At 60.5% G+C, this 57671-nt stretch carries 53 protein-coding genes and 1 pseudogene (2 of these 54 only partly in view); 25 read left to right on the top strand and 29 right to left on the bottom strand.

Going from position 1 to position 57671, the window contains the following annotated elements:
• From FHX08_RS18175 to FHX08_RS18150, 6 genes are all read left to right on the top strand, one after another.
• Positions 1-69, top strand: partial view of an ABC transporter ATP-binding protein gene (locus tag FHX08_RS18175; RefSeq protein ID WP_184327467.1) — the final stretch only. 756 nt of this gene lie to the left of the window's left edge; only the last 69 of its 825 coding nucleotides appear in the window; its start codon lies beyond the left edge, outside the window; it ends in the stop codon at positions 67-69.
• Positions 66-887, top strand: coding sequence for an urea amidolyase associated protein UAAP1 (locus FHX08_RS18170; RefSeq protein ID WP_132654743.1), 822 nt, complete (start codon positions 66-68; stop codon positions 885-887). Before FHX08_RS18175 ends, FHX08_RS18170 begins: the two co-directional genes overlap by 4 nt.
• Positions 888-897: 10 nt before the next feature.
• Positions 898-1548, top strand: coding sequence for an urea amidolyase associated protein UAAP2 (locus FHX08_RS18165; RefSeq protein ID WP_184327466.1), 651 nt, complete (start codon positions 898-900; stop codon positions 1546-1548).
• Positions 1549-1550: 2 nt separating this feature from the next.
• A complete protein-coding gene (gene uca, locus FHX08_RS18160) occupies positions 1551-5090 on the top strand; it encodes an urea carboxylase (RefSeq protein ID WP_184327464.1) in 3540 nt (1179 codons plus the stop codon).
• A 3-nt stretch (positions 5091-5093) separates the two neighbouring features.
• Positions 5094-6905: an allophanate hydrolase gene (atzF, locus tag FHX08_RS18155; RefSeq protein ID WP_184327462.1), complete on the top strand. Its 1812-nt coding sequence runs from the start codon at positions 5094-5096 to the stop codon at positions 6903-6905.
• Between the two features lie 335 nt (positions 6906-7240).
• A complete protein-coding gene (locus FHX08_RS18150) occupies positions 7241-8038 on the top strand; it encodes a creatininase family protein (RefSeq protein WP_184327460.1) in 798 nt (265 codons plus the stop codon).
• 19 nt (positions 8039-8057) lie between these two features.
• Here FHX08_RS18150 and FHX08_RS18145 read toward each other — a convergent pair whose 3' ends face one another.
• On the bottom strand, positions 8058-9008 hold the full coding sequence (locus FHX08_RS18145) for a LysR family transcriptional regulator (protein WP_184327459.1): 951 nt from the start codon (positions 9006-9008) through the stop codon (positions 8058-8060).
• 181 nt (positions 9009-9189) lie between these two features.
• Here FHX08_RS18145 and FHX08_RS18140 point away from each other — a divergent pair, with 181 nt between their 5' ends.
• The 6 genes from FHX08_RS18140 to FHX08_RS18115 all read left to right on the top strand — a co-directional run bounded on the left by FHX08_RS18140 (position 9190) and on the right by FHX08_RS18115 (position 15241).
• Positions 9190-10206 (top strand): ABC transporter substrate-binding protein, encoded by a 1017-nt coding sequence (locus tag FHX08_RS18140; RefSeq protein ID WP_184327458.1) that lies wholly within the window; start codon positions 9190-9192, stop codon positions 10204-10206.
• A 66-nt stretch (positions 10207-10272) separates the two neighbouring features.
• On the top strand, positions 10273-11097 hold the full coding sequence (locus FHX08_RS18135) for an ABC transporter ATP-binding protein (protein ID WP_184327457.1): 825 nt from the start codon (positions 10273-10275) through the stop codon (positions 11095-11097).
• The gene (locus FHX08_RS18130; RefSeq protein WP_184327456.1) at positions 11097-11939 is read left to right on the top strand and encodes an ABC transporter permease; all 843 of its coding nucleotides are present in this window, start codon (positions 11097-11099) and stop codon (positions 11937-11939) included. The genes FHX08_RS18135 and FHX08_RS18130 overlap by 1 nt, the downstream gene beginning before the upstream one ends.
• Positions 11939-13252, top strand: a complete 1314-nt coding sequence (locus FHX08_RS18125; protein WP_132654731.1) for a cytosine deaminase — start codon at positions 11939-11941, stop codon at positions 13250-13252. The genes FHX08_RS18130 and FHX08_RS18125 overlap by 1 nt, the downstream gene beginning before the upstream one ends.
• Position 13253: 1 nt before the next feature.
• Complete coding sequence (locus FHX08_RS18120) at positions 13254-14663, top strand: FAD-binding oxidoreductase (protein ID WP_184327455.1); 1410 nt, start codon at positions 13254-13256, stop codon at positions 14661-14663.
• A complete protein-coding gene (locus tag FHX08_RS18115) occupies positions 14660-15241 on the top strand; it encodes an NAD(P)H-dependent oxidoreductase (protein WP_184327454.1) in 582 nt (193 codons plus the stop codon). Before FHX08_RS18120 ends, FHX08_RS18115 begins: the two co-directional genes overlap by 4 nt.
• A 22-nt stretch (positions 15242-15263) precedes the next feature.
• Here the strand turns inward: FHX08_RS18115 and FHX08_RS18110 are convergent, their stop codons facing one another.
• Together FHX08_RS18110 and FHX08_RS18105 are read right to left on the bottom strand one after the other, a co-directional pair.
• Entirely contained in the window at positions 15264-15653 is a 390-nt protein-coding gene (locus FHX08_RS18110) for a RidA family protein (RefSeq protein WP_132654725.1), read from the bottom strand.
• A 90-nt stretch (positions 15654-15743) separates the two neighbouring features.
• Positions 15744-16436, bottom strand: a complete 693-nt coding sequence (locus FHX08_RS18105; RefSeq protein WP_132654723.1) for a GntR family transcriptional regulator — start codon at positions 16434-16436, stop codon at positions 15744-15746.
• A 339-nt stretch (positions 16437-16775) separates the two neighbouring features.
• Between FHX08_RS18105 and FHX08_RS18100 the strand changes: the two genes are divergently transcribed.
• From FHX08_RS18100 to FHX08_RS18070, 7 genes are all read left to right on the top strand, one after another.
• Entirely contained in the window at positions 16776-17900 is a 1125-nt protein-coding gene (locus FHX08_RS18100) for a BMP family ABC transporter substrate-binding protein (RefSeq protein WP_184327453.1), read from the top strand.
• A gap of 21 nt (positions 17901-17921) precedes the next feature.
• A complete protein-coding gene (locus FHX08_RS18095; RefSeq protein ID WP_184327452.1) occupies positions 17922-19052 on the top strand; it encodes an ABC transporter permease in 1131 nt (376 codons plus the stop codon).
• A complete protein-coding gene (locus tag FHX08_RS18090) occupies positions 19052-19978 on the top strand; it encodes an ABC transporter permease (protein ID WP_184327451.1) in 927 nt (308 codons plus the stop codon). The genes FHX08_RS18095 and FHX08_RS18090 overlap by 1 nt, the downstream gene beginning before the upstream one ends.
• Before the next feature lie 89 nt (positions 19979-20067).
• A complete protein-coding gene (locus FHX08_RS18085) occupies positions 20068-20769 on the top strand; it encodes a cysteine hydrolase family protein (RefSeq protein WP_184327450.1) in 702 nt (233 codons plus the stop codon).
• Entirely contained in the window at positions 20766-22316 is a 1551-nt protein-coding gene (locus FHX08_RS18080; protein WP_184327449.1) for an ABC transporter ATP-binding protein, read from the top strand. Before FHX08_RS18085 ends, FHX08_RS18080 begins: the two co-directional genes overlap by 4 nt.
• Positions 22316-22984: a cysteine hydrolase family protein gene (locus FHX08_RS18075; protein ID WP_184327448.1), complete on the top strand. Its 669-nt coding sequence runs from the start codon at positions 22316-22318 to the stop codon at positions 22982-22984. The genes FHX08_RS18080 and FHX08_RS18075 overlap by 1 nt, the downstream gene beginning before the upstream one ends.
• Complete coding sequence (locus tag FHX08_RS18070) at positions 22977-23324, top strand: cupin domain-containing protein (RefSeq protein WP_184327447.1); 348 nt, start codon at positions 22977-22979, stop codon at positions 23322-23324. The genes FHX08_RS18075 and FHX08_RS18070 overlap by 8 nt, the downstream gene beginning before the upstream one ends.
• 59 nt (positions 23325-23383) lie before the next feature.
• Here the strand turns inward: FHX08_RS18070 and FHX08_RS18065 are convergent, their stop codons facing one another.
• The 4 genes from FHX08_RS18065 to FHX08_RS18050 all read right to left on the bottom strand — a co-directional run bounded on the left by FHX08_RS18065 (position 23384) and on the right by FHX08_RS18050 (position 27462).
• Entirely contained in the window at positions 23384-24340 is a 957-nt protein-coding gene (locus tag FHX08_RS18065) for an aliphatic sulfonate ABC transporter substrate-binding protein (protein ID WP_409527412.1), read from the bottom strand.
• A 62-nt stretch (positions 24341-24402) separates the two neighbouring features.
• Positions 24403-25173: an ABC transporter ATP-binding protein gene (locus FHX08_RS18060; protein WP_210288330.1), complete on the bottom strand. Its 771-nt coding sequence runs from the start codon at positions 25171-25173 to the stop codon at positions 24403-24405.
• Entirely contained in the window at positions 25170-25904 is a 735-nt protein-coding gene (locus FHX08_RS18055; RefSeq protein ID WP_184327601.1) for an ABC transporter permease, read from the bottom strand. The genes FHX08_RS18060 and FHX08_RS18055 overlap by 4 nt, the downstream gene beginning before the upstream one ends.
• A 121-nt stretch (positions 25905-26025) precedes the next feature.
• Complete coding sequence (locus FHX08_RS18050; protein ID WP_184327445.1) at positions 26026-27462, bottom strand: sulfatase; 1437 nt, start codon at positions 27460-27462, stop codon at positions 26026-26028.
• 146 nt (positions 27463-27608) lie between these two features.
• On the opposite strand from FHX08_RS18050, the gene FHX08_RS18045 reads away from it, so the two are divergent.
• Positions 27609-28649, top strand: coding sequence for a LacI family DNA-binding transcriptional regulator (locus FHX08_RS18045; protein WP_132654699.1), 1041 nt, complete (start codon positions 27609-27611; stop codon positions 28647-28649).
• A 261-nt stretch (positions 28650-28910) separates the two neighbouring features.
• Positions 28911-29117, top strand: a pseudogene (locus tag FHX08_RS18040) (chloride channel protein); the annotation flags it as partial.
• 103 nt (positions 29118-29220) lie between these two features.
• On the opposite strand, the gene FHX08_RS31490 reads toward FHX08_RS18040, so the two are convergent.
• The 12 genes from FHX08_RS31490 to FHX08_RS17980 form a co-directional block, all read right to left on the bottom strand.
• The gene (locus FHX08_RS31490; protein WP_184327444.1) at positions 29221-30717 is read right to left on the bottom strand and encodes a sulfatase; all 1497 of its coding nucleotides are present in this window, start codon (positions 30715-30717) and stop codon (positions 29221-29223) included.
• Between the two features lie 53 nt (positions 30718-30770).
• Positions 30771-31724 (bottom strand): formylglycine-generating enzyme family protein, encoded by a 954-nt coding sequence (locus FHX08_RS18030; protein WP_184327443.1) that lies wholly within the window; start codon positions 31722-31724, stop codon positions 30771-30773.
• Positions 31725-32110: 386 nt separating this feature from the next.
• Positions 32111-33127 carry a Gfo/Idh/MocA family protein gene (locus FHX08_RS18025; protein WP_184327442.1) on the bottom strand — a complete coding sequence of 339 codons (1017 nt, stop codon included), beginning with the start codon at positions 33125-33127 and terminating at the stop codon, positions 32111-32113.
• A 96-nt stretch (positions 33128-33223) separates the two neighbouring features.
• The gene (locus FHX08_RS18020) at positions 33224-34291 is read right to left on the bottom strand and encodes an ABC transporter ATP-binding protein (protein WP_184327441.1); all 1068 of its coding nucleotides are present in this window, start codon (positions 34289-34291) and stop codon (positions 33224-33226) included.
• A gap of 4 nt (positions 34292-34295) precedes the next feature.
• Positions 34296-35519, bottom strand: a complete 1224-nt coding sequence (locus FHX08_RS18015; RefSeq protein ID WP_184327440.1) for an AGE family epimerase/isomerase — start codon at positions 35517-35519, stop codon at positions 34296-34298.
• A 5-nt stretch (positions 35520-35524) separates the two neighbouring features.
• Positions 35525-36421, bottom strand: coding sequence for a carbohydrate ABC transporter permease (locus FHX08_RS18010; RefSeq protein WP_184327439.1), 897 nt, complete (start codon positions 36419-36421; stop codon positions 35525-35527).
• A complete protein-coding gene (locus FHX08_RS18005) occupies positions 36418-37305 on the bottom strand; it encodes a carbohydrate ABC transporter permease (protein ID WP_184327438.1) in 888 nt (295 codons plus the stop codon). Before FHX08_RS18005 ends, FHX08_RS18010 begins: the two co-directional genes overlap by 4 nt.
• A 117-nt stretch (positions 37306-37422) precedes the next feature.
• Positions 37423-38733, bottom strand: coding sequence for an ABC transporter substrate-binding protein (locus FHX08_RS18000; RefSeq protein ID WP_184327437.1), 1311 nt, complete (start codon positions 38731-38733; stop codon positions 37423-37425).
• Positions 38734-38837: 104 nt separating this feature from the next.
• Entirely contained in the window at positions 38838-40088 is a 1251-nt protein-coding gene (locus tag FHX08_RS17995) for an alkaline ceramidase (protein WP_184327436.1), read from the bottom strand.
• Positions 40085-41227, bottom strand: coding sequence for an N-acetylglucosamine-6-phosphate deacetylase (locus FHX08_RS17990; protein WP_184327435.1), 1143 nt, complete (start codon positions 41225-41227; stop codon positions 40085-40087). Before FHX08_RS17990 ends, FHX08_RS17995 begins: the two co-directional genes overlap by 4 nt.
• Positions 41227-42006, bottom strand: coding sequence for a sugar isomerase domain-containing protein (locus FHX08_RS17985; RefSeq protein ID WP_184327434.1), 780 nt, complete (start codon positions 42004-42006; stop codon positions 41227-41229). Before FHX08_RS17985 ends, FHX08_RS17990 begins: the two co-directional genes overlap by 1 nt.
• Positions 41999-42787 carry a 6-phosphogluconolactonase gene (locus FHX08_RS17980; RefSeq protein ID WP_246698342.1) on the bottom strand — a complete coding sequence of 263 codons (789 nt, stop codon included), beginning with the start codon at positions 42785-42787 and terminating at the stop codon, positions 41999-42001. Before FHX08_RS17980 ends, FHX08_RS17985 begins: the two co-directional genes overlap by 8 nt.
• A 205-nt stretch (positions 42788-42992) precedes the next feature.
• Here FHX08_RS17980 and FHX08_RS17975 point away from each other — a divergent pair, with 205 nt between their 5' ends.
• The gene (locus FHX08_RS17975; protein ID WP_184327600.1) at positions 42993-43985 is read left to right on the top strand and encodes a LacI family DNA-binding transcriptional regulator; all 993 of its coding nucleotides are present in this window, start codon (positions 42993-42995) and stop codon (positions 43983-43985) included.
• 109 nt (positions 43986-44094) lie between these two features.
• Here FHX08_RS17975 and FHX08_RS17970 read toward each other — a convergent pair whose 3' ends face one another.
• From FHX08_RS17970 to FHX08_RS17950, 5 genes are all read right to left on the bottom strand, one after another.
• Positions 44095-45321 (bottom strand): MFS transporter, encoded by a 1227-nt coding sequence (locus tag FHX08_RS17970; RefSeq protein WP_184327432.1) that lies wholly within the window; start codon positions 45319-45321, stop codon positions 44095-44097.
• Between the two features lie 255 nt (positions 45322-45576).
• Complete coding sequence (locus tag FHX08_RS17965; RefSeq protein ID WP_184327431.1) at positions 45577-47493, bottom strand: beta-N-acetylhexosaminidase; 1917 nt, start codon at positions 47491-47493, stop codon at positions 45577-45579.
• Between the two features lie 30 nt (positions 47494-47523).
• Complete coding sequence (locus FHX08_RS17960; protein WP_184327430.1) at positions 47524-48300, bottom strand: SDR family oxidoreductase; 777 nt, start codon at positions 48298-48300, stop codon at positions 47524-47526.
• A 19-nt stretch (positions 48301-48319) separates the two neighbouring features.
• Positions 48320-49186 (bottom strand): MurR/RpiR family transcriptional regulator, encoded by an 867-nt coding sequence (locus FHX08_RS17955; RefSeq protein WP_184327429.1) that lies wholly within the window; start codon positions 49184-49186, stop codon positions 48320-48322.
• Between the two features lie 25 nt (positions 49187-49211).
• A complete protein-coding gene (locus tag FHX08_RS17950; protein WP_132654669.1) occupies positions 49212-49598 on the bottom strand; it encodes a RidA family protein in 387 nt (128 codons plus the stop codon).
• A 111-nt stretch (positions 49599-49709) separates the two neighbouring features.
• Here FHX08_RS17950 and FHX08_RS17945 point away from each other — a divergent pair, with 111 nt between their 5' ends.
• From FHX08_RS17945 to FHX08_RS17935, 3 genes are read left to right on the top strand one after another with little or no spacing between them, the layout of a single operon-like run.
• Positions 49710-50195, top strand: coding sequence for a hypothetical protein (locus tag FHX08_RS17945; protein ID WP_132654667.1), 486 nt, complete (start codon positions 49710-49712; stop codon positions 50193-50195).
• 29 nt (positions 50196-50224) lie between these two features.
• Positions 50225-51700 carry a M81 family metallopeptidase gene (locus tag FHX08_RS17940; protein ID WP_184327428.1) on the top strand — a complete coding sequence of 492 codons (1476 nt, stop codon included), beginning with the start codon at positions 50225-50227 and terminating at the stop codon, positions 51698-51700.
• Between the two features lies 1 nt (position 51701).
• Positions 51702-52802, top strand: a complete 1101-nt coding sequence (locus FHX08_RS17935; protein WP_184327427.1) for a D-TA family PLP-dependent enzyme — start codon at positions 51702-51704, stop codon at positions 52800-52802.
• Positions 52803-52827: 25 nt separating this feature from the next.
• Here the strand turns inward: FHX08_RS17935 and FHX08_RS17930 are convergent, their stop codons facing one another.
• The 5 genes from FHX08_RS17930 to FHX08_RS17910 all read right to left on the bottom strand — a co-directional run.
• On the bottom strand, positions 52828-53961 hold the full coding sequence (locus tag FHX08_RS17930; RefSeq protein ID WP_184327426.1) for an ABC transporter ATP-binding protein: 1134 nt from the start codon (positions 53959-53961) through the stop codon (positions 52828-52830).
• Between the two features lie 86 nt (positions 53962-54047).
• Positions 54048-55253: an extracellular solute-binding protein gene (locus tag FHX08_RS17925; protein WP_184327598.1), complete on the bottom strand. Its 1206-nt coding sequence runs from the start codon at positions 55251-55253 to the stop codon at positions 54048-54050.
• Positions 55254-55328: 75 nt separating this feature from the next.
• A complete protein-coding gene (locus FHX08_RS17920) occupies positions 55329-56186 on the bottom strand; it encodes a carbohydrate ABC transporter permease (RefSeq protein WP_184327425.1) in 858 nt (285 codons plus the stop codon).
• On the bottom strand, positions 56183-57067 hold the full coding sequence (locus tag FHX08_RS17915; RefSeq protein WP_184327424.1) for a carbohydrate ABC transporter permease: 885 nt from the start codon (positions 57065-57067) through the stop codon (positions 56183-56185). The genes FHX08_RS17920 and FHX08_RS17915 overlap by 4 nt, the downstream gene beginning before the upstream one ends.
• 13 nt (positions 57068-57080) lie before the next feature.
• Positions 57081-57671 carry the 3' portion of a Gfo/Idh/MocA family protein gene (locus tag FHX08_RS17910; protein ID WP_184327423.1) on the bottom strand. 567 nt of this gene lie beyond the right edge of the window, so 591 of the gene's 1158 nt are visible here — the last part of the coding sequence; its start codon lies off the right edge, out of view — the gene reads right to left on this strand; its stop codon occupies positions 57081-57083.

Raw genomic sequence — 57671 nt, 5'->3', positions numbered from 1 at the left:
CGGGACGGCCCGGTCGCTTCCCTGGGGCGCAGCCGGGACGACCTGGCACCGTCAGGAGAGATGCGATGATGCATGTGAGACGTTCCCCCGAAGAGATCGCCGCCAATCGCGCGCGCTATGAGGAGCATCAGAAGAAGGGGCTGGAATTCGCCCCCAAGGCCCTGCCTAGCCCAAGCCCTTTGCCGGCTCCGGTAATCGCCGCCGCGGCTATCATCCATCAGGAAACCGTCCCCGGCGGCTGGTATTGGTCGACGAAACTTCAACGCGGCGAGGCGATCCGCGTCGATCAGGCCGAGGGCAATTCCACCGTGGCCCTGGTCGCCTGGAGCGCCGCCGATACCAGCGAACGGATCAATCTTGTCGATACGGCAAAGGTCCAATGGACGACGGCGCTCGGCAAGGGGCGCGTGATCTTTTCCGACATGGGCCGCGTCATGTTCTCGATGACGGAGGATAGTTCCGGCGCCCATGACTGCCTGATGGGCGGCTCGACGGCTGCCTCGAACGCCGCCAAATATCCCGGCGAGAAGACCCGCAACACCCGCGACAACCTGGTCCTCGTGGCCGGCAAGCTCGGTCTCGATCGCCGCGACATCCCCGGTATGCTCAATCTTTTTGCCCCTGTCCGCCTCGCCGAGGCCGGCGGCTTCAGCTGGCAGGGCAAGCGTTCCAATAGCGGCGATTACGTCGAGCTGCGCGCCGAGATGGACATGCTGGTCGGCTTTTCCAATTGCCCGCATCCGCTCGATCCGGATCCCGCCTATCAGCCGAAGCCTGTCGTCATCACCCGCTACAGGGCGGCCGTGCCGGCTGCGGATGATCTTTGCCGCACGGCAACGGCCGAAGCCGTGCGCGGCTTCGAAAACAATGCCCTGATGCTGGCCTGAGGAAACGATCATGTCCGATTTCATCCAGACCTCCCCTACCCGCAGCCTGGAGGATGCCGCTCAGGACCATTTCATCGCGGCCGAAGCCCCATGGTCCGGCATCGTGCGCAAGGGTCAGACGATCCGCATAGAGGACAGTTTCGGCCAACAGGCGATCGACACGCTCTTCTACCGGGCCGATGATTTCTCCGAGCGCTATTCCAATCAGGACACGATGCGCACGCAGGGCGCCGCCTATATCGGCATCGGCACGAAGATCATGTCGAACGAAGGAAACGTCATGCTGACCATGACGGCCGACAGCTGCGGCCGTCATGACACGTCGGCCGGCGCCTGCTCCTGCGAGAGCAATACGGTGCGCTTCGGCCACGGCACGAAATATCTGCATGCGTGCCGCGACAACTTCCTCCTCGAGGTCAGCAAACATGGCATGAGTAAGCGCGACATCGTGCCGAACATCAATTTCTTCATGAACGTGCCGATCAAGCCGAATGGCGAGATGACGATCGTCGATGGCATCTCCGCGCCCGGCGACTATGTCGAGCTCGTCGCCGAGATGGATGTGCTCTGCGTCATCTCCAATTGCCCGCAGATCAACAATCCCTGCAACGGCTTCGACCCGACGCCGATCCGGGTGCTGATCTGGGACGGCGAGGACTGAGCATGTTCAAGAAAGTCCTGATCGCCAACCGGGGCGAAATCGCCATTCGGGTTATCAAGAGCCTGAGACGGATGGGCATCGCCTCCGTCGCCGTCTATTCCGATGCCGACCGCTTCACAAAACCCGCTTTAATCGCCGATGAAGCGGTCCGCCTTGGGCCGGCGCCGGCCAGCGAAAGCTATCTCAATGTCGACGCCGTCATCGCCGCCTGCAGGGCGACGGGCGCGCAAGCGGTACATCCCGGATACGGCTTCCTTTCGGAAAATATCAGCTTTGCCGAGCGCCTTGCCGCCGAAGGCATCACCTTTATCGGCCCCCGACCCGAACATCTTTCGGCCTTCGGCCTCAAGCATACGGCCCGTGAACTTGCTAAGGCGAGCGGCGTGCCGCTTTTGCCCGGCACGGGTCTGCTTTCAAGCGCCGATGAAGCGCTTTCGGCCGCCGAGACGATCGGCTATCCTGTCATGCTGAAAAGCACGGCCGGCGGCGGCGGCATCGGCATGCAGCTCTGCGCCGATCCGGAGAGCCTGAAAGCTTCCTTCGAGAGCGTGCAGCGTACCGCGCGGGCAAGCTTCGGCGACGCGCGTGTCTATATCGAGCGTTTCGTTGCCGAGGCCCGCCATGTCGAGGTGCAGATCTTCGGTGATGGCAAAGGCAAGGTTATCGCGCTTGGCGAGCGCGACTGCTCGCTGCAGCGGCGCAACCAGAAGGTGGTCGAGGAGACCCCTGCCCCCGGTCTTTCGGCAGCGACCCGCGCCCGCCTGCACAAGGCGGCCGTCGATCTTGGTTCGGCCGTTTCCTACGAGTCTGCCGGCACCGTCGAATTCATCTACGATCCCCAGCGCGAGGAGTTCTATTTCCTTGAGGTCAACACGCGCCTGCAGGTCGAGCATCCGGTCACCGAAGCCGTGTTCGGCATCGACCTCGTCGAATGGATGATCCGTCAGGCTGCGGGCGAGGATGTTCTTTCTGGCGCGGAGACCTTGCAGCCGAAAGGGGCCGCGATCGAGGTACGCGTCTATGCCGAGATGCCGCATGCCGATTTCCGCCCGAGTGCCGGCCTGCTGACGGAGGTATCCTTCCCTGAGAATGCACGTGTCGATGGCTGGATCGAGACCGGCACGGACGTGACGCCTTTCTACGATCCGATGCTCGCCAAGGTGATCGTCTCAGCCGACGACCGTCCGGCGGCGATCGAGAAGCTGAAGACCGCCCTTGCCGGCACATTGATCTCCGGCATCGAAACCAATCTCGACTACCTCAGAACCATCGCCGGCTCCGAACTGCTTGCCGGTGGCAAGGTCGCGACGACGGCACTGCGTGATTTCTCCTTCGTGCCCGATGTCGTCGAGGTGATCGCGCCCGGCGCGCAATCGAGCATCCAGGAGCTGCCGGGCCGGCTTGGCCTCTGGCATGTCGGCGTGCCGCCGAGCGGCCCGATGGACGAACGTTCCTTCCGCCACGCCAACCGCCTCGTCGGCAATGGCGATATGGTCGCGGCGCTGGAGCTGACGGTGTCCGGGCCAGTGTTGAAATTCCATACCGATACGGTGGTTGCCCTTGCCGGCGCCAGGATGGCGATGCACGTCGACGGCAGGAAATTGCCGCATGACGAGGCCGTCACCATTCATGCCGGCCAGATTATCGCGATCGGCAGCATCGACGGGCCAGGACAGCGTGCCTACCTTGCCGTGGCAGGCGGCTTTGCCGCTCCCGTCGTGCTCGGTTCGCGCGCCACCTTCGGCCTCGGTCAGTTCGGAGGCAATGCCACCGGCACGCTGAAAACAGGCCATGTGCTGCATCTTGCCCGCCAAGCCGCGGCCGAGGCGCCGAAGCCGGCGAACGAGCCGGCGCAGCTGACGCGCGAATGGGAGGTCGGCGTCGTCTATGGCCCGCATGGCGCGCCCGATTTCTTTCAGGAAGGCGATATCGAGACGCTGTTTTCGACAAGCTACGAGGTGCACTTCAACAGCGACCGCACCGGCGTGCGGCTGATCGGTCCCGCGCCGAAATGGGCGCGCAGCGACGGCGGCGAGGCTGGCCTCCATCCCTCCAACCTGCATGACAATGCCTATGCGATCGGTGCAATCGACTTCACCGGCGACATGCCGATCATCCTCGGGCCGGACGGGCCGAGCCTCGGCGGCTTCGTCTGCCCGGCAGTGATTGCCCGTGATGAACAATGGAAGATGGGCCAGTTCAAGCCGGGTGATCGCATCCGCTTCCACCCCGTCGCGCGGCCCGAAGATCCCATCGCCGGTCCGGTGGTGCATCGGGTAAAGGAGGAGGTCGGCTCGCCTGTTATCGGCAAACGCGAGGATGGACCGGTCTCCGTCGTCTATCGTCGTCAGGGCGATGACAATCTGCTGGTCGAATACGGACCGATGACGCTTGATATCGCCTTGCGGCTCAGGGTGCATCTTTTGATGCAGGCCGTCTCGCAGGCGCGCCTGCCCGGAATCATCGATCTCACACCCGGTATCCGCTCGCTGCAGATCCATTATGATGGGATGGCACTCACCCGCAAACGCCTGCTTGGCCTGCTGGCTGAGATCGAAGCGAGCCTTCCCGCAGCCCAGGACGTCAAAGTGCCGAGCCGCATTGTGCATCTGCCGCTTTCCTGGAACGATCCGGATGCGGAACTCGCCATGCGCAAATATCAGGAACTCGTGCGACCGAACGCGCCCTGGTGCCCGTCCAATATCGAGTTCATCCGCCGCATCAATGGGCTTGCGGACGAACAGGCTGTGCGTGATATCGTTTTTAGCGCTAATTACCTCGTGCTCGGCCTCGGGGACGTCTATCTCGGCGCACCGGTCGCGACCCCGGTCGATCCGCGCCACAGGCTGGTCACGACGAAGTACAATCCGGCCCGCACCTGGACGCCGGAAAATGCCGTCGGCATTGGCGGCGCCTATATGTGCATCTATGGCATGGAAGGCCCCGGCGGCTACCAACTCTTCGGCCGCACCATCCAGGTGTGGAACACCTGGCGGCAGACGCCGGTCTTTGCAAAAGGCAAGCCATGGCTGCTCGATTTCTTCGATCAGATCCGTTTCTTCCCGGTCGACCACCGGGAACTGGCGGACGCCCGTAGCGCCTTCCCGCATGGCGGCTATCCCGTCCGAATCGAGGAGAGGGAATTTTCCTACGCGGCTTATGACAAGGAATTGCTGGCGAATGCGGCTTCGATCGGAACCTTCAAGGCAAGCCAGCAGGCGGCTTTCGATGCCGAGCGCCAGCGCTGGAAGGAGGCAGGCCTCGACAGCTTCGTGGCCGACGAGGGCACCGGCGAAAGCCCAGATGGGGACATTCCCGATGGATGCTTCGGGGTTGCCAGCGCCGTGCCCGGCAATATCTGGAAATTGCTGGTCGAGCCGGGCGCACCGGTTGCTGCCGGAGACACGCTTGCCATCATCGAATCCATGAAAATGGAAATCAACGTCACCGCACATGCGCCGGGCCGTGTCCGCGACCTGCGCGCCGGCCCCGGACGAAACGTCAAAGCGGGCGATATCATCGTCGTTCTAGAGGAGTGCTGACCAATGCTGCAGACCATTCTTGATCTGACAAGCCTTCGCGCAGCCTATGAGGCAGGTACAACACCGCTGGAGGTCGTCGAGACCGTCATTGCCCGACGTGCAGCCTCGGAGGATCCGGCAATCTTCATCACGCCGACACCGGATGAAGCAATGCGGGCCGAAGCCCGGGCGCTGATGGAGCGTGCGCCGCAGCCGAACAGCCTGCCGCTCTGGGGCATTCCCTTTGCCGTCAAGGACAATATCGACGTGTCGGGATTGCCGACCACGGCGGCCTGCCCGGCTTTCGTCTACCTTCCCGAGAAGGATGCCACCGTCGTCGCAAGGCTGCGGGCAGCAGGCGCGATCGTCGTCGGCAAGACCAACCTCGACCAGTTTGCAACGGGCCTCAATGGTACACGCTCGCCTTACGGTGCGCCGCGCTCGGTCTTCGACAGGAACTATGTGTCGGGCGGTTCGAGCTCCGGCTCGGCGGTCGCCGTCGCCTCGGGCTTGGCAAGCTTTTCGCTCGGCACGGATACAGCCGGCTCCGGTCGCGTGCCGGCGGCTTTCAACAATCTCGTCGGCATCAAGCCGACACCGGGACTGGTGCCGAATGTCGGGGTCGTGCCGGCCTGCCGCAGCGTCGATGTCGTCACCGTCTTTGCCCCAACGGTCGGCGACGGCGTCGCGATCCGCCAGGTGATGGAGGGCTACGATGCCGCCGATCCGTTTTCGCGCAAGGCGGCTCCATCCACCCTGCCCGCCTCGGGTTTGCGAATCGGTGTGTTAGACGGTGCCGAGCGGGAATTCTTCGGCAACCGGCAGGTCGAAACTCTCTATGACGCCGCAATCGAAAGAGCGCGCGCGCTCGGCGCCACCATCGTTCCCTTCGATTACGCGCCGTTCCGGCAGGCCGCCGAACTGCTCTACAACGGTCCCTGGGTTGCCGAACGGCTGGCGGCGGTCAAGGAGTTCCTGGCGACAAACAGCGACGACTTTGATCCCACAGTGCGGGCCATCATCGAGAGGGCTGGAGCTTATGATGCCGTCGCGGCCTTTGAAGGCCGGTACAAGCTGGAAGCCTTGCGGCAGAAAACAAGGGTCGAATGGGAGAAGGTGGATCTGCTGATGCTGCCGACGTCCCCCACAACCTATACCGTCGAGGAGATGCAGGCCGACCCGATCGTCAAGAACAGCCATTTCGGCCGCTATACCAACTTTGCAAACCTGCTCGACTGCGCGGCGATCGCCATTCCCGCCGGCTTTGACGCGAGCGGCCATCTGCCTTCAGGCGTGACGCTGGTCGGACCTGCCTTCACCGACGATGCGATCGCGCCCTTCGCCGACGCCATGCACCGGGCAGCGGAAACCGGCATGGGGAAGGACCGCAGCGTCGCGTTACCGGAGGCAAGCCGCGTGATGCCGCCCGCCGATGGCTTCGTCCCGATCGTGGTTGTCGGGGCGCATCTGACGGATATGCCGCTGAACCATGAGCTGACGCGACCGGGCGGATACAGGGTGAAAGCAGGCCGGACGGATGGCAGCTACCGGCTCTTTGCCCTCAATGGCACGATCCCTCCCAAGCCGGGGCTGGTGCGAGATCCGGACTTCAGGGGCGAAGGCGTCGAAGTTGAAGTCTGGGCCCTGCCACCGGCGGCATTCGCCCGCTTCGTGCAGAATATTCCGGCTCCACTTGGCGTGGGCAAGATCACCCTGAACGACGGAACTTGCCTTACGGGATTTCTCTGCGAGGGGCATGCCGTGACCGGCGGACGGGAGATCACCGAGTTCGGCGGCTGGCGCAACTATATCAGGGCAACCAGTCCGTCGGCCTGAAGGGAGACGAGATGCAGAAACTTCTGTCAAAGGCGATGCAGCTCGTTCTCCGGGGTCTCATTGCCAGGACCCGCGCGATCTGAATGGGTAGGCGGGAGCGACGGAGTGCTTTTGCTTAGATTTGGGTCATTGATTTCTGTGCGTCGCTGTCCGGCATCGGCGCATATTTTCATAAGGCATGCCCTCAATTCAAACCTGTCCGTGATAGCAGAGGCTCCCGAAAGCGATAGGGCTTCTCCAGCCTCTAAAAGGCATCGGCATGGGCGCAAATTGATGCTTTTCGTGCGCAATAATTTTCCCTACTCACTGCTTGATAAGCAATGAGAGGTGCGCAGATGGCATTGCCATTCTACTGGAACGAACTGAACAGCTACGATTTTGCCGGACTTTCAGCCGACACCACAATCGCCGTGCTTCCCATCGCCTCGACCGAACAGCATGGCCCCCATCTGCCTATTGCAACCGATGTCGCCATTGCCAACGGCATGCTTACCGAGCTGCAGAAGCAGAAACCCGCCGATCTCGATTGTCTGGTGCTGCCGACACAGGAGATCGGCAAAGCCAACGAGCATGTTTACGGGCCGGGAACGTTGTCGCTCGCCGCTGAACTGCTCATCCCGGTCTGGACCGCGATCGGCGCCAAGGTGGCGGAAGCCGGCATCCGCAAGATGGTGATCGTCAATTCGCATGGCGGCAATGTCGATATCATGAGCATCGTCGCCAGAGAGTTGCGCGTCCGCCACCAAATGGCCGTCGTCTCGACGCAGTGGGGCCGCTTCGGCCATCCCGATGGCATGATCAGCGAGCACGAGTTGAAATACGGCATCCACGGCGGCGAGGTCGAAACCTCGCTTATGCTCCATTTCCGCCCTGATCTGGTACGAATGGACAAGGCGCAGAACTTTGCGTCCAAGGCGGAGTGGATGGGCGAGCAATCGAAATACCTTCAACCGCTCCCCCCCCATTCGCTCGCCTGGATCGCTCACGACCTCAATCCCTACGGCGTCGTCGGCGACGCGTCGCTCGGCACAGCCGAGAAGGGCGACGCTATCTGCCGCCATCAGGTCAAGGGTTTCATCGAACTGCTTTACGACCTCAAGCGCTACCCGCTTTCCGATCTTTTCACGAAGTAAGTCTGTTTCTGCACGCGGTTCAGATCGCGGCGGATTTTTCTGCCACGATGTGTCCCTTCGCCTGCAGTTCCTCCACCAGACCAGCCAGCTCGGCCAGCAGATATTCGACGAAGAGGCTGGTGGCGGAATCGAGCGGGGCCCGCGCGCGGGCAAAGAGCTTCATCGCCTGATGGCGCGCGTGCGGCTCGGCGATCAGCCGAAAAACCAGTTCGCCCTGCCTGCACTCGACAATGACATCGAGCGGGTTCAACATGGTCACCCCTGCTCCGGATTTGACCAGTTTTTTCAGCATCTCCGATGCATTGGTTTCGAGAACGGGCTCGACGTGCACATCGAGGCGCGCCATTGCCAGATTGATCACATCGCGCAGACTTGTTCCTTGCTGTGCCAGCACCAGGCGCTCCTGGACGATATCCGCCAGATTGATCGGGCCGGGGCCGATCAGATGATGGCCGGGCGGCAGGACCACGCCGATCGGAATGTCGAAATTGCCGAGGGTGCGGATGCCGGGCGTTGCAGGAATATTGAAGCCGAGGCCAATGTCGACCTCGCCGGACAACACGGGATTGACAGTTAAAGTGCCGGCGTCGTTGCGCAATTGCATGAAGACGCGTGGATGTTCCGACTGGAACCGCGCGATGATGTCCGGCAGCGGGCCAGCCGCAAGGCCAACCGTCGTTACCAGCCGCACCTTGCCCGCCTGCTGCATCTTCAAGCTGCGGATGCGCCCCTCCAGCCGCTCGTAGTTCTTCAAGACGTCGCGAATATGCTCGATGCAGAGCTCGCCGGCGGCCGTCAGACGCAGCCCGCGCGGCAGGCGCTCGAACAGCGGCGCCCCCATTTCCTCCTCCAATGCGAGGATCTGCCGGTTGATCGCCGAAGACGCCACGTTCAAACGCGCCGCCGCCTTGCGGATCGAGCCCGATCGCGCGATCTCGTTGATATAAAGAAGCTTTCTGGAGTGCAGCATCGGGACCTCGTTGCACAAAAATCAAGCACGCAGCATAAATTAGGCACAGGCTTTGGGTGAGATGCCGAAAAGGCATCATTGCGCACGAAATTTGATGCTTTTCAAAGAGCAAAGCAATCGCTCCTATGAAGAAAATCGGACGTCGGCTCAGACGTTGCGAATTCAGAAGGGGAACGTCGACATGTCCAATATCTTGAAGCACAGCGTCTCTTCCGCACTTATAGGTCTTGGCGGCATGTTGGCCTGGATGGCCGGCGCGCAAGCGGCCGATAAAGTCAGCTATGGCACCAACTGGCTCGCGCAGGCCGAACATGGCGGCTTCTATCAGGCGGTTGCCGATGGCACCTACGCGAAACACGGTCTCGATGTGACGATCGTCCAGGGAGGCCCGAACGCGGCAAACAGCGCACTGCTGATCTCCGGCAAGATCGATTTTTACATGGGTGGGCCGCAGGGCGAGATCTCGGCCGTCGAACAGGGCATTCCGCTCGTCGACGTCGCAGCGATCTTCCAGAAAGATCCACAGGTGCTGATCGCTCATCCTGATGCCGGCATCGAAAAATTCGAAGACCTTGCGAAGCTCAAGACGCTGTTTCTCGGCAAGGACGGCTACCTCACCTATTTCGAATGGATGAAGGCGAACTTCAAAGGCTTCAGAGACGAGCAGTACAAGCCCTACAATTTCAGTCCGGCGCCGTTCCTCGCCGACAAGGAGTCAGCGCAGCAGGGCTACCTTACCTCCGAACCCTATGAGATCCAGAAGCAGGCCGGATTCGAGCCAAAGGTCTTCCTGCTTGCCGACAACGGATACTCTCCCTACTCGACGATGATCACCACGACGCAGGCGATGGTCGACAGCAAGCCCGATGTCGTTCAGCGCTTCGTCGATGCCTCGATCGAAGGCTGGTACCATTATCTCTACGGCGACAACACCAAAGCAAACGAACTGATCAAGAAAGACAATCCGGAAATCACGGACGGTCAGATCGCCTACTCCATCGCCAAGATGAAAGAATACGGCATCATCGAATCGGGCGACAGCCTAGACAAAGGCATCGGCTGCCTGACGGACGCCCATTACAAGGCCTTCTTCGACGAGATGGTGGCGATCAAGGTGTTCAAGCCGGAAACGGATTATACGAAAGCCTTCACGACGAAATTCGTCTGCAAGGGCACCGGAATGGCGATGAAGAAGTAAGCCGAAACGCCGCCCGTGATCCACGGTCAATGCGGATCACATACTATTGCGCAAACGAGACAGGCAATGCCCCCAGCAGAAGTTCAGGCCCTATTCCCGAAAGAGACGCGCAAGCGGCCGCTGGTCGTCATGCAATCGGTTTCGAAGGTCTTCTCCAGTGGAACGGTGGCCCTTTCGAACATGTCGCTCACCGTGGAAAGCGGTGAGTTCATCAGTCTGCTTGGGCCTTCCGGCTGTGGAAAGTCGACGGCGTTGCGCATCATCGCAGGCCTCGGCGATGCCACGTCGGGCGCGATTGACTGGCCGAGTTCGCGCATCAATTCCAAGGGTCTCCCGGAGGGAGATATCAGCTTCGTATTCCAGGAGCCGACGCTGATGCCCTGGAAGAACGTGTTCGACAACGTCCACCTGCCGCTGAAGCTCAAGCGCATTTCGAAGGCGGCGGCGCATGATCAAATCCTGGACGTCTTGAACACCGTCGGCCTGCAGGATTTCGCCAAGGCTTACCCGCGCGAGCTCTCCGGCGGGATGAAGATGCGCGTGTCCATTGCCCGCGCGCTCGTGACGAAGCCGAAACTCCTGCTGATGGACGAGCCTTTCGCCGCACTCGACGAGATCACCCGCCAAAGGCTGAACGATGACGTGCTGCGGCTTTGGAAGGCGACCGGCATCACCGTCATTTTCGTCACGCATTCGGTTTTCGAATCCGCGTATCTCTCCAACCGCATCGTCGTGATGAAGGCAAGGCCGGGGCGCGTGCATGCCGACCTTCCGCTGACGACCCGCCTGGAGAGGGACGCACATTACCGCACTTCGGAAGAATATCGCAAAGCCTGCGAAACGGTCTCACATTCGCTCATCGGGGCGATCAACTCGGCGGAGGATCATTGATGAATGACGAAACCGAGATCTCATCGCTGCTCCTTGCCGGCGCGGCAAGGGCAAGGCGCCGCGATCTGGCTCTGCGTCTCTGCATTCCCTTCCTGTTGATCGCTTCCCTGATCCTGGTCTGGTACGCCTATGTGAAGCTGTCGGGCGTCCCGCCTTACATACTCCCAGGCCCGGCGGCCGTCGCGAGCGCCTTCGTGACCGACTGGGGCACGCTTGCCCCTGCTCTCTGGGTCACCGCAAAGATCACCTTCATGTCGCTGATGCTCGCCCTCATCGGCGGTGTCGGCTTTGCCATTTTCCTGGTGCAGTCGCGCTGGATCGAGCTCGCTTTCTATCCGCTCGCCGTCATTCTCCAGGTCACGCCGATCGTGGCGATCTCGCCGCTCATCCTGATCTATGCGCCGTCAACGCAGGTGGCGCTATTGATCTGCGCCTTCCTCGTGGCCTTCTTCCCGATCCTTTCGAACATGGTCCAGGGGCTGAAGAGCGTCGATCACAATCTGATCAATCTTTTCGAACTCTATGGCGCCTCGCGGTGGCAGACGCTGCTCTTTCTGAAGCTGCCGGCCGCCCAGCCGTATTTCATGACCGGTCTCAGGATCGGCGGTGGCCTCGCGCTGATTGCCGCCGTCGTCGCGGAATTTGCCGCCGGCTCGGCGGGCGCCGGCTCCGGGCTCGCGTTCCGCCTGCTCGAAGCACAGTATCGGCTCAACATTCCGCGCCTCTTCGCAGCGCTGCTGATGCTCTCCCTGCTCGGGGTCGCAATCTTTGCCATAACCTCGTTCATTTCCTGGCTTGCCCTGCACCGTTGGCACGAGAGCAGCCTGAAACGGGAAAACTGATGACCTATTCCTTCCTCTCCCCGCCTAATGCCGGCCGGTTCGTATTGAGCAATGCGACCCTGCCTGCCATCGCCGTCGCCAACTATGACGCGCCTTCTGCCGAAGGGCTGGTCAAAGCCGACATCGTCATCACGGACGGCATCGTTTCCGCCGTGTTGCCGCCGGGTGAAGCTCCGGTCGAATTCGCGAAATCGGACCTGAAGGAGGGCATGGTCTGGCCCTGCTTCGCCGACATGCACACTCATCTCGACAAGGGCCATATCTGGCCGCGCAATGCCAATCCGGACGGAACCTTCATGGGAGCGTTGGAGGCGGTGCGCGCCGACCGCGAAACCTACTGGTCGGCTGCGGATGTGAGAAAGCGGATGGAGTTTTCCCTGCGCTCGGCCTATGCGCACGGCACCAGCCTGATCCGCACCCATCTCGACTCGCTTGCTCCCCAGCACCGCATTTCCTTTGAGGTTTTTGCGGAAATGCGCGAAATCTGGAAGGACAAGCTTGCGCTGCAGGCGGTGGCGCTTTTTCCCTTGGATGACATCGCGCACACAAGCTATTTCGCCGACCTCGTCGCCGTGATCCGGGACACGGGCGGACTGATCGGCGGCGTCACCCGCATGAACCCCGATCTGAACAGCCAGCTCGATGTGCTTTTCAAAGCCGCCGCCGACAATGGGCTCGATATCGACCTCCACGTGGATGAAACCGACGATCCGAGCGCGGAGACATTGAAGGCGATCGCCGAGGCGGTGCTGCGAAACCGCTTCGAAGGCAAGGTGACTGCCGGCCATTGCTGTTCACTTGCCCGCCAGGACGAGGAAACGGCCAAGGGGACCGTGGAACTCGTCGCCAAGGCTGGCCTCTGCATCGTTTCGCTGCCGATGTGCAACACCTATCTGCAGGATCGCTATGCCGGCCGCACGCCGCGGTGGCGTGGCGTCACCTTGTTCAAGGAACTGGCGGCGGCCGGCGTCGCTACCGCGGTCGCCTCCGACAATACCCGCGATCCGTTCTACGCCTACGGTGATCTCGATCCGGTGGAGGTGTTCCGAGAGGCGGTTCGCATCCTGCATCTCGATCATCCGCTGGACACGGCCGCGCGCGTCGTGACCACCTCGCCTGCCGATATTCTCGGCCGGCCGGATATGGGTCGCATCGCCGTTGGCGCAGCGGCCGACCTCGTGCTCTTCAGCGCCAGGCGCTGGAGCGAATTTCTTTCCCGTCCGCAGTCCGACCGCGTCGTTCTTCGCCGCGGCAAGGTGATCGACCGCAGCCTGCCGGACTATCGTGAACTCGACAGTGTCGTTGGAGCCTAACATGCCGGATTATCAGACGATCAAGAAGGACCTCGAAGGCATCGCCATCGAAGATAATCCGGCGCTCGTGCGCCAGAAGAGCCGTGATTTCTACTGGTATTCACCGATCCTGAAGGCCCAGCTCGACAATGTGACGGCCGATCTCGTCGTCACGCCGAAAAACGAAGACGAGGTCATCCGGACGCTGAAGGTCGCCTTCGCGCATGGCGTGCCGGTCACGCCGCGCGGCGGCGGCACCGGCAATTACGGCCAGGCGATGCCACTCTCAGGCGGCATCGTGCTCAACCTTGCCGCTATGGACAAGATCAAGGAAATCCATCCCGGCCGGGTGATCTGCGAGCCAGGCATCATCATTGCCCAGCTCGACAAACAAACCAAGGCTCATTCCGGCCAGGAGCTGCGGTTCCACCCATCGACGGCGCAGATGGCGACCGTCGGCGGTTTCATCGCCGGCGGCTCCGGCGGCGTCGGCTCGATCACCTGGGGTGGCTTGCGCGATCTCGGCAATATTCTGCGCCTGCGCGTCGTCACCATGGAAGCCGAGCCGCGCGTTCTCGATCTCACCGGCTGGGACTTGCAGAAGGTCAGCCATGCCTACGGCACCAACGGTGTCATTACCGAGATCGAAATGCCGCTGGCGCCCGCCTATGACTGGGTCGATGTACTCGTCGGCTATGATGACTTCATGGCCTGCGTGCGCTTTTCGGACGCGCTTGCCAAATGCAACGGCGTTCTCGTCAAAGAAATAGCGCCAATCGCTTCTCCGATCCCCCATGACTACTTCACCCGCCACAAACCCTATATTCGCAAGGGGCAGTCGGTGGTGGTGCTAATGATCGCGCCGCATGCGATGGACGCCTTTCTCGCCTTCACCTCGGCCCACAAGGGCGAGGTCATCTTCCGCTCCGATAAGGCCGAGAGCATGAAGGGCATTCCGCATGCCTATGAACTTGCCTGGAACCACACGACGCTGCGTGCGCTGAAAGTCGATCCGGGTCTCACCTATCTGCAGGTCCAGTATCCTGGACCGGATCACGTGGCCAAGGTCGCCAAGATGGTAGAGATCTTCGGTGACGAGGTGCCGGGCCATCTCGAGTTCATCCGCTTCGACGGGCAGATCCAATGTTCCGGACTGCCCCTGGTGCGCTATACCACCGAGGAGCGGCTCGAGGAGATCATCAAGATCCACCAGGATCACGGTTGCCCGATCTTTAACCCGCACCGCTACACGCTGGAGGAAGGCGGCATGAAGCGCACCGACAAGGTGCAACTCGCCTTCAAACACGAAACCGATCCGAAGGGGCTTCTGAACCCCGGCAAGATGATCGCCTGGGAGAACCCAGACTTCGATTTTAATGCCGGCAAGAACTATCTCTTCCCAGGCCTTGCGAGCGTCATGGAGGCCTCATGAGGGTTCTCGTGCTGCACTCGCATCCGGTGGAGGAAAGCTACGGCAAGGCGCTCTATAGGCAGGCGCTGGAAAGCCTGCGCCATGCCGGCCACGAGGTGGATGGATGCGATCTCTACGCCGAGGACTTCGATCCCGTTCTTTCCCGGCATGACCGGCTCGCCTACCACGACTATCCCGGCAATACCGAGTTGGTGAAATCCCACGTCGAGCGGCTGAAGCGCGCCGAAGCGCTGGTTCTGGTCACGCCGGTCTGGAACTTTGGCTTTCCGGCAATCCTGAAGGGATACTTCGACCGCGTCTGGCTTCCGGGCGTCTCCTTCGAACTCATCGACGGCAAGGTGGAATCGCGGTTACGCCATATCAGGAAACTTGCCGCCGTGCTGACCTATGGCGCAACGCCATTCCGCGCCTTCGCGGCCGGCAATCCGCCAAAGAAAATCGTCAAGCGGGTTTTGCGGGCGCAGACCAATCCTCTGCGCCCGGTCACCTTCCTTGCTCATTACGACATGAACAACTGTACCGCGGAGACGCGAGCGCGTTTTCTGGCGAAGGTGAAGACGTCGATGGAGAATTTCTGAAAGCGCATGGCGCCACTGGGCATCATACTATCTTGGCGGCTGTGACTTCGACTTCGACGAGAAATTCCGGCCGGGTGAACCCGCTGATGATGACCAACGTCGAGACGGGCTTCGGTTCCAGCGTATATCTGTCGCGCACCGCCATATAGGCTGGGAAGTCCTCCCGTTTGGTCACGAATCCGGCAATGCGGATGACGTCCGCAAAACTCATCTGCGCATCAGCGAGAATGGCTTTGATCGCTTCGAAGCATAACTCGGCCTGGCCGCTGATGTCCTGCGGCACCTCGTCGTCGAGACCAATACCAAGCTGACCTGAGGTGACAAGAAGCGAAGCGCCCGGCGGCACAAGCAAACCATGATTATAATTTCCGAACGGACGGCGAACCGACGGCGGATTGAAGATCTTCTTCATCGGCATTTCCTCCTATAATCTCAAGACGACGCGTCATTCCATGTTGTTGGATAACAGGAGCGGAAATGGCTCGCGGGTGAGCGCACGACCTCAACTGTTTCGCGCGTTCGCCTCGCCGGTTGCGGCAAACACCGCGCTCGCATCACTGACCATCTCCACATGCAAATAGGCTGCCTGTGCGGCAGCAGTGCCGTCTGCTCGCATGATCGCGATCACGATCCGGCCATGCTCCTCGTAGGATCTTGCCAACCGGCCAGGCAGCCGAAATTGTGCCCGCCGAAATGGGGCAAGCCGCGCCCGCGTCTGGGTCACCATCTCCAAAACATGATCGTTATGCGCGCCGCGATAAAGGCGTGTGTGAAACTCGGTGTTATAAGCCGCATAGTCCTCTTCCGCGCCGGCATGCACGAGCCTCATCGAGGCCTTGTGCTCCAGTTCCAGCGTGCGCCGCTCATCGACCGTCATACGCTCTGCCGAGAGCCTCGCACAGATCGCTTCGAGTTCGGCCATCGCCTCAAACATGGAATGCAGATAGGTTTCGGTCACGGTGGTGACGACGGCGCTGCGATTCGGTTCCCGGTCGACGAGCCCCATCGCACCGAGCTCACGAAGAGCCTCACGGACGGGTGTGCGTGACACGTCAAAGCGCGCCGCCAGCGAAATTTCGTCAAGCTTGTCGCCCGGCTGCATCTGCCCAGTGACAATCATATCGGCAATCGCCCGTACCATCTGCTCGACGGTGGTTCCTGCCCTGATGAGCTCTCTGCGCCTGATTTGCTTCAATTGATGATTCTGCGTTGTACGGTTGCATACACATGCGCGCTCGACCGAACAAAGTCAAACGTCGGCACATATAATTGATATGTCGAGAGAAACTGTACTTCTTCACTGGCCCTCCATATGGAATCCCACGCAACACTGCAGACGCAAGGCTATTTTGCAGGCTATGCATAATTTTTAATCTACTTTCTGGATGAAATTGCATGCACCTTTTGGCGTGCGGTTAGGTAATGGAAATTTCTTCTGTAAAATCAATAATAAGCTAAAATCTGGCACGACCGTTGCATACACTTTTCTGTGACCAGTTGAATCGGCCAAAACCGCCGCAAGGGGAGCATTTCGATGACCAGTTTCCTTTCCATGAAACGACGCCATTTCCTTCAGGCTTCTGCCGCTGCCGCTCTCGCCGGCGTCGTGCCCGGTCTTTCCTCGCGCGCGCTTGCGCAGACGGCCCTGACCTTGGGCTTCATCTATGTTGGGCCCAAGGATGACTATGGTTACAACCAGGCGCATGCCAAAGGGGCGGCGGCGGTCAAGGCGCTGCCCGGCATCACCGTCGTCGAAGAAGAAAATGTTCCCGAGACGGTAGACGCTCAGAAGACGATGGAATCGATGATCAATCTCGATGGCGCGACCCTGCTCTTCCCGACCTCCTTCGGCTATTTCGATCCGCACATGCTGGCCATGGCCGCCAAATACCCCGATATCCAGTTCCGCCATTGCGGCGGGCTTTGGCAGGAGGGCAAGCACCCGGCCAATACCGGCTCCTATTTCGGCTATATTTTCCAGGGCCAGTATTTGAACGGCATCGCTGCCGGTCATGCGACGAAGAGCAAGAAAATCGGTTTCGTCGCCGCCAAGCCGATCCCGCAGGTGCTGCAGAACATCAATGCCTTCCTGCTGGGTGCGCGCAGCGTCGATCCGATCATCACCTGCCAGGTGATCTTCACCGGCGAGTGGTCGCTGGCGGTCAAGGAAGCGGAAGCGACCAACGCGCTGATCGACCAAGGCGCCGACGTCATCACCTGCCATGTCGACAGCCCGAAGGTGGTGGTCGAAACCGCTGCCGGCCGCGGCGCCTTCGTCTGCGGCTATCACGCCAATCAGAGCCCGCTTGCGCCCGAGAAATACCTCACCGGCGCCGAATGGGCCTGGGGAAATGTCTATAGCGACTTCGTCAAGAAAGCGCAGGCCGGCGAGAAGCTCGACAACTTCGTGCGCGGCGGCCTGAAGGACGGTTTTGTCAAGATGAGCGCGCTTGGTCCGGGTGTTCCCGAGGCGGGCCGCAAGGCATTCGAAGCAACACATGCCGGGATGATGAAGGGCGGCTTCTCGGTCTTCAAGGGGCCGCTTAAGGATAACAAGGGCAACATCGTCGTCACGGCCGACAAGAGCTACGCCGAAGATGCGATCGAACTCGAAAGCATGAATTATCTGGTCGAGGGTGTCGTCGGATCCACGGCGTAAACCGCAGCAGGGAGAAGCGCCATGACCGTTCAGGCCGATGATCCCGCAATACCAGTCGCTTCCGGCAAACAAGCCTCAATGCGTCCGCTGCTCGAATGGACAGCGCGCAGGGCCGAAGCTGTGGTCATCGGCCTTGCGGCCATCCTGATCGGTCTCGGGCTCTTCTCCCTATTCATCCTGGCGATCGGCAAGTCGCCGGCCATGCTCTTCCAGCTCATGTACACCGGCGGCTTCGGTAGCTGGTTTTCCGTACAGAACAGCTTAAGCCGCGCCGCACCCCTTCTCCTGACGGCGCTCTGCGTCGCCCTGCCCGCCCGCCTCGGCCTCGTCATCATCGGCGGGGAAGGAGCGGTCGTGCTGGGCGGCGTTGCAGCCGCAGCGATGGCCATGCCGCTCGTGGGGACGGCTGCCGTCCTACCCTCCCTTGTTCTCACGGCGATCGCCGCCATGGTGGTCGGCGGCGCCTGGATCGGCCTTGCCGGTTTCCTGCGCCATTACCGCGGCGTCAACGAGACCATCTCCTCGCTGCTGCTTTCCTATATCGCCATCGCGCTGATGAACCAGTTCGTCGAGGGGCCGCTGCGCGATCCCGCCAGCCTCAACAAACCCTCGACCAAGCCGCTGCCGGCGGACTATATGCTCGGCAATATCCCCGGCATGGATGTGCATTGGGGCCTTGTGATCGGGATCCTTGCCTGCATCCTCTCCTGGGTCCTGATCGAGGTAACGAGCTACGGTTTTGCCGCCCGCATCGCCGGCGGCAATATACGCGCCGCCCAGATCCAGGGATTGCCGGTCGGCAGGCTGATCGCAGGTTTCACCGCGATCGCCGGCAGCTTCGCGGGGCTTGCCGGCATGATCGAAGTCGTCGCCGTCCAGGGGAGCGCCAACGCCTCGCTCGCTGCGGGTTACGGCTATACCGGCATCCTCGTCGCCTTCCTTGCCCGCCACAATCCGCTGGCGATCATCCCGGTTGCAATCCTGCTGGGGGGCATCGATGCTTCCGGCGGCCTCATTCAGCGCCGCATGGGCCTGCCGGATGCCACGGTGCTGGTACTGCAGGGCACGCTCTTCATCGTCATCCTCTTCTGCGAAACCTTCTACGGCCGCTTCAAGATCTTCAATCCCGACCTCTGGAAAAGGAGCCTCTGATGGAAGAGACGGGCATCGGCATTTGGGGCGTGCCGCTTGCGATCCTTGCGGGCGCCATCCGCGTCTCCACTCCCTTCATCTTTGTCAGCCTCGGCGAGACGATCACCGAACGCTCCGGGCGCATCAATCTCGGGCTTGAAGGTACGCTCGTCTTCGGCGCGATGACGGCCTACGCGGTCGCCGTCATGACCAATTCACCTTGGCTCGGCGTGCTTGCCGCCATGGCGACTGGCGCCGTCTTCGGTCTCCTTCACGGCTGGATCTGCAAATGGCCGAAGGTGAACGACATCGCGATCGGCATTGCCATGATGCAGTTCGGCTTGGGCCTCGCCTTCTTCCTCGGCAAGTCCTTCATTCAGCCGGCCGCTCCGCATCTGCCGTCGATCCCCTTCGGTTTCTGGTCACGCCTGCCGCAGATCGAGGCGGCGCTGAACATCAACGTGCTCTTCCTGCTTGGAGCGGCACTCGCCCTTGTGCTCTGGTGGGCTTTCAAGAATACCCGTGTCGGACTGATCCTGCGTGTTGTCGGCGACAGCACCGACGCAGCGCGCGCCATGGGCATCAATCCGGATCGCGTGCGACTGCTCGCAACCGCCGTGGGAGGTTCGCTGGCGGCAATCGGGGGCGCCTACCTCTCGCTCTATTATCCCGGTTCCTGGAACGAGGGCATTTCTTCAGGCCAGGGCCTGATGGCAGTGGCGCTCGTCATCTTCGCCCGCTGGAACCCGATCGGCTGCTTCCTGGCAGCTCTGCTCTTCGGCGGCGCCGGCGCGCTCGGGCCGGCGCTCCAATCGATCGGCGTGACCCAGGGCTATTACCTGTTCTACGCCGCCCCTTACGTGCTCACGCTCGCCATCATGATCGTCACCTCCTCGCCCACGCGCTCGCTGTCCGGCGCGCCCGGCGCGCTGTCGCTGACGAAATGAGGAAGGAGGTTCGGCGTATCGAACGGGTCGAAGCGATCGAACCGCGACGGCAAACATTCAAACCCACGGGTGAATAGGAGAAGAAGACGATGGACGCCATGGTCGCGACCAAAGGACATTATATCGACGCTGATCCCTATCCCTGGCCTTATAACGGTGCCCTGCGACCGGATAATACGGCCCTCATCATCATCGACATGCAAACCGACTTTTGCGGCAAGGGTGGCTATGTCGATCACATGGGCTATGACCTGTCGCTGGTTCAGGCGCCGATCGAGCCGATCAAAACGGTCTTGGCCGCCATGCGCGCCAAGGGCTATCACATTATCCACACCCGCGAGGGCCATCGGCCCGATCTTGCCGACCTGCCGGCCAACAAGCGCTGGCGTTCACAGCGCATCGGCGCCGGCATCGGCGATCTAGGCCCTTGCGGGCGCATCCTCACACGCGGCGAACCCGGCTGGGACATCATTCCGGAACTTTATCCGGTTGAGGGCGAGACCATCATCGATAAACCCGGCAAGGGCTCCTTCTGTGCTACCGATCTCGAACTGATCCTCAACCAGAGGCGTATCGAAAACATCGTCCTCACAGGCATTACCACCGACGTCTGCGTTTCCACGACCATGCGCGAAGCCAACGACCGCGGCTTCGAATGCCTGCTGCTCGAAGACTGCTGCGGCGCAACCGATTATGGCAACCACCTCGCCGCCATCAAGATGGTGAAGATGCAAGGCGGCGTCTTCGGCTCCGTCTCCAATTCCCCAACGCTCGTGAGCCAGCTGCCATGAGAACGATCCGTGACACGCCGCTACCGCAAGCCGGCAAGGCTGTCGGTCTCGACACGATCGACATGACGATGCGCTTTGGCAGCTTCACCGCACTCGACCATGTCTCGATCAACGTATCCTCGGGCAGCTTCCACGCTCTGCTCGGTGAAAATGGCGCCGGAAAGTCGACCCTCGTCAAATGCATCATGGGCTTCTATCACGCCACCTCCGGTTCTCTCTCGGTCGATGGTCGCGAGGTGGCGATTGCCTCGCCCAAGGACGCGGCGAGCTACGGCCTCGGCATGGTCTATCAGCATTTCACGCTGGTCCCTTCGCTGACTGGTGCCGAAAACCTCGTCATCAGCCGCGCGGAGGTCCCCGCTATCATCAACTGGGCCAAGGAGCGGAGGGATCTTTCCTTCTTCATGGAGCGGATGCCATTCGAGATCCCGCTCGAGCGGCCGGTGAGCGAGCTTGCCGCCGGCCAGAAGCAGAAGCTGGAGATCGTCAAGCAGCTGTATCTCGGCCGCTCCTTCCTCGTCCTCGACGAGCCGACCTCAGTGCTGACGCCCGCGGAAGCCGACGAGATGCTTGGCCTCGTGCGCGCGATGACCGAGCGCGGCGAGCTGACCGCGCTGATGATCTCCCACAAGTTCCACGAGGTGACGAAATTCGCCGATGCCGTCTCAATCCTGCGGCGCGGCAAGCTGGTCGGCACAGGAAGGGTCGGCGAGCTCTCTATCGCGGATATAGCGGCGATGATGATCGGGGACGTCAAACTGGCCAAGCTCGATACCCGCGTTCCGGTCTCCGAGAGCGCCGGTCCGGTGCTGAAGGTCGAACAGGTGAAGGCGCCGGATCGGTCCGGTCTCAAAACCATCGAGATCGACAATCTGATAGTCCGTTCCGGCGAGATCGTCGGGATCGCCGGCATCTCCGGCAACGGCCAGAAGGAACTGACGGAAATCCTCGCCGGCCAGCGGCCGACCGATGCCGGCAGCATCAGCGTCAAAGGCGAGCCCTACGGCGCCACACGTCGCGAGACGCGCAAGAACAATGTCCGCTTCATCCCCGAGGAACCGCTGCAGAATGCCTGCGCGCCGCGCATGACGGTCAGCGAAAATCTTGCCTTTCGCACCTTCGACCTCAAGGCGGACGGCAAAGACGCGATCTGGCTGAACAAGGGCAGGATGAAGAAGCGCGCCACGACGCTGATCTCCGACTTCAAGGTGAAGACGGCCTCGTCGTCCTCGCCGATTGCGTCGCTTTCCGGTGGCAATGTCCAGCGCGCCGTGCTTGCCCGCGAACTGACCGGCGAGGTGGATCTGTTGATCGTGTCGAACCCATGTTTCGGACTCGATTTTTCCGCCGTTGCCGAGATCCGAACTCGCATCATGAAGGCGCGCAATTACGGCGCGGCAGTGCTGCTGCTCTCCGAGGACCTCGACGAACTGCTCGAGATGTCCGATCGTATCATGGTCATTTCCGAAGGAAGACTCGTCTACGAGACGCCGGCGCGTTCGGCTGACGTCGGCGTAATCGGCGCCCATATGGCAGGGCATCACTGATGGGGGAAATCAAGGCAGAACCCTTCGTCTTTCCGGTCAAGCCCGATCGGCTCGCCCTCATTGTCATCGACATGCAGCGCGATTTCGCCGAGCCCGGCGGCTTCGGCGCCAGCCTCGGCAATGATGTCAGCCGCATCACGAGGATCGTGCCTGATGTGAAGCGCCTCATTCAGGGCTTCCGTTCTGCCGGGCTGCCGATCATCCATACGATGGAGTGCCACAGGCCCGATCTTTCCGATCTGCCGCCGTCCAAACGCGATCGTGGCAATCCCTCGCTCAGGATCGGCGACGAAGGCCCGATGGGCCGCATCCTCATCTCCGGCGAACCCGGTACGGCTATTCTCCCGGAACTTGCTCCGGTCAAAGGTGAAGTGGTTATCGAAAAACCAGGCAAAGGCGCCTTCTATGCGACGGAGCTCGGCGAAGTGCTGCAGCAGAAGGGCATCCGGCAGCTCGTCTTCGCCGGCGTGACGACGGAGGTTTGCGTGCAGACGACGATGCGGGAGGCGAATGACCGCGGTTACGAATGCCTGCTCGCCGAGGATGCGACGGACAGCTATTTCCCCGAATTCAAGGCCGCCACCATTGCAATGATACGCGCCCAGGGCGCGATCGTCGGCTGGACGGCCCGCGTCGACGATATTCTGGAGAGCATGGCCCATGCCTGAAACCACGCGCGAACTCCTGACTTCGGGCGGCTGGAAGGACCTTGACTTCGGCCCCTTCCGCGAGGGGGTCACGATTCACTGGATCCGGTCCTTCGAGGGTGACCAACCGGGCGTGGCGCTCTTGAAATATGAAGCCGGCGCCTCTGTTCCGCGCCATCGGCACGAGGGACTTGAAACCATTCTCGTACTCGAAGGCGTCCAATCCGATGAGGCGGGCGACTACGGCCGCGGCACCTATATCGTCAACGCTCGCGGCACCGAACATTCTGTCTGGAGCGATACAGGCTGTGTCGTGCTCATCCAATGGGATCAGCCGGTGAAAATATTGGAAGAAAAATAGGCGCCGCCCATGGGCCTGCGCATGGAAGAACCGGCCGGTTTGCACCGGCCGGGCTGAAGTCAGGCCTTCACAAAAAGGTCGCTGGTGAAAAACTGCTCGGGCGGCAGCGGATCCTTAACCGTACCGAACTCCGCAAACATCTTGTTGAAGTCCAGCAGCCACTTGTTGACCGTGCCATCCTCGGTGAAATCGTCCAGTTCCTTGCTGGTGAGGATCTTCCGGCTGCGGGCAACCTTCTCGGTTGTTTCCGCCGGCGCGTTGATGAAGGCGGTCGTGATCTCGATAGAACGATCGAGATTTGCCGCGCGATAATCCATCGCCTTTTTCATGACGCGCAGGAATTTCTTCACAAGGTCAGGATTCTGTTCGACGATCTCGTTGCGGGCGACGAAGGTGTTGATGAACGAGGTCTGGGGATAGAAGTCCTGGTTGGATGCCAGTTCCTTCATCTCGGGAACGCGCGGCTTGATCGTATCGATCAGCGGGTACCAGATGCCGGCGCCATCGATCTGCTTCGAGGTGAAGGCGGCTACCACGGTCGACGGATCCATCGGCACCACCTGAATGTCGCCGATCGTCATACCGGCTTTGGTCAGTGCCATGCGCAGGATCATGTCACCGGATGTTCCCTGCGGAACGCCCACTTTCTTGCCCTTCAGATCCTGGATCGATGCGATATTGGCTTGCGCGATGACGCGATCGGAGAAGCCGATATCGTTGACGCCAAGCACTTTGGCCTTGCCGCTTGCAGGAAGCCAGAGGGCGCCGGGGCCGATCGTACCGAAATTCAGGCTGCCGGCACCCATGGCCTGGATCTGGATCGGACCATTGGTGAAGACCTTGATTGACGGCGTTACGCCTTCGGCTTCCCAGAGCTTCTGATCCTCGGCAATTGCCAGCACGCTCGCATTCGGAAAATCGGGAATGTAGCCGATTGTCATGTCGGCCGATTGTGCATTGGCCCTTCCGCCGATGGAAAACGCGCTCACCGCAGCCACGGCCGCTGTGGTCTTCATCAGATTACGTCTCGTCAGCATGTTCATTTCCTCCTTGTGACAGCCGATGATGAACGCAAAGGTCAGGCGGCGGCCGGATGGTAGACCGACCGCCAGACCTCGTTACGCAATGTCGAAAATTCCCTTGAAAGGCGCATCTCCTCCGTGCGCGGATAAGGCAGATCGACCGGTATGATCCGGTGGAGACGGCCCGGCCGGGCGGCCATGACGACGACGCGGCTCGCCAGATACACCGCCTCGTCGACATCATGGGTGATGAACATGACCGTGCGGCGCTCCTTGCTCCATGTGGCAAGCAGCTGGTCCTGAAGCTGTACGCGGGTCAACGCATCGAGAGCACCGAAAGGTTCGTCCATCAGCAGGATCTTGGGGTTCACCGCATAGGCTCGCGCAATTGCGCAGCGCTGCTTCATGCCGCCGGAAAGCGTCTTCGGCAGCGAATCGGCGAAATCACTGAGGCCGACGAGACCGATGAAGTGATCGGCAATCCTGCGCCGCTCCGCCTTGGCATGACCTGCAACCTTCAAGCCGAACTCGACGTTCTGGCGAACCGTCAGCCAGGGAAAGAGGGCATATTGTTGAAAAATCACGCCGCGTTCAGGCCCAGGGCCTTTCACCGGTACATTGTCGACCAGCACCTGCCCTGACGAGGGCGCAATAAGGCCGGCAGCAATGTTCATGGCAGTCGACTTGCCGCAACCGGACGGACCGACAACGGTGATGAACTCGCCATCCTCGATGTCGAGGTTAAGACCTTTGAGCGCAGCGAAGGATGTCTGGCCGGCAATATTGAAGGTCTTATTGACGTTCTGGAACGAGATCTTGGTGCTCATAGCTTTTCCTGCCATGCCGTCAGCAGACCATCGATCACGATCACGATGCGGTCCATGATGAGACCGAGCACACCGATGGCGATGAGGCTGACGAAAATCGTCGGAAGATCATAGTAGAGTTGAGCCTGTTGCATGCGGAAGCCGAGACCCGACTGTGCCGCGATGAGTTCGGCAGCGACCACTGTCGCCCACGATGAACCGAGACCGATGCGTATGCCGACCATGATATAGGGCAGCGAGGCCGGCACGATGACGCGACGGAAGATGGTGAAGTCGTTGGCACCAAGCACACGGGCGGCGTTGATCAGCGTCTTGTCGACATTGACGACGCCCTGGTTGGTCGCAACGACGCTGGTCAGGAACGAGGCCAGGAAGATGACGAAGATCTTCGGCGTTTCGTCGATGCCCATGGTGACGATCGCCAGCGGAATGATAGCGAGCGGTGGGATCGTGCGAAAGAACTGGACATAGGGTTCGACGATGCCGCGAGCAATACGATACCAGCCCATCAGGAAACCGACGGGGATGGCGACGATGATTCCAAGGGCGAACCCAGTAAAGACGCGGCCGAGGCTTGCCAGCGCATCCGACCAGAGAAGGCCATTCTCGGCCTGGATCACGGCCTGTTTGGCGACTGCGATCGGTGTCGGCAGACCGACAACGCCCTGGCTGGTGACGAGCGCCCAAATCGCAATTCCGACGACGACCGCGATGATGTTGATGATCAGCATGCCTGCCGACCCCGACAGAAGGGATGGCCGTACCGCGGGCTCCGGCTTTTCTTCACTTGTTGCAACGGACAATGTCATGCCTCCCTCGCGAAAACATGTCTGAATTGCGGAAGCCGACCGTTCATCGGGCACCTGCCATCACGTCACGCGTCTTGAAGTTCGAACTGATCAACCAGTCGCGCATAACGTCGAGAAGCTCCTGCTTCTGGCCAGCGTAAACGGGGTCGCTCCAGAGGTTGTTGACCTCCTTCGGATCGTTTTCGAGGTCGAACAGCTGACCGTCCGTCGATCCTTTGAAGTGAACGAGCTTCCATCTCTCGCTCCTGACCCCTGTCATGAATTCCACGCCTCCAGCCATCGCAACGTCGCCGATCTGCTCGCAAAACACATGACTGCGCGGGATCCAGTCCCGGCCTTCGAGCGCCGCCTTGAGGCTCCGGGCCTCGAAGCTTTTTAGCGGGGCGATACCGGCATATTCGAGGATTGTCGGGCCAAGGTCGAAGAGCTGGCAGAGCCCATCGATGGAGCGGCCGCCTTCGAAGCGATTGGCGGTCGACCAGATGACCGTCGGTACGCGGGTGACGATGTCGTACATCGACCACTTCTGGATCAACCCATGCTCGCCGAGGCACTCGCCGTGGTCGGACGTAAAAATGACAATCGCATCCTCCAGATAGCCGCGCTCCTTCAGCGCGGCCAGAAGCTCGCCGATTTTTTCGTCGATCAAGGTGACGTTGCCGAGATAGTGCGCCCAGAGCCGGTGCATCTGGTCCGGCGTCGGATCGAGGCTCCAGACGACGGAGTCATGATCGACTTCAACATCATGCTGCCGCTTGTCCTTCAGCTCCTGGTGCAGCGACTGCAGCTCTTCCGGCGCGGGCTTCGGCAATGGCAGGTCGTTGCGTTTCAGATAAATTTCCGAGTAACGCGCCGGCGGATCGAAGGGCGGGTGCGGTCCAGGGAAGCCGACCTGCAGGAACAGTGGCTCGGTTAGCGGATAGGTGTTGACCCACCACTTGGCCATGTTGCCGACAAAGGCGTCGGCGTGCAGTTCGTCGGGCAGTTCCCAATCGAAGCAGCCAAGCCGCTCGCGATAGTCATCGCGCGTGCGGTAGGATTCGCGCTGCTGTTTGACGAGGCCATTGGCGGCAAGCGCCTTGTCCCACTCGTCAAAGTACCAGCGGCCTTCTAGGTAGCGGTCCTTGTTTTCCACGACGTACCGCTCGTGGAAACCTGAATCCGAATTATAGGGGATCGTGTGCATCTTGCCGACATTGACGCAACGATAGCCGGCGTCGCGCAGTTGCTCGACCCACGTTCGCTGCCATTTCTGGCCATTTGCCAACACGCCGGTCGTATGCGGGTAGTAGCCGGTAAAAAGGCTTGCACGCGAGGGAACGCAGCTCGGCGCGGTAATGTGACAGTTGGTCAGTGCCACGCCTTTTTCGATAAGCGCATCAATATTCGGAGTCATGGCATACGGAAAACCGAGCGCCGCAATCGTGTCGTAGCGCTGCTGGTCCGTCATGATCAGAATGATATTCGGCCTTTCAGCCATGCTTTCTCCTCCAGCCCGCCGATCCCGGCACTGGGCTTCCGACTGTTGAAATGGGCAGACGCCGTTCCTCTCCGCTTGCCTCTCGATCAAAAAAATGGCATAAAGTTATCGATAACGCAACGCTCACTTTGGCGAGTTTCACGCGAATGGAATTTGAGACTGTCGAAAAGGATGCGCGCAACGCGCCGACACTTGCCTCGATCGCGGAGAAAGTGGGCGTTTCAGTCAACACCGTTTCACGCGCATTGCGCGCGCCCAACACGGTCAGGCCGGAACTTCGCCGCCGCATCAATGCGGCAATGGAGGAGCTAAACTACGTACCGAACCGCCTTGCCGGCGGCCTGTCGAGCACGCGCTCCGATATTGTCGGCGTCGTCGTGACATCGCTTTATTATTCGGAATTCGCGAGCATCATCGATTCATTGCAATCGGCACTCCTGGAGCGGGATATGCAGGTCATGCTCGCCAATACGAGGTACGATGCCGCTCAGGAGCTGCGGCTCGTTCGTTCGCTTCTCAGCTGGCGCCCCGCAGCGGTCGCCATCATCGGCGTAGATCACGCGCCGAAAGTAGTCGAACTCCTCAAGGCATCCGGCATTCCTATCATCGAAATGTGGGATACCGGCGGCGAGGTGATCGACACGGCCGTGGGCTTCGATCATACCGCAGTCGGCGCGGCGCAGGCCAGCCAGCTGATTGCCGGCGGCTATCGGCGACTTGCTTTCCTCGGCAGCGTCCGAGAGAACGACAGGCGTGCGCAGAAGCGCCTGAAAGGGCTGCAGTCAGCCGCCGCCATGGCCGGCCTGCCGGAGATCGTCACGCATACCGATCAGCAGGGTGGCAGCTCCGAACTCGGAGAGCGCCTTGCACACGAGCTTCTCGAACGTCACCCGCACATCGATGCGATTGCCTGCAACAGTGATGTGGTCGCATTCGGCGTACTTCGTGCACTCAAGAAACGCGGCAAGCGCATACCCGAAGAGATCGGCGTGATCGGCTTTGGCGATAACGAGGCGGCCGGTTGCGTGAGCCCGGCGCTCACGACGATCCGCCCGGACCGCGAGACGATCGGTCGGCTGACGGCCGAAGCCATATTCGCGCGGATCAATGGAGCGCAGCCCAGCACGACATTGGTCGAGTGGAAGATGATGGTGCGGGAAAGTGCCATTCGCAAGGAAACACGATGACAAGCTGAATGCCGCAGGCGATGGTGGCCTGGTGCGCCTTGCGAACGTTTCCGTGGCTATGCGGAGCAGGAGATAGCTTCCGGCGATCGCAAATAGATCAGAAGATATTATCGGCATCCCGCCTTATTTCGCTAGTATCATCCAGTCGTCGAAGTGACGGGCTTTCCAATACTATTTCACCGGTACAAAGAGTTTCTCCCTCATCACTTGCGGTCAAGTCCTTGGCGCGTCGCTTGGCCGCAAACCGTCGAGAAATTCCTCCGTCATCGCAATGATTTCCTGCAGCCACAGATGAATGCCAAACAGGCCGCCGGCCTCTTCGACAAGAGCCGAAGCGAAGCGCTGGCCGTGGTCAACAATCTCATCGAGCGAAAGGTGATCGGACAGCTGAGCGAAGCGCAGACATTGCACCGGTACAGCGAGGAACTCGACCGGAGGCGTCGGGAGGCAGTCGGCGAGACCTTCTAACCGTCGGTGGATGAGGCAGGTCGTCTTTCCTTGATGAGCAGAAACCGGCGTGCAACGTGTCTACGCACCCGAAAGGCGTTCAAACGCCGCTACGGCGTCCTTTTCATTCCCCGCCCTGTCGCGCGTTGCTTGTTGGCGTGCGGCCGGAATGGGGGCCGAACTTGACGCTCGCCAGCGTCCAGCCTTGCGTCTTCAGCGCACTTCTGATCCGCCATTTCAGGATTTCTGCGATCAATTCCTGCTTGGTGCCTTGATGGGTCGCATCGTCCCAAAGGTTGTGGATCTCCTTCGGGTCGCGTTCCATGTCAAACAGCTGGCCTTCATCACTATCGACGAAATGCACGAGCTTGTAGCGCTGGCTGCGGATCATGGTCATGAATTCGCTGCCGTTGAAAATGCGATCGCCAGCATGTTCGGAGAAGACGAACTTGCGCGGCTCGCAGTCCTTGCCTTCGAGGTAGGGCGTCAGCGATTGCGCCTCCATCCAGTCGGGAACGGGCAGACCGGCCATTTCGAGAATGGTAGGCGCAAAATCGAAGAGCGAGACGAGGTCGTCGACAACTCGGCCCTGGGCTACCCGCCCCGGCGACCAGACGATAGCAGGAACGCGGACGCTCTGCTCGTACATCGACCATTTCTGGCTGTGGCCGTGATCGTTAAGGCTGTCGCCGTGATCCGAGGTGAAGATGATGATCGTATCATCAAGAACACCCCGCCGCTCGACAGCCTCAATCAGCTTGGCCATCTGCGCGTCGATCATCGAGACATTGGCGAAATAATGCTGCCGCTGGCGGCGCAACTGCTCCCTGGTCGGCTCGGCCAGATGCACGACGGCATCATGATCGACGGCGAGATGCTGCGCTCGCAGCTTCTTCAAGGCCATCGGCTGCGCGGCAAGGTCGTCGTCGCTGAGGATCGGCTCGGGGAGATCGACGCCTTCATAAAGGTCCAGATAGTGCTGCGTGGGGTCATAGGGCGGATGTGGGCCCGGGATGCCGATCTGCAGGAAGAACGGCTCGCTACCCGTGTAGCAATCCAGCCACATCTGGGCGAATGCCGGGACGAAATTATCCGAATGGAGCTCGTCCGGGAGTTCCCAGACGAAGGCGCCGAGCGATGAGCGATAATCTTCCCGCCGGCGATAGGTGACCCGGCTCGGTTTTTCAAAACCGCGAGCCCAGATCGCCTTGTCCCAATGATCCAGAAAAAACGGCAGTCTCGCCGTTGCCCGGTCCTTGTTCTCGACCACGTGGCGCTCGTGGAAGCCGAAGGCATCCTCGAAAGGGGAAGTATGCATCTTGCCGACATTGACACAGCGATAGCCGGACTCGGCCAGTTGCTGCACCCAACTGAAGGCCCATTGTTCGTCATTGCGAAAGACGCCATTGGTGTGCGGGTAGACACCGGTAAACAGACTGGCACGCGACGGAGCGCAGGAGGGTGACGTTACATAGCTCTGACGGAAATAGGTCCCTTCCCTTGCCATCCGGTCGAGGGTCGGCGTCTTCATATGCGGAAAGCCGCCGGCGGCAATCGTATCGAACCGCTGCTGATCCGTTATGACGAAAATGATGTTCGGACGCTTCTTGGCCGTTCCCACCTATTCCCTCCAATGCTTGTGTCTTCGTCCGCCACACGCCCTTGGGACATGCGCTACGGAGCCTCAACTCCGTCCGGCTGGACATCGTAGGCGATGCGGAAACCGGTATTGCTGGATGCGCTGTCTGGAGACAGACCCATTCTGGCTGCGATACGGTAGCGGAAGCAGTAGCTCTTGTGGCAAAGAAAAGAGCCTCCCTTCAGCACCTTGTCCGCGCTTTGCCTTGCCTGCTCGTTGCGGATCTTCGCCTGGCGCGACAAAGAGCGCACGCGAAACGGATCGCTCGTCCATTCCCAAACATTGCCGGAGAGATTGTAGAAGCCGTCCTCGGTAGGCGCAAAGCTGCGTGCCGGTGCCGTACCGTAGAACCCATCCGCCCGTGTATTGTCATGCGGGAAACGCCCCTGCCAGATATTGCAGAAGATCGTCTCGTCGGTCGGTTCGTCGTCACCCCAGGGATACCGTCGCCTTCGGGTGCCGCCGCGTGCGGCGTGCTCCCATTCCGCCTCGGTCGGCAGGCGACCGCCAACCCAGCTCGCAAAGGCGACCGCATCGTTCCAGGAAACCTGCGTGACGGGATGGTCCAGGCGCTCCTCGACCGAGCTCCCGGGACCTTCCGGCATGCGCCATATGGCGCCGTCCACCCTCCCCCACCATGGGGTCAGCGTAACGCTTTGCGCAAGCAAAGCCTTGTCCCGCAGCAGGCCGGAAAAGACCGCAGCACAGCCGAAGGTTTCGGCGTCCGTCACATAGCCGGTCGCCTCGACGAACGCGGCAAAGCGAGCGACGGTGACCGTCTCGGCTTCGAGGAAAAAGTCGTTAATCGTGACTTTGCGTTCCGGCCCCTCGCCGTCCACAGCAATTACGGCATCATTCGTTCCGACGAAACTCTCACCGCCCTTGACGGCGATCACCGCGCCGGCCTTACCGCGGGAGACGATCTTCGTGACGTTTTCCGGCCCGTTGGCCTCATTGTTGCGGCTGACTGCCGAACAGCATGCGCTCATACTTACATCCAATATTATCGACCAGTGCCACGCGTTTTCACGAGCTACCTGCCACTGTCGAATTGCATTTCGAGGTGGAAGAGATGAGAGACTCCGCGCGGTATCGGTACCAGCGCCCCACTCTCGCGCAACTGATGTCGCCGCAATCGATCGTGAGCCGCAGCTTCGATGCAGAATAGATTTATTCCTTCGTCCGCGTTGCGCAAGGTCTGCAGGAAGGATAGTTCGTCGCCATCAGAAAGCTCGACCTCGCATCGGGTCGCATCGGAGGGCCGCACCTTAATACCGTTATACGCCAGGCAATCACGCGATATATCGTCACCGTTGAAGCATTTAATCTTCGAGGACGGGGCCGTTCCAGCCTTCGGAGATCAAGCCGCGCCGCATCAGGAAATAGCTGTAGCGCCTGCCGCCAGGACAGCACCTATGAATCGGTGGGCGTTCAACGCGTCATCCCCGGTAACGCGAAGCAACGCACCGTTTTCGATCGCATCGATGAAATTTCCGATCAATGCGCGGTGCATCTCGTGGCCAAACGCCATCGGATTTGCCCCCGCCCCGCTTCCAGTCGTTTCACCGCCCGCTATTTCTCTGCTACCGTCGATAAAGGCAGCGTCCAATCTGTCACCGGTCAGGACAGCGGTGCCTTTTGTACCGATCAATTCGATGCGCTCTGGAAGACCCGGATAGGCGCAGGTCGTGGCGATGAGCGAACCGATTGCGCCGCCTTCAAAGGAGAAGGCTGCGGTAACGAGGTCCTCCGTTTCCATCCTGTGAATAGGGGTTGTGCGGACGAATGCGGAGATCCCTGCGGGCGTACCCGCATAGTTCAGCAGCAGGTCGATCGTGTGAATGCCTTGGGTGAGCAGCACGCCGCCGCCGTCGCGCGCCACCGTCCCGCGACCTTCGGCGTCGTAATAGCTTTGCGGACGCCAGTTGCGGATCGCAGCCGATGCTTCCACGAGATCGCCCAGGCGCCCGGACTTAACGATTTCATCGAGTTTGAGCGCGGCATCGCGAAACCGGTTTTGCAGCACCACCCCGAGGAGTATGCCGGCGTCTTTCGCTGTCTTCACGATCGCTTCGGAGCGGTCGAGGGAAATGTCCAAGGGCTTTTCGAGCAGAACATGTTTTCCGGCCGCTGCGGCGCGACGGACGAGTTCCAGATGACTGCCCGGGGGCGTCACGATCAGGATTGCCGCAATCGACGGATTTTCAAAGATCGCATCGAGGTTGTCGCTTATGGGGATGGTCGGAAACTGTTCGGCAAAAGCCTGTCGTCGGCCGGCCGTCCGGCTGTAGGCGGCCACGCATTCGATGCGGTCAGAGAGATCTAACAGGGCGCGGGCATGATGGCCCGCTGCCATACCGAGCCCGATTATCGCGACCCTTGTCTTCGCCATTGTCTCCATCCGTGTTCGTCGTCGATCCCAGCCGAGGGCTTTTCGCCGGCGGCTGGCATGCCCAAGAAAGATGGCGGGACGGACATTTTCACCCGCCTATGAGAGCCGTACGCCTGACGCTGCATCGAACAGATGACTGTTTGCCGGAGCAAGCGTCAGATTGAGCAACTCACCCGTCTTGATGACGAGACGTTCGCGTAGCTGTGCGGAGATCTTTTGGCCATCGACCATGCCTTGAACGAACGTCTCCGAGCCGGTGGGTTCGATATTGGTGACTACAACTGGAATGCCGTCCCCGTTTGGCGCGATCGTCAGGTGTTCGGGGCGGATGCCGTAGCTGACGGCGGCGCCGGACGCAAGCAAAGCCTCAGACTCGACAGGCAGACGAATGCCGTTCTCCGTCACGACCGACTTTCGGTCCTCACCGATCCTGACCGACAGGAAATTCATCGACGGTGACCCGATGAAGCTTGCAACGAACGTATTGACCGGCCTGTCATAGAGGTCGAGGGGCGAACCGATCTGCTCGACAATACCGTCGCGCATGACGACGATACGGTCGGCCATTGTCATTGCCTCGATCTGATCATGGGTGACGTAAACGGTAGTGGTCTTGAAGCGCGCGTGGATATCCTTCAATTCGGCTCGCATCTGGACACGCAGTTTGGCGTCGAGATTGGAAAGCGGTTCGTCAAACAGGAAGACTTTCGGATTGCGTACGATAGCACGTCCCATGGCGACGCGTTGGCGTTGGCCGCCGGATAGCTGCTTCGGGTAACGCTGGAGATAATCGCCAAGACCGAGGATGCGCGCCGCATCGGCCACCCGTGTGGCGATCTCCTCCTTGGAGGCTTTGGCGAGCCGCAGCGAAAAGCTCATATTCTCGGCAATAGTCATATGCGGATAGAGCGCATAGTTCTGAAAGACCATGGCAATGTCGCGGTTCTTCGGCTCGACATCGTTGATGACGCGACCATCGATACGGATCGTGCCGCCGGTGATCTCTTCAAGCCCCGCGATCATCCGCAGCAAGGTGGACTTGCCGCAACCCGAAGGCCCGACCAGCACAACGAAGGCGCCGTCTGGTACTTCGACAGAAACGCCCTTGATGGTTTCGAAGCCGCCATAGGCTTTGCGGACATTCTGGATTTCAACGGAAGCCATAAGTTCATCCTGATTTTCGAGTGGTCGGCTGCAGACGGTCGACAGCGTGAATGGCTGCAAGCAGACTAAGACCGGTATGATAGCCGGGGTCGAGATCGGGTGTGGCGGGCACGAAGTCGACCGGCCCGTCCGTGGTCATGGTCTGGTAAGCGATCGGCGGCGTGCCGCGCCAGTAGTGCTTGAAGAAGGCAGCATGTGCTGCCGTCCACACCCGCAAGCTCTCGGCGCTGCCGGTGCGGGTATGCGCAAGCGCAGCCGCCCGGATCGTTTCCGGCAGCGACCACCAAGGGCAATAGGGGCTCTGTGCCTGACCGGTCGCAATAGAAACCGTCAGCGCTATGCCAGGCTCGACAAAGCCCTTGTCGAAAGAGGAGATTACGATGCGCTCCAACATCTCGATCAGTGCCGGATCGGCATTGTCGTCGAGATAGTCAAATGCGAAACCGGCGAACTCAATGCCGTGGCCGACATTGCAGAGATCTTCTCCTGGCACATTGCGCAGCAGACCGGTCGCGGGGTCGAAATGCCGGTCGATGACATGGGCGATGAAACGATCGGCAAATGCCAGATGAGCCGTATGGCCAAAGCGCTTCAGCATGGCTGCTGCGCCAAGCAGGATCATGCGCGGGCCGAAGTCATCGGCCTGATCGGCGAGACTGTCGAGGGACAGCGGACGACGTTCGTCGATTTGGAAGCGACCGCTCTCTATTGCAGCGATGACCCTGTCGAAATAGGCGAGATGATCGGCAAGGCCCGGCAACCCGTAGCGGCTTGCGGCTACGACCAGTCCCTTGGCAACGAAGGCGTCCGAATAGGAATAGATCAGCGCCGGCTTCTCCTGCGCGAAGATGCGATTGGCGCCATCGGCATAAATCGCGGTCATGGCACGATCGTAGCAGAAATAGGCATGGCCGTCCGGCATCTGCAACGCGGCCAGACGATCATAGAGCCGCCGGCCAGCTCCATCGAGCTTTTCGGCGAGCGGCGGCAGTTCCGTCTCGAAGAATTCGGCGTGACCGACCAGTGCTTCCAACCCGCGTCCCTGGATCCATCCATAGGTGTAATCCGGACCGCGCATTGCGTCTTGCCCGCTGTAATCTTGCAGCGTCAGGCTGTTCTGCTTCGTGTTCAAGAACCCGCCATGGAGCACCGGTCGCTGCAGCATCCAATAGAGCGTGCCGGCATTGGCTGCGGCATAGGTCTTGCGTGCCTCGTCTAAAAACGCCACTGCCGCTACTCCTTGAGACCGGTGCTGGCGACGCCCTGAACGAAGTTTCGTCGCAGGATGACAAACAGCAGGATGGATGGGATGAGGACGATGGCGGAAGCGGCGCTGAGGCGCCCGAGATCGACGGTAAAGCCGGTCTGGAAGAGCGCAAGGCCCACTTCGATCGTGTAGCTCGACCTTGTCGTCGCAATGATGATCGGCCAGGCGAAGGCGGTCCAGGCCTGGAAGAAGGCAAGCACGGCGAGAGCCCCGAGCGCGCCGCGAAGCAGCGGCAGGACAATGCGGAAGAAGATCCAGAACTCGCCGGCGCCATCGATACGCGCAGCCTCCAGCAACTCGTCCGGGATCGAATGGATGACGTTCTGGCGGACGAGAAAGATGCCGAAGCTCATCACCAGATAACCGAGTAGCAGACCCCAGACGGAGTTGAGGATGCCGAGGCTCTTGGCCTCGAAATAAAGTGGGATCATATAGACTTCGAACGGCACAATCGCGGTTGCCAGGAACAGCGCGAAAAGGATGTTCATCGTCCGGAAACGGAACTTCCCGAAAACATACCCGGCAATGGACGAGGTCGCGACGATCGCGATCGTCGACATCACCGCGAAGGCGATGCTGTTGCCGATCCAGCGGATAAGCGGCGTGTCGGCAAGGACAGCCCTGAAATTGGCGGTCGTCGGGTCGTGCGGAATGACGGTCGGTGGCCAGGCCAGCATTTCCGCCGGCGTCTTGAAGGCATTGGCAACCAGGAAGACGAGCGGCAGCAACATGAGGATCGAGACGATGAACAGAAACACGTCGATCGCAAGATTGGTCAGCTTTTTCTTGCGGCGCAGGCGCTGTCCCTCTGCCAGTTCCTCGGCGGTGGGTTCGACATGGATCAAGGAAAGTTCTGCGGTCATGCCCTTCCCCTTTCTCTCAGCATGGAGAACTGGATCAGTGTCAATACCAGGACGATAACGAGCAGCACGACCGCCTCGGAAGCCGCATAGCCGACGCGGTAATTGCGGAAACTATTTTCCAGCATGTCGAGCACGAGCACCCGCACCTGGCGTCCCGGCGCGCCTTGGGCGTCCGAGGCGAGCACGAAAGCCTGGGCATAGACGTTGAAGCCAGAGACCAGGGTCACGACCGAAACGTAAAGCGTGATTGGCTTCAGCATCGGGATCGACAGATACCAGAAGCTCTGCGGTCCGGAGGCGCCATCGAGCTTGGCGGCTTCGTAAAGCGAAACCGGCAGGTTCTTGAAGCCGACGAGATAGATCAGCACGGCATAACCGAGCGCCTGCCAGGAGCATAGCACGATAATGCAGATGACCGAGAGGATGGGATCAAACAGCCAGTTCTGCGCCGGAATGCCGATGAAGGTCAGCATTGCATTGAGCGGCCCGAGGCGAGCATCGAAGATCCACTTCCAGGCCATGGCGGCCGGGACCAGCGACACGATGTGGGGAATAAACACGGCGGTTTCGTAAAACCCTGCCATGCGCGAGCGTGTGCGATGGAAGATCAGCGCGGCAATGATCAGCGCCATCGGTATGGTCAAAATCAGCACTCCGAAAGCGATGATCGTCGTGTTGACCAGGGCGTCGAGAAACAGATGATCGCCCATCAGCTCGCGAAAATTGGCAAGCCCGATAAAGGGCTTGTTCTTCGAGAGGATGTTCCACTGGAAAAGGCTGAGCCTCAACGTGTCGGCGATTGGATACAGCCGCACATAGGCAAAGATCGCCAGTGTCGGCAGGATCGCGAGGATCGCAAAGAGGAATCGTTTGCGCTTCAGCATTCAGGTAACCTGTAGACGAGCGGCTTGGCGCACCGGGAGCAAAGCCTGATTCTCGGATGCGCCCGGGACGATGCGATGATGCCCCGGGCAGGCGATGTCAGCCAGAACTGCCGGCGATTATTTCGCGAGCAGACCTTCGCGATCGAGAATCGTGTCCACTTCGTCGCTCGTCTTCTTCAGGAAAGCATCGATCTTGGCATCATCGTTCGCAAGCGACGGATCAGCGAAGGCGACGACGAGCTGGGCTGCAACGCGGGTGAGGATTTCCTCGATTGGACCGATCGACGGCAACGTGAAGAACTTGTAGCCTTCGGGATAGTCGACGAAGGCCGCAAAAGCCGGCTGCTTGGAAGTGACCGGCGCGTAGTCGACGCCTGAACGGTTCGGAAGCCAGCCGACATTCTGCAACAGCCAGACGAGGTTTTCCGGCGAGTTCGCCTCCTTGGCAAATTCCCAGCCGATCTTGGCGGCGGCGTCGTCGCCGACGACATAGAGATTGGTCGGCAGCGCGATCGATCCGGTCGGAAGCGGTGCGGTCGCATATTTCAGGTTGGGCGCCTTCTGGCCGATGTCTCCGATGACCCAGGATTCGCGAATGAACATCGCGGTCTGGCCGCGCTCGAAAGCATCGGCATCGGCAGGCATTTCCGGCGTTACCGTTTTGTCGGTGAAGACGAGCTCGAGATATTGCTTGAGCGCCTTGCGGCCAGCCTCATTGGCGAAATCCGTCTTCCATTTGCCGTCGCCGGCCGGTACCAGGATCGCACCGCCATACTGGTGCATGTTCGTCCAGAATTTTTCGGCAATGCCTTGCCCGCCCCCCGACAAACGCAGGCTCCAACCGGAAACGGTCGGCTTGCCCGATCCGTCACGCTGGGTCAGCTTCTTGGCGTATTCTGTGTAGTCTTCCATGGTTTTCGGCGGCGTTGTCAGGCCGGCTGCCTTGAACATGTCGGTATTGTAGAAAAGCGAACCCTGGCCGCGAAAAAGTGGGACGCCGTAGACCTTGCCCTCATAGCTGGCGATATCGGTGAAGAACGCATCAAAATTCTTCGGATCCTTGACGAAGGCGGAAATATCTTCCGGTGCCTCCGGCAGGATGCCGTTTTCAAGATAGCGGGTGGCCGTTGAGCCGGATAGCTCGATGACGGTGGTCCCTTCCTGACCGCCGCCGGTCAGGCCGAGCGCGACGCGTTTTTCGTGCTCGCGCAGAGCAATCGCCTCCACCTTTACATCGAGGTCCGGATGGCTGGCCTTCATCCCCTCGGCGACGTGCTGGTAAAAGGGGGCCATTTCCGGATAGCCGCTCCAGACCGTCAGCGTTTCGGCCGAAGCGGCGGTCATGCCGGCGGCGAACGTTCCGGCAAAGACTGCGCTCAGAAGCAATGCCCGGGTAGAAACCCTGGTCGTGACTGGTGTGATTTTCATATCCTGTTCCCTTGTTGTTATTGACAAAAAGCTCTCATGCAACCGGTTGCGTGTCAAGCTTTGCATGGTTTTTGACGATCACATGGATCATCCCTTCTTCCTCCTCAACCGCGGGTCGCAAGTGCGATCGCGCATTCGGCAAGCGCTTCTGCGGCGCCCGGAGCAAAGCTCATCGGCAGCCCGTAATAACGGTGGGCCTCATCGATCTCGTAGCCACCGAACCGGAACTCGCTCGCCGGCGGGATGTAGCCCGGATTGTCATCTGCAAACCCGATGATGAAGGCCGGCCTGTCGCGACCGAGCGCAGCACGGATGGAAAGCGCCGTCTCGGCAAAAATTTCCCCTGGCAAGGCGACAACCGGCACGCCGCCCCAGTCGAGGACAGTGACACGGGCCGCAATGGGTTCGGGCATCACTGGCGCGATGGTTTTCGCCCAGTCTGCCCAATAGGACAGAAGCGCTCTGTGGGCTGGTTCAGCCGTCAGAGCCTCTGTTCGCCAGCGCCGTTCGAGGACAGCAGCGGCTTCCGTTTCACGCCGCTCGAAACTAAGCGCAACGGTGCAGTTGCGAACGCTCGCCAGATCGGACACCGGCTGCTCGCCGGCACGAAGAGCGGCCTCGGCGATTTTGCGGCCGATCCGGCCGGCCATGTCGAACGTCCGATCCTGACTGGCCGAAAGCGTGATCGAAGCGTGAGCCGAGTGACCTGTATTGGCGTCACCGACGCAGCCGGTCATGAACAGTGCGACAGCCCCCGGATACACCTCCTCCAGGCACTGACGGACGAAGTGCGGATAGTCCGCGGTCCAATGGCGGTTGTCTGCGCCAAGCACGACCGGATGGCAGGCATAGGCTATAACAACCGCGATCATCACGTCGTCTTCGCCACAAATACGCAGTATGGGCAGGCATGTGTCCACCGGCCCGCCGGGATGGCGCCGGTTGCGGGCGACCTCCGGGTCGGCGCCCTGCCCGACCGTGATCATGGCTGGCCTTCGTGCGCAAACTGCCTTGTCGATTGCGGCGACGCAGGCATCCTCCAGACGCTCCAGATAGGCCGGATCGGCAGTAAGACTGAGCCTTCCCGCCATCGAAACCGGGCCGCCATGGGTGTGAAGAGCCGCCACAACGACATTTTCGGCCGCGAGCATACACCGGTTGCGGATCCGCGCACTCATCGTCGCATCGATGCCGATGACATCGGCAACGACAATAGCAGTTTCGCCGATCACCACTGCGCGTGCCGTCAAGCCATCATGCGTGCCCTCGGCCGGCAAGGTTCGGGCCGCAAAGCCGGACATCGGCAAGCCTGGCGTTGGCGTGATATCGACGATGGCAGCTCCGGCCAGGATCATCTGCAAAACGCCCTTTCACCGTGGACCCAGGTTTCACGGACTTGGAGAGCATGATCGCCTTGCGACCAGTCGAAGCGTATGAGATCGGCCCTCGCACCAACCTGCAGCCGCCCGCGCCCCCCGACCAGCCGGCCTGGGTTGCGCGTAGCGAGCAAAAGCGCCTCGGCCAGAGGCAGGCTTGCCATTTCGGCGGCAATCGCGACATTTGCCGACAGCGGCAGGCTGGCACCGGCAAGATAGGGGGTGCCGGCAATACCGATGCGCCCCTCGGCCGAGACCTCGACGGTGCCGCCGACAGAATGCTCGTAAAGGCCGGCCGGCATGCCAGCTAGAGCCACCATGTCGGAAACGAGGAATGCCCGTTCCATGCCCTTGGCGCGCAGCATAGCCTTGAACGTATCGGCAGGCAGATGCCAGCCGTCGGCGATGAAACCGGCCGTCAAGCGATCATCGGCAAGCTGCGCCCAGATGACGTTTGGATGGCGTGGCAAGACAGCCGCCGCGCCATTGCCAAGATGCGTGGAGACGCTCGCGCCTGCCTCCGCAGCCGCATGGATTTGCTCCGGCGTCGCTGCCGTGTGGCCGAGTGCGACAAGGATGCCTTTGGCGCTCAAAGCCCGGATGTAGTCGCTGCTGCCTTCCAGCTCCGGTGCCAGGGTTACCATGAGGACGAGATTGCCGGATACCTGCTGCCAGCGCTCAAATTCGGCAACCGAGGGCGGCCGGACATGTGCCAAGGGATGCGCGCCTCGCGGACCATCTTCCCTGGAAATCGATGGTCCTTCGACGTGCACGCCCGGCACCATCTCAGCAATCAGCCGGTGGCCGGCGCGGCTTTTGCCGATCACCTGGAGCGCCTGCAGGATCGCCGATTCCGGCGCCGTGATGAGTGTCGGGAGCCAAGTGGTCACGCCGACGCTCAACAACTCCTCGCAAAGCGACAGCATGATGTTTTCCGTCACCTTGCCGGCGTTGAGATCAAAACCGCGAAAACCATTAACTTGTAGGTCGACGAGGCCCGCAGAAAGAAAACTCTTGTCCGTCTTCTCCGCCGGTCGGATCGCGGCAATCGTCCCGTCGAGGATATCGACGCTGATACCGTTGCCGCTGCTCGGATCGATACCGTCGACGGTGACCATCAGAGCGCCTTCACCCGACCCTGGAAGTTTGCGAGGAAGCGGCCGTTCGCCTCGTCGCCGCCCGGCGCATTGCCGCTGCGCCAGACAGGTGGCTCGATGCCCCTTTCGACGAGCTTCGCAACCGTCCGAATGACGAGGCAGTTCAACGTGAAGGCGTTGGCGAAGGTGGAAACTGCCGCGATATTTTCGCCCATGCCCGGCACACGGACGACGGCATCGCCGATCGGTACCTTGCAGTCGATCGCGACATCGACGATGTCGTGCAGATTCTGTTTCGTAGGATGGCGGGCTGGATGATCCGCGGAGGTGTTGATCGCATGCTGGCGAGAGCTGACGCCGATCAGGAGGACGCCACGCTGGCGCGCCTCCAACGCCGCATCGATCAGCGCGGCATTGATCCCATAGGCGTTTACCAGGATCAGCAGATCGCTTTCACCGAGACGCTGATTGGCGATCACCACCTTGCCGTAGCCTGGCGTACGTTCAATCGCCATGGAGCGCAGCGCACCGTTTGAGAGCAATGTGCCTTCATCGAGGATGGCGCTGATATGCATCAGCCCGCCGGCGCGGAAAAAGACTTCTTGGGAGGCGAGGTTCGAATGGCCGCCGGGGCCGTAGATGTACACCAGACGATCGGCGACAATCTGGTCGGCAAGCTTTGACGCAGCCTCATCGAGCGGCGCCCTCTCCTCTTCCAGCACGCGGCGCATCAGAGCCTGCGTGGCGGCAAAATAATCTGCGCAAAGGGCATCGGCATCTATGGCGTCGGTTTCATGCATCGGGGTCGGAGTCCCTGTCGATATAGAGGGTGCAAGCCTCGTGGTTGCGCAGGATGGTGGCCGGGCAATCGGCGCTGAGCGGCCCGTAAAGGGTCTTCGACACCGCATCGCGCTTGACCGCGCCCGGCACGACGCAGAACAGACGACGTGCGCGAAGCAGGCGCGGCACGGTCAGCGTAATGGCTTGGTGCGGTACCGATGCAAGATCGGGGAAGCAGTCGTCATCTACCTGCTGCTTTCGGCAGACATCGTCCAATTCAACGATCTTCACGTCCAGCGGATCGTTGAAATCTGCGACCGGCGGGTCGTTGAAAGCGATGTGGCCATTCACACCGATACCCAGGCACACCAGATCGATCGGCGCCTCGTTCAACAAACCGGAATAGCGAGCGACTTCCGCCTCGACATCCGGCTCCGGGGTTATCCGGTGAACTGCGGCAAACGGCAGCCGCGTGAAGACATGGGTGTCGAGCCAATTGGCAAACCGCGCCGGTGAGGTCGGATCAAGGCCGATATATTCGTCCATGTGAAAAGCCGTTACCCGCGTCCAGTCGATGCCTGGCTGAGCGGCAAGTGCCGAAAGCATCTCGGCCTGGCTGGGGGCGGCCGCAAACACCATGCGCACGGTCGACTGCCCGGACAGACATTTGATGAGCGCGCCGGCAATGTCTGCGGCAGCGGCAGCTCCCATCTCGGTTCGCGTGGCGAAGCTTTCGACCGTCAGCCTGTCGATGGCCCGGCTTGTTCGCGGCGACGGACGGTGAGCGGTGGCAACGTTCAAAATGGGCTCCATGTCGGCAATGGGAGCAAGCGTCGCACGGCCGCAGGAACGGCGGCGTCCGTCATGTTCCCTTTGTTCTAATTGACCTCAGAATTCCATGCAACCGGTTGCATGTCAAGCGATTGAGTGGCAGTGTCGGTGCGTTGATTGATGCGGCTCCAAATTTCATGGTAAGCGGAGCCGAGGGGCAAGGGTTCCGGTGACCATGATTAAACGTGCCAAGGGCGTTACCATCAGTCAGGTCGCAGATGCGGCAGGCGTCGCAAGATCCAGCGTTTCGCGCGCCTTTACGAGGCCGGAGATGCTGCTGCCGGAGACCGTCGAACGGATTATGAAGGCCGCTGAGGCCCTGGGCTATGTGCCCAACCATACGGCCCGCGCGCTCAGCACGGGGCGCCACGGAAATATAGGCCTCATCGTGCCCGATATCGCCAATCCGTTCTTCCCGCCGCTCATTCAGGCCGCCCAGCTCGAAGCGGATCGGTCCGACTTCTGCATCTTCCTCGGCAATACCGGCGAAAGCCCGAAGCAGGAAGACAAGCTGGTGGGGCGCTTTGCCGGCCAGGTCGAGGGTCTGGTGCTGGCGTCTTCGCGACTTTCGGAAGAGCGCATCCGCGCCCATGCTGCGCAGCTGCCGCTCGTGCTGATCAATCGCGATATCGAGGGCATTCCCCGCGTTCTCATCGACAGTGGCCCGGGTGTGCGCGAGGCTGTCGACCATCTGGCAAGGCTCGGTCACCGCAAGATCGCCTATGTCAGCGGACCGGCAAATTCCTGGTCGAACAATCAGCGGCGCAATGCGATCCGCAGCGCCGCGGCACCGGCGGGCATCGAGGTCGAGATCGTGGCGGCAGCCCTGCCGAGCTACGAGTCCGGTCGCAATGTTGTCAAGGCGATCCTTTCGACCGGCGCAACGGCGGCTGTCGCCTTCGACGACGTGACGGCGCACGGCGTTCTGGCAGGGCTGTCCGAAAACAAGGTCTCGGTTCCGCGTGACTTCAGCCTCATCGGCTGCGACGACGTGCTGGGCGCCGTCACCTACCCGGCACTCACCTCGGTCTCGAACCGGTCCGTAGAGGCCGGCCGTGTCGCCGTGTCGCTGCTTCTCGATATGCTGCGGGCCCACGCCATGCGGGATGAGCGCTGCGTGCTTGAGACCAATCTCGTTGTTCGCAGCACGACGGCTGAGGTCGATTGACGTGCCTCGGTCCGGCCTCCGGCAGTCTATGCTCGCTCACGTCTCTCGGCCATTGTGCCGGTCAGCGGGAGCTCCCGACCTCCGTCATCATTTGCGACGAGCAATGACTTCACGAAGAAGAGGAAGAAAGAAGGCCTTGCTGGCACCGGCGCCTGTCGAGAAATAGCAGCCAAGCGATCCCAATGAGACCAGAGAGGGCACTGACCACCGCGGTGCCGGAATAGCTGGTGATGGCTGTGCCAACCGCAAAGAGAAGAGCGCTCAGTCCGGCGCTGAGAAAGATATTGACGGAAATGAGAGCGCTGCCGAGACCGGGCCGCTCGGCGATCAAATCCTGCAGATAGGTGATTGGAATGGAGATCAGCGACGCCGCGCCGATACCGCTGATTACCGTGAGTGCATAGACATGCCACGGCTCGTGGGCAAGCGACAGAAGCAGCAAATAGACGGCATAGATCACCGCGCCGGCGGCAAGCGCTGCGAGTTGGCTGATGCGGCGCAACAGACGCGACCAGACAATGATGAAGACGACCTCGAGCAGAGCGACGATTCCGACTAAAATACCGATATCGGCGACGGTGCCGCGTGCGGCGTCGGTTACGACGAGCGGGAAGACGGCGTCGTTGACATGCAATGTGCTGCTGATGAGCGCAACGGCCGCGATCCGGCTAAAAATTTTCGGTGAGATCACCTGGCCGAGTGCGGCGAGATAGGAAAGATGGTGTGTAGCTGTGCGAAGCGTACCGCTTTGTCGGGGCAATAGGAAGCCGACGAGCCCCACACAGACGAGGCAGGAAATTGCGGCGAAGAGATAGGCCGGCAGCATCGTCGCAGAAGAGGAAAGCAGAACGCCAGTAAGTCCAGGAACCAGGACCCAGGAAAGCGAGATCATTGCCCGCACGCCGGAATTGACGGTCGCCACGTCGGCTGGTGCCATTCCATGCGTTGTAGCTCGGACATTGGCAAAGAGCAGCGAGTTCAGGCAACCATAAACCGGCAGCACCAGAAGCGCGCTGAGGACAAATATGACCTGCGTCGGAAAGAAGAAGACCGCGCCATAACCGATAACACCGAAGGCCGCCGCGACAAGCATCATCGTGCGGTACTCACCGAGCCGGTCGGCAAGATTGCCGAGCAGAATGCTGACGATCACGTTGACCGCCGCTGCGGCGAAGATCAGTGCGGCATAAAGCTCATTCGACAGGCCGAGCTCGCGGATGCCGACCACCGATCGATAGGGGGTCGTCGTCGCTCCAGCAAATCCGAAGGTGAAGATGGCGATCATGCTCACCCGGATTGCAGGATTACGGAATACGTTGGGAATGTAGCTGTTCATTATCGTCGTCAGCCGGCTTTAAGGCGATCCTGGTGCGGACGTGGAACGAGCGTTCCCGCACAAGGATCGTCAAGATCAATCTCGGTCGCGCCTGAGGGTGGGAAGGCGCGCGTGCGGCGTGTAGCCGAAATCCTCATTCAATGGAAACGCAAAGCGGCGGTGCCGGACGCTCAGCCGATATCGATGCCCTGACCGACCAAACCCTTTGTAAGGACCGGCGGTCATTTACCGACGTCCATCTTCGTCATTGCCGGCTCAAAGCCTCGGGCTAAGCGGCACGATCGCTACAAAACGCTCCCAATTCTTCGACGCCTTCGGCGTCCACGCAGCTTCAGCAATTGCCGGAAGCCGCGGGAAAACGAGGCGGTTGAAATAGCCGCGCGAGAGGAAGTGCTCCGACCAGATGCAGGCCTGAACGCCTTTGAGCTTGTGCTTCAACGTGTCAGGAAACTCGCCGGCTGCCTCATAGCCATAGGTGTGGACCGGCGGTACCGTACCGGCCCAGCTCGCACCCGGTTCCTGGAAGGCTTCGGCTTGAACCATGTCGAGATAATAGGCTTGGCCCGGCGTCATGACGACGTCATAGCCTTGCTCGGCAAGCTCGATGCCGACCTGCGGATTTTCCCAGGCCATCAGCAGGCTGTCCTTCGCCGCAACCCCACCGCCGTGGGCGACCTCGTTCCAGCCCGCGAGCTTGCGACCGCGCTTGTCGAGCATCGTCTTGATCTGCTTCAGGAAGTAGGACTGCAGGCCGAACGTGCCGGAAATGCCTCGTTCCGCCATCAGCTTTCTGGCAAGCGGCGAGGCGAGCCAGGAGCCGTCTGCCACTTCGTCGCCGCCGATATGGATGTAGGACGAGGGGAACAGCTCGACCATTTCGTCGAAAACCTTTTCCAGGAATTCGTAGGTCAGCGGTACAGCCGGGTTCAGCGCATTGTTCGGGTAGCCCTGTACGGAATGGTAGCTTTCCGGTGCCTCCTGTCCATCGGTCAGATCGGGCAAGGCAACCAGCGTCGCCGCATTGTGGCCGGGAATGTCGATCTCCGGAACCACCTCGACGTTGAGGGAACTCGCATGCGCGACGATGTCCCTGACATCGTCCTGCGAATAGAAGCCGCCGACCGGCTCGGCACCATTGCCGAGTTGTGGCAGCAGCGGCTCGTCCGGACCTCGCAACACGCCTGCTGTCGTCAGTTGCGGATAGGCCTTGATCTCCAGCCGCCAGGCCTCGTCATCTGTCAGATGCCAGTGGAAGATGTTGAGCTTGAACCAGGCAAGAATGTCGATCAGCCGCTTGACGTCATCAACCGGATAAAACTGCCTGGAAACGTCGAGATGGCAGCCGCGCCAGCTATAGCGCGGATGATCGGAAATCGTACCCGAAACAGGGAAACGGAATTTGCCATTGGTGACGCGCGCACCGTTCAGCATCTGCGCGAGCGAGGTCAATCCGTATTGGCGCCCGGCGGAGCCGGAATAGGAAAGTGTCACGTGATCGGCCGCGAACGTGAGCCGGTAGGCTTCGGCGTCTAGCGAGGCGTCCCTGTTGAAAATGAGAGCGCAGCCTTGCGGCGAGGCCACCAGATTGAAAACCGAATGGTCGCTTTCGAAAAGGCGGCGCGTCAGGGCAATGCATGTCGATATCGCCGACAATTCGTCTGCGCTGGCGCCTTGCGGATAAAGGATGACCGGAAAACTATCGCCCGGCTTCGCATTGATCTCGGCAGGCCACGGCTGCAAGGCAAAGGGCAGGTCGAGCCGGCCTTCAGGCAGGAGCGAAGGCGGAGGCTCGCTCACTCGGCCTTCGAGAAGCAGATCGGAAACGGCGACCGGCACATGCTTTCCGGATGACAGTGTCAGATAGGCGGACTTGGCGCCGTCAGTGCAATGGCGCGCCGGGCGATGCAGGCCGGCGACCGTAAAGGTCCAGCTTTCACCGGGGGCGAGGACCAACCCGGCGGGCGGCTCGAATTCGTGAAAATTGGCATTGCGTCTCAGAAACGTGGCGTTGCCGCATGCCGTGGCATCGATGACGCGAGTGAGGGAGGTGTAGACGAGCTTGAAACCGGAGAGTGCCTCACCAGATAAATTGAAAAGCGTGAAAGTAAACGAACCATGCGGCCCGCCACCAGGGTTCCAGCTGCTTTCCAGGCGATAGTCGGCCGGCTTCATATCTCGTTCCTCTTGTTGTCTATTTCGATTTCAATAGCGCTCGGACTGGGAAAAGGTGCGGGCAAGCTCGGCCTGGCCGGCCGTCAGGCCGCAGTCGACCGGCAGGCAGACGCCGGTGATCGCCGCAGCCTGCGGCCCGGCCAGAAAGGCGACGGCATTGGCGACATCCTTCGGATCGACGACACGCTGCAGCGGGTACCACCGACGCGCATCCTCGAACACATTGGGATTGGCGGCCGCCCGCGCTTCCCAGGCCTGTGTCTTCACCGTTCCGGGAGCAACGGCATTCGCGCGGATGGAGAATTTTCCGTATTCGACGGCGACCAGCCGGGTGAAGTGCAAAAGTCCGGCCTTGGCCGCGCTGTAGGCCGGATGGCCGAACACGTTCATGCCGTTGACCGAGGCAATATTGACCATCGAGCCCCGCGACGCCTTCAGCTGGTCTTCGACGGCGCGAAAACAGAGAAATGCCGCTTCGAGGTTGAGCGCATTGTCGGCACGCCAGATTTCCGGCGTCGTATCATGCAGGCTGACGGCGCGGGCAGCACCAGCATTGTTGACGAGCGTGCGCAGACTGCCGAGCCCGGCCGTGCGCGCGGCAAGAGCGGCAACGCTTGCCTCGCTGGTCACGTCGCATTCGACGACGACGAAGCGGTCAGCTGGCCCCAGTGCGCCGGCAACGGCGGCCGCGGCATCAGGATCGATGTCCGCGAGCACGATAATGTCATGATCGTCGGCGAGCCGACCAGCAATTGCCGCTCCGATATCGCCTGCGGCTCCGGTCACGATGGCCACTGATCGTGTCATTGCTGGTTCCTTCTGTTGATCAATCGCCGAGCAGTTGCTTATCGTCATCGCCGTCGCGGTAGGTGATCAGCTGTCGCTTGATGCGCCTCAGCGTGACCGTCGCCTTCGGCTGGACGGCGTAGGCGACAAGGCTCGCCAGGATATCGACGGTCGCGATATAGGCGATGCGCGTCGATGTCGGGCGGTAGATGTTCGTGCCTTCGGGAATATCGATCGGCACGACGATCTCGGCGGCCTTGGCGACGGCGCTGCCAGTCTGGGTCAGCGCAATGGTTTTGACCTTGGCTTCGCGTGCCAGCGCAAAGGCTCGAACGAGCTCGGCATTGCGACCGGAAAAAGACGAGCCGATGATGACGTCGCCGGACCTTGCCGCTGCTGCCATCATCAACTGCATGCCGTGGTCGGAGCTCGCCGTGATGCGCAGGCCAAGCCGAAAGAGCCTGTTTTGCAGTTCATCCGCGATCATCGAGGAATTGCCGCCCGAACCGAAGGCATAGATCATCTCCGCCTTGGCGATCTGCGCGACAGCGGCTTCGATAGCGGCGAAATCCAGCGATCGATGCACCAGAAAAAGGGCGTTCTGCGCCTTGGTGATGATGTCCTGGGCTACATCGGCCGGATCGCTGCTCTTTGATTCCGGCTTCAGGTAACGGACGCCGACATGGGCGGTGCGGGCGAGCTGCACCTTGAAATCGGAGAAGCTCTCGCATCCAAGGCGGCGGCAGAACCGTGTCACCGTCGGTGGCGAGACCTCCGCGCGTTCGGCAAGCTCAATGATCGAGGCATTCACGGCGAATTCGAAATCGTTGACGACAATGTCGGCGATACGGCTCTCGGAGGCGGAGAGCCGGGCCCTGTCTTCCTGCAATGTGGAAAAGATGTCCAAGCCGCTCCTCCAGCCGATCCGTCAGTCAACTCTTCTTCTTGTAGGCAACGCAGTCGATCTCAACCTTGCAATCCACCATCATCGACGATTGAACGCAGGCGCGGGCCGGCGGATGCGCGCCGAAATAGTCCTGATAGATCTTGTTGAAGGTCCAGAAATCGCGCGGATCGTCCAGCCATACGCCGACGCGCACCACATCCTCGACCCCGTATCCGGCTTCCTCGAGAATGGCGAGCACATTGGCGATCGTCTTATGCGTCTGGGCAACGATATTGCCATCGATGATCTCGCCGTTTTCCATGGCCACCTGGCCGGAAACATAGAGCCAGCCATCGGCCTCCACGGCGCGCGCGAAAGGCAAAGGCTTCCCGCCGGCGCCGGTCTGAACAGTGCCATACCGCTTGATGGACATTCCTGATCCCTGCAAATTATTTTCTTGATAAGTTGACAAGGGACCATAGAAAGCGGATTTTGACCAGTGAAAAACGCTGTTTATGAAAAGAATTTAAATCGGGGACGGAATATGCGTGATCCTTTCGAAAATCCTTTCCCACTCTCCGATACCGCGCGGCACGCGATCTGGGAGATGCTGGTGCCCCGCGACATCGATGCCTTTCTGACCGCGGACTGGTCGATGGTTCAAGATGATTTCATCGAGGAAGGCTTCATCGGCATCGATGGCCGCAAAGAGGTCAGCCCTGACAAATGGCGCCTCGCATTTCCGACGCTTTCGGCCTATCGCGACGAGTGGCTGAGGCAGGCAAGGGACTTTGCGACGCAGAGCTTTGCCGAGGATACCCGCACGGCGATCTTCACCACAACGACGCTCGAGGACATCGAGATCGAGGGCGACATGGCGCTTGTCCGCAAGAAGTTCGATGGGGGCCTGACGAAGAGTGATGGCACTCGCGATATCATGCAGTGGCAGACGCTCTATTATTGCAGGCTCCACGAGGGACGGTGGAAGATTTGCGGATTTACCGGCTATCTGCCGAACCCGATGGGTTGAGGCGGCGGCGCGAAACAAGGCTAACCCACTTGCGCATTTTCACGGCGGCACTCGCGACTGAAACCAACACGTTTTCCCCGATCTGCGTGGATCGCCGCGCTTTCGAAGCGTCTCTCTATGCGCCGCCCGGCCAGCATCCGGAAACGCCGACCCTCTGCACTGCGCCGATTACGGTTGGCCGCCGCGTCACCGCTGAAAAAGGCTGGGCGCTGATCGAGGGCACAGCAGCCTGGGCGGACCCCGCCGGCCTCGTCAACCGCCAGGCCTATGAAGGGCTGCGAGACGAAATCCTCGACCAGCTCCGCGCTGCAATGCCCGTTAATGCCGTGGTGATGGGCCTGCATGGCGCAATGGTGGCTGCAGGATATGAAGATACGGAAGGCGACCTCCTGACCCGCATGCGCGATATCGTCGGGCCGGACGTGTTGATCTGCGCCGAACTCGACCCTCATAGTCATCTCACCGCCAAGCGCCTCGAAGCATTGAATTTCGCCGTCTATTTCAAAGAATTTCCGCATACTGATTTCGTCGATCGCGCTGAGGATCTCTGGCGCATTGCCGTCGACGCACTTGAGGGCCGGGTCAAGCCGGTGAATTCGGTGTTCGACTGCCGCATGATCGATGTCTTCCCCACCTCACGCGATCCAATGCGCTCCTTCGTCGACAAGATCATGCGGATCGAGAAGGAAGACCCGGAGATCCTGTCGATCTCGGTGGTCCACGGCTTCATGGTCGGCGATGTGCCCGAGATGGGCACCAAGCTGCTTGTCGTCACCGACGACAATCCAAAAAAGGGCGCGGCGCTGGCGCGCGAACTCGGCATGGAGCTGTTTTCCAAACGCGGCACCTTCATGGTGCCGCAGATCGACGAGAAGGAAGCCGTGTCGCGGGCGATGGCCGCCCAAAGCTGGCCGGTCGTCATTGCCGATGTCTGGGACAATCCGGGCGGTGGAACTGCCGGCGATGCCACTGTCCTTCTCGAAGAGCTTCTGGCCCGCGGTGTCAAGAGTGCCGCGATCGGCACGATCTGGGATCCGATCGCCGTTCAGATCTGTTTTGCTGCAGGCGAAGGCGCTGAAATACCGCTGCGCTTCGGCGCAAAATCGGCACCGGGGACCGGTAACCCCGTCGACGGCACGGTAAAAGTCATCAAACTGGTGAAGAATGCCGAGATGCAGTTCGGCGAGAGCCTGGCACCTTTCGGCGATGCGGCCCATATCGTTTTGAACGGCATAGACGTCATTCTCAATTCGACGCGGGCGCAGAGCTTCGATCCGAGCCTGTTTTCTGTGATGGGCATCGATCCGACCAAGCAGAAGATCCTGGTGATCAAATCGACCAACCATTTCTTCGCATCCTTTTCGAAGATCGCTGCTGAAATCCTGTACTGTTCGGCAGGAACACCCTATCCCAACAACCCGGCGACGACCCACTATCGCCGGGCGCCGAAGACCATCTGGCCGATCGTGGCCGATCCCCATGGAACCGCACGCGGAGCTGCCTGACATGCATGACAACCGCTTTGCCGTCGTCGCCAAGGCTGGAGACAGGGTCGCAGATCTTTCCACACCCCGTCCGATCATCGACGAGGACAAGCTGGCCGCCAACATTTTTCGGGTCCAATCCTACATGAACGAGCACGGGCTGAATTTCCGCCCGCATATCAAGACCCATAAGATACCCGCACTTGCCGCGGCCCAGGTTGCGGCCGGCGCCAAGGGCATCAACTGTCAGAAAGTGACGGAAGCCGAGGTCTTTGCCGAAGCAGGTTTCGACGACATCTTGATCACCTTCAACATTGTCGGAACTGCAAAGCTTGAACGGCTCGCTGCCCTGAACGACCGCATTTCGGCTCTCAAGGTCGTCGCCGACAGCGACGTGACGGTCGATGGGCTGGCGGCACATTTTTCCGGCCGCAAACCGCTAACCGTCCTGGTCGAATGCGATACCGGCGGTGCACGCTGCGGCGTCCAGACGCCGGAGCAAGCTGTCGCACTGGCACGGCGTATCGCTGCTGCCGATGGACTGGTATTCGGCGGCATTCTCACTTATCCGAAGCCGCAGGCGGCTGACGCCGTCGAAGCTTTCATCCAGGAGACATTGAAGCAGTTGGCGCCAGAGGGCATCGCCTGCCCGATCGTCAGCAATGGCGGCACGCCGAGCCTGTTTCAGGCGCATCTGGTCAAATCGGCGACGGAGCATCGCGCCGGAACCTATATCTACAATGACCGACAGATGATCCGGATGGGGCATTGCACGCAGGACGATTGCGCAATGCACGTCCTGGCAAGCGTTGTGTCGCGGCCGAATGCGGATCGCGCCGTCATTGACGCGGGCTCGAAGGCGCTGACCTCCGACCTGCAGGGATTTACGGATTTCGGCCTCGTCGTCGGCTATCCTGAGGCGAGAATAGTCTCGCTCTCCGAAGAGCATGGCGTCATCGACCTTTCGGCCTGCACCGCCGCCCGGCCCGGGATCGGCGAAAAGCTCTTCATCATCCCGAATCATACATGTGTGGTTTCGAACCTGTTCGACACGATGGTCTTCCATCGCAACGGTGTCGTTACGCGCGTCGAGGACGTCGCCGCGCGCGGGCTTGTCTGGTAACCGATCCCGGGGATGGAACGGCTGTTCACGCCGTGACAGGAGCCAGAAGGCTCATGTCGATATCGGTGAGCTCGACGCGGCGTTCGAAGGCGCCCCCTTCCTCGTCGAAGAGATGGCAATCGGCAGAATTAATCCCGACGGCAACCGGCGCGTCCGCACGGATGCCGACACTGCCGGGAAGCATGGCACAGAAATTCTCCGTTTCGCTGCCGAGTGCCGCATAGGCCACGGTGTTTGCGCCAAGCCGTTCGATAACACTCGGCGTAACCGTCAGCGAAATGTCGCCGCCGCCGAGCTGGATATGCTCCGGCCGGATACCGAGCGTCATCACCTTGCCGACCATGCCGTCGCGGGGCTTCACCGGCAGGGTTGCCGTCTGACCGCGATAGTCGATGGTCGCGCCCGCCTCGCTTGCGGATGTGCAGGTCACGGGAAGGAAATTCATCCTCGGATTGCCGATAAAGCCGGCGACGAACTGGTTGGCGGGCTTGTGGTAGAGCTCGAGCGGTGCGCCGGTCTGGGAAATATTGCCGGCATCCAAGACCACGATGCGGTCGGCCATCGTCATGGCTTCCACCTGGTCGTGCGTCACATAAATCATCGTCGCCCTCAGCTGCCGGTGCAATTTCGCAAGTTCGATGCGCATATCGGCGCGAAGCGCGGCATCGAGGTTGGACAGCGGCTCGTCAAACAGGAAGATCTTCGGCTCGCGAACGATGGCGCGACCGATCGCGACGCGCTGGCGCTGTCCGCCAGAGAGCATGCCGGGCCTCTGCTGCAGGCGCGTGTCGAGATGCAGGATGCGTGCGGCATTCTCGACTTTGGCTTTGAGCTTTTCCTCCTCCATCTTCTCGACGCGCAGCGGAAAGGCGATGTTTTCGAAAACCGTCATATGCGGATAGAGCGCGTATGACTGGAAGACCATGGCGATGCCGCGCTTGACCGGCGGCAGGTCGTTGACCCTGACGCCATCGATGATGATGTCGCCTCTGCTTGTCGCGTCGAGACCTGCGATCATGCGCAGGAGCGTAGACTTGCCGCATCCAGAAGGCCCGACGAAGACGACGAATTCGCCGTTCTTGACGTCAAGCTCTACGCCTTTGAGAACTTCGTAGTCGCCATAGAATTTTTGAACCTTATTGAGCTGAAGCTGTCCCAAAAATCTGTCTCCGGTCCCGGCCTGAATGCGCAAGAGTTTGGTCGGTGAGGACCGCAGATCGTGAACCTGCGATCCTCAGGATCGATTTATTTGAAGGCTTCGATCTCGCCGGCAGCTTTCTTCAGCGCGGCTTCGGGCTCGGCCTTGCCGGTGACCACGGACTGGATCATCTCGATCATCGAGTTTTGAAAACCCTTGTAGTCGGTGAAGAGCGGCTCAGGACCACCATAGCTGATGCCCTCGATGAACGGCTTCCAGAAAGGATCCTTGGCGACGAATTCGTCGACCTTTTTGGACGGACGCAGCGGGGTGAGGCCTGCGCCCCCCTGCAGTTCGTATTCACCCTGGATGTCTGGCGAGGTGATGTACTTGGCGAATTCGATCGCCTTGTCCTCGACGCCCGAGCCCTTGAAGATCGCAAGGCTGTCAGTGATCAGCAGCGTGCCCGCACCCTTGGCATCCGGACCGAGCGGCAGTGTGGCGACGCCCCAGTTGATCTTCGTATCCTTCAGACGATAGGCAGCACCGGAGCCTGCCTGAATCATCGCAACCTTGCCATCAAGGAAAATGGCGCGGACCTCGTTTTGTTCATAGGCGGTCGGGCCTTCCTCGGCATAGGCCGAAATATCCTTGTATGCCTTCAACGCAGCAAGGATCTGCGGGCTGTCGAGCGTGATCTTGCCTTCAGCGTCGGTTACGGCGCCGTTATTGGTGTAAACCCAATGCATGAACTGGTGCATCGTGTTGTCGAAGGTCTTGGCAGAAAGACCGAAGCCCGGAATGCCGGTCTTTTCCTTGATGGTCTTTGCCATCTGGATTTCTTCATCCCAGGTCTTCGGCGGCGTCTCCGGGTCGAGGCCGGCCTGCTTGAAGAGATCCTTGTTCCAGTAAAGCGCCTTGGTGGAGAAAGCGATCGGAACGCCCCACTGGTTGCCCTCGAAGGTCACCGTGTCGACGATGTGCGGATAGTAGCCCTTCTTTTCGTCGTCCGTCATCGGAACGGGAACGATGAGGTCGTTCTGCGCGAATTCCTTCAGCGTGCGCGAGCCGACATAGGCCATGGCGACCGGCGTGCCGGCGGCAGCCAGCGTCGTCGCCTTGTCCTGGCACTGGGCCCAGCCGACGACCTCCGGCGCGATCTTCCAGCCGGCGTTCTTGGATTCCCATTCCTTGATGTATTTCGTGTGGATCGGGTCGATCGTGTCGCCGCAATAGATCCAGCTGATTTCCTTGTCGGCTGCCTGGGCCGTGACCGCAGTCAACGCTGTCGAACCAAGCAGGGCGAGCGCCATAAGGCCTGTCTTGATGGTAATGCTCACGTCGTTACTCCCATTCTCTGTGTTAGCTGTTCACTCTTATTGTTGGTCTTATTGTTTCACCGCACCGGCGGTCAGCCCGCCGACGAGATAGCGCTGAAGGAAGAAGATGACGATCATCGCCGGCGCGATGCCGACGAAGGAGGCCGCCATCAGTTCGTTCCAGATGACCTCCTGCTTGCCGAAGTAAGCGAAGAGTCCCACCGGCAGGGGCATGTATTCGGTCTTCGAGTTGAAGGTCAGCGCGAAGATGAACTGCTGCGCATAGGCGCCGATGAAGGTGGTGATCGCGACGACGATAATCCCCGGCATCGCAATGGGCAGAATGACGCGGCGCAGCGTATAGAAATGGCTGGCGCCGTCCATGTAAGCGGCTTCGTTGAGTTCCTGTGGGATGCGGATCATATAGGTACGCAGCAGCCAGATCGCCGAGGGGATCAGGAAAGCGACGCCCGGGACGATCATGGCGAGATAGGTATTCAGCACGCCCATGCTGCGCATCAGCCGGAAGAGCGGGATGAGCAGAACGGCGCCGGAAAACATGTTCACCGTAAGGAAGGCGCCGAGCAGGATGCCCATGCCCTTGAACTCGAATTTCGCGAAGGCATAGGCCGCCGGAATGACGAGGCAGAGCACGATTACCGTGACGATGATCGAGATGAAGAAGGAGTTGAAGATGTAGCGCCCGAAACCTGGCACGCTGATCCACATGGTCCGGTAGGCTTCGAACGAGCCGTTTTCCGGCCAGAAACGATAGGGCGAGGAAAAGAGCTGGGCGAGCGGCTTTAGCGACACCAGGAAGCCTTCGACAAAGGGCGACAGCACGAAGAACAGGAAGAGCGCTATGCCGCAATAGATGAGGATGATTTCCCACCAGCGGTAGCGATCGATCATGGGACGGCTGCTCATGCGCGCTTCTCCGGGTTGAGGCGGCGGGTGACGCGGAAATAAGCGAAGCAGAAGAGCGACAGGAAGATGCAGATCAGCACCGCGCGCGCTGCCCCTTCGCCATATTTCTTCGAACCGATCGCCGTATGATAGGTGTCGATGATCATCGTCGTCGTTTCGCCGCTTGGACCACCTTGCGTCAGGATCCAGATGATGTCGAAAGAATTGAAGGTCGCAATCAGCGACAGCATCGACATCGTGATGATCGCCGGAACCATCAGCGGCAGCGTGATGCGGCGAAACCGGTACCAGCGGCCGGCACCGTCGGTCCATGCGGCTTCGTAGAGGTCCTTTGGGATCGACTGGATCGCGGCGAGGAAATAGATCGTCACCAGCGGCACGCCGATCCAGACGTCGGTGACGATCGTCGCCCAGAAGGCGGTGCTGTCATAGGCGAGGAAGGCGACCGGACCATCGACGAGGCCGAAACGCTGCAGCAATCCGGAGATCATTCCGAATTGGCCATTATACATCCAGCCCCACATAAAGATGCCGATGGCCATCGGCACGATCCATGGCGGCATGGTCAGCAGCCGAAACAGCGACCGCCCCGGCACGGCGGCATTCAGCATTGCGGCGCCGAACGTGCCGATGATCATCTTCAGGGCGACCGAAAAGAAGGTCCAGATGAAGGTTCGGGCGATGACTTGCACGAAGGTGGCGTTGAAGATCTTCTCGTAATTGGCCCAGCCGACCCAGTTCGTCACCTTGCGCAGCGATGCATCCGTAAACGACAGGATGAACGTATCGACGAGCGGATAGGCGACGATCGCGGCCACGTAAAGGACAGCTGGAAGGAGAAGGATGCAGGCGAAGATGACGGCACTCTTCTGGGCACTCATCTTGCCGGTCTCCTCAGGCCGCTCTTGAGTGAAGCGCCTCGTCGAACCGGTCCCAGATGGGACGAAGGTCGATTACGGCCTTTTTCATGCGAGCTTCGTCCATCGCGAGCGCCAGGATGCCTGCCTCCAATGCGTTGAGCGTGGAAACCGGAAGTTCCGACCCCGTGCGCACGCTTTGCAGAATATCGGCTGCCATCTGCTCGTCGGCGCCATAGTGCTGCGACAGCTCGGTCGCGGCATATTTGTTCTCGACGATCTTGTTGCCGGTCAGTTGTTCGTGGACGTCGAGATAGCCGCGGACGAAATCGCCTTCGGCCATTCCACGCGAGCCCATGATGGCGAAGCGGCGGAACTGGTCTGGAACATTCAGATTGGTGTGGAAATTCATGCCGACGCCATTGGCGTATTCAACGATTGCCACCTGATAATCGATAATGTCGGCATCGCTGTCGAATACCTTGTCCGAGCCCATCCAGCCGCTCGGCTTGCGGTGGAAGAGCTCCAGATCGTTGATACCTTCGCGCGTCGGGTCGTTGGCGGGGATAAAGCTCTTGCGGCCGCCGAAGCTTGCAACGCGTTCCGGGCGGGCGCCGACGACACCATT

Origin of the sequence: Rhizobium sp. BK529 (genome assembly GCF_014194105.1) — a bacterium.
In the GTDB taxonomy this organism is placed as follows: Bacteria; Pseudomonadota; Alphaproteobacteria; order Rhizobiales; family Rhizobiaceae; genus Rhizobium.
The sequence above is the reverse complement of the archived record's forward strand: the minus strand, read 5'-3'. Positions and strand labels throughout refer to the sequence as shown.

What these genes read in the sequence shown, in the direction of transcription:
- FHX08_RS18025 (WP_184327442.1), bottom strand. Translation starts at nt 33,127, where the DNA reads ATGGCGAAGACAAGGGTCGCGATAATCGGGCTCGGTATGGCAGCGGGC.
- FHX08_RS18060 (WP_210288330.1), bottom strand. Translation starts at nt 25,173, where the DNA reads ATGAGCACCAAGATCTCGTTCCAGAACGTCAATAAGACCTTCAATATT.
- FHX08_RS17990 (WP_184327435.1), bottom strand. Translation starts at nt 41,227, where the DNA reads ATGGTCACCGTCGACGGTATCGATCCGAGCAGCGGCAACGGTATCAGC.
- uca (WP_184327464.1), top strand. Translation starts at nt 1,551, where the DNA reads ATGTTCAAGAAAGTCCTGATCGCCAACCGGGGCGAAATCGCCATTCGG.
- FHX08_RS17915 (WP_184327424.1), bottom strand. Translation starts at nt 57,067, where the DNA reads ATGAGTGCCCAGAAGAGTGCCGTCATCTTCGCCTGCATCCTTCTCCTT.
- FHX08_RS18030 (WP_184327443.1), bottom strand. Translation starts at nt 31,724, where the DNA reads ATGAGCGCATGCTGTTCGGCAGTCAGCCGCAACAATGAGGCCAACGGG.
- FHX08_RS17975 (WP_184327600.1), top strand. Translation starts at nt 42,993, where the DNA reads ATGATTAAACGTGCCAAGGGCGTTACCATCAGTCAGGTCGCAGATGCG.
- FHX08_RS17965 (WP_184327431.1), bottom strand. Translation starts at nt 47,493, where the DNA reads ATGAAGCCGGCCGACTATCGCCTGGAAAGCAGCTGGAACCCTGGTGGC.
- FHX08_RS17995 (WP_184327436.1), bottom strand. Translation starts at nt 40,088, where the DNA reads ATGATCCTGGCCGGAGCTGCCATCGTCGATATCACGCCAACGCCAGGC.
- FHX08_RS17985 (WP_184327434.1), bottom strand. Translation starts at nt 42,006, where the DNA reads ATGCATGAAACCGACGCCATAGATGCCGATGCCCTTTGCGCAGATTAT.
- FHX08_RS18020 (WP_184327441.1), bottom strand. Translation starts at nt 34,291, where the DNA reads ATGGCTTCCGTTGAAATCCAGAATGTCCGCAAAGCCTATGGCGGCTTC.
- FHX08_RS18150 (WP_184327460.1), top strand. Translation starts at nt 7,241, where the DNA reads ATGGCATTGCCATTCTACTGGAACGAACTGAACAGCTACGATTTTGCC.
- FHX08_RS18005 (WP_184327438.1), bottom strand. Translation starts at nt 37,305, where the DNA reads ATGCTGAAGCGCAAACGATTCCTCTTTGCGATCCTCGCGATCCTGCCG.
- FHX08_RS18050 (WP_184327445.1), bottom strand. Translation starts at nt 27,462, where the DNA reads ATGGCTGAAAGGCCGAATATCATTCTGATCATGACGGACCAGCAGCGC.
- FHX08_RS18080 (WP_184327449.1), top strand. Translation starts at nt 20,766, where the DNA reads ATGAGAACGATCCGTGACACGCCGCTACCGCAAGCCGGCAAGGCTGTC.
- FHX08_RS18135 (WP_184327457.1), top strand. Translation starts at nt 10,273, where the DNA reads ATGCCCCCAGCAGAAGTTCAGGCCCTATTCCCGAAAGAGACGCGCAAG.
- FHX08_RS18115 (WP_184327454.1), top strand. Translation starts at nt 14,660, where the DNA reads ATGAGGGTTCTCGTGCTGCACTCGCATCCGGTGGAGGAAAGCTACGGC.
- FHX08_RS18055 (WP_184327601.1), bottom strand. Translation starts at nt 25,904, where the DNA reads ATGCTGATCATCAACATCATCGCGGTCGTCGTCGGAATTGCGATTTGG.
- FHX08_RS18095 (WP_184327452.1), top strand. Translation starts at nt 17,922, where the DNA reads ATGACCGTTCAGGCCGATGATCCCGCAATACCAGTCGCTTCCGGCAAA.
- FHX08_RS18010 (WP_184327439.1), bottom strand. Translation starts at nt 36,421, where the DNA reads ATGACCGCAGAACTTTCCTTGATCCATGTCGAACCCACCGCCGAGGAA.
- FHX08_RS18110 (WP_132654725.1), bottom strand. Translation starts at nt 15,653, where the DNA reads ATGAAGAAGATCTTCAATCCGCCGTCGGTTCGCCGTCCGTTCGGAAAT.
- FHX08_RS17945 (WP_132654667.1), top strand. Translation starts at nt 49,710, where the DNA reads ATGCGTGATCCTTTCGAAAATCCTTTCCCACTCTCCGATACCGCGCGG.
- FHX08_RS17920 (WP_184327425.1), bottom strand. Translation starts at nt 56,186, where the DNA reads ATGAGCAGCCGTCCCATGATCGATCGCTACCGCTGGTGGGAAATCATC.
- FHX08_RS18120 (WP_184327455.1), top strand. Translation starts at nt 13,254, where the DNA reads ATGCCGGATTATCAGACGATCAAGAAGGACCTCGAAGGCATCGCCATC.
- FHX08_RS18085 (WP_184327450.1), top strand. Translation starts at nt 20,068, where the DNA reads ATGGACGCCATGGTCGCGACCAAAGGACATTATATCGACGCTGATCCC.
- FHX08_RS18100 (WP_184327453.1), top strand. Translation starts at nt 16,776, where the DNA reads ATGACCAGTTTCCTTTCCATGAAACGACGCCATTTCCTTCAGGCTTCT.
- FHX08_RS17970 (WP_184327432.1), bottom strand. Translation starts at nt 45,321, where the DNA reads ATGAACAGCTACATTCCCAACGTATTCCGTAATCCTGCAATCCGGGTG.
- FHX08_RS18125 (WP_132654731.1), top strand. Translation starts at nt 11,939, where the DNA reads ATGACCTATTCCTTCCTCTCCCCGCCTAATGCCGGCCGGTTCGTATTG.
- FHX08_RS18165 (WP_184327466.1), top strand. Translation starts at nt 898, where the DNA reads ATGTCCGATTTCATCCAGACCTCCCCTACCCGCAGCCTGGAGGATGCC.
- FHX08_RS18075 (WP_184327448.1), top strand. Translation starts at nt 22,316, where the DNA reads ATGGGGGAAATCAAGGCAGAACCCTTCGTCTTTCCGGTCAAGCCCGAT.
- FHX08_RS18170 (WP_132654743.1), top strand. Translation starts at nt 66, where the DNA reads ATGATGCATGTGAGACGTTCCCCCGAAGAGATCGCCGCCAATCGCGCG.
- FHX08_RS18070 (WP_184327447.1), top strand. Translation starts at nt 22,977, where the DNA reads ATGCCTGAAACCACGCGCGAACTCCTGACTTCGGGCGGCTGGAAGGAC.
- FHX08_RS17925 (WP_184327598.1), bottom strand. Translation starts at nt 55,253, where the DNA reads ATGGCGCTCGCCCTGCTTGGTTCGACAGCGTTGACTGCGGTCACGGCC.
- FHX08_RS18140 (WP_184327458.1), top strand. Translation starts at nt 9,190, where the DNA reads ATGTCCAATATCTTGAAGCACAGCGTCTCTTCCGCACTTATAGGTCTT.
- FHX08_RS18000 (WP_184327437.1), bottom strand. Translation starts at nt 38,733, where the DNA reads ATGAAAATCACACCAGTCACGACCAGGGTTTCTACCCGGGCATTGCTT.
- FHX08_RS17935 (WP_184327427.1), top strand. Translation starts at nt 51,702, where the DNA reads ATGCATGACAACCGCTTTGCCGTCGTCGCCAAGGCTGGAGACAGGGTC.
- FHX08_RS18045 (WP_132654699.1), top strand. Translation starts at nt 27,609, where the DNA reads ATGGAATTTGAGACTGTCGAAAAGGATGCGCGCAACGCGCCGACACTT.
- FHX08_RS18130 (WP_184327456.1), top strand. Translation starts at nt 11,097, where the DNA reads ATGAATGACGAAACCGAGATCTCATCGCTGCTCCTTGCCGGCGCGGCA.
- FHX08_RS17960 (WP_184327430.1), bottom strand. Translation starts at nt 48,300, where the DNA reads ATGACACGATCAGTGGCCATCGTGACCGGAGCCGCAGGCGATATCGGA.
- FHX08_RS18065 (WP_409527412.1), bottom strand. Translation starts at nt 24,340, where the DNA reads ATGAAGACCACAGCGGCCGTGGCTGCGGTGAGCGCGTTTTCCATCGGC.
- FHX08_RS17950 (WP_132654669.1), bottom strand. Translation starts at nt 49,598, where the DNA reads ATGTCCATCAAGCGGTATGGCACTGTTCAGACCGGCGCCGGCGGGAAG.
- FHX08_RS18145 (WP_184327459.1), bottom strand. Translation starts at nt 9,008, where the DNA reads ATGCTGCACTCCAGAAAGCTTCTTTATATCAACGAGATCGCGCGATCG.
- FHX08_RS18090 (WP_184327451.1), top strand. Translation starts at nt 19,052, where the DNA reads ATGGAAGAGACGGGCATCGGCATTTGGGGCGTGCCGCTTGCGATCCTT.
- atzF (WP_184327462.1), top strand. Translation starts at nt 5,094, where the DNA reads ATGCTGCAGACCATTCTTGATCTGACAAGCCTTCGCGCAGCCTATGAG.